Origin of the sequence: Streptomyces sp. NPDC007945 (genome assembly GCF_042958885.1) — a bacterium.
Taxonomy (GTDB): domain Bacteria; phylum Actinomycetota; class Actinomycetes; order Streptomycetales; family Streptomycetaceae; genus Streptomyces.
This window is the reverse complement of sequence record NZ_JBIBJV010000002.1, coordinates 948,252-1,003,244: the sequence shown is the minus strand read 5'-3', so window position 1 is coordinate 1,003,244 and position 54,993 is coordinate 948,252. Positions and strand designations below refer to the sequence as shown.

Here is a 54,993-nt window from a genome sequence, read left to right as displayed (position 1 = left end):
GTGCTCGGCCGCCACCTCCAGGACCGCCTCCACGTACCCCGCCGGGTCCGGGTCCAGGTCGGGGCAGCCGCCCACCACCCCGGCGCCCATCTTCACCGCGTCCCGCAGCAGCGCAAGCCCGTCCGCGCCCGCCGCCCCGGTCAGCAGCCGGGGCACCGCCACCGCCGAGAGGTCCGCCAGGCCGCGCAGCGACCGCCGCGCCTGGAGCACGGCCTCCAGGGGGCCGAGCGCGTGCACGTCGCCGATCCGCACGTGCGCCCGCAGCGCGGTCGCCCCGTGCCCGAGCTGGAGCAGCGCCGCCTCGGTGGCCCGTCGCTGCACCTCCTCGGGGGCGTACGAGACCGGGCCGGCGGTGTCGGCGGAGAGGGCGGTGTCGGCGTGGGCGTGCGGTTCGGCCGGCGCCGGCAGCAGCAGATAGCCGCCCAGGTCCACCCGGGTTCCCGCCGTGTTCAGGCTGCCCGCGGTGCCGACGGCCTCGATCCGGCCGCGGACGAGGCGCACGTCCACGGTCCGCCCGTCGGTCAGCCGGGCGTTCGCCAGCAGGAGCGAGCTAGCGTCCTCGGTCGCCGCGTCGCCCGCGTCGTCGGAAGGCGGACGGGGCTGCTTGCTGTCGGCCGACATCGGGCTCCTCACCAAGTCACCAAGATCGTGATCACGCAGCGTGGGTGCAGAGCCTAGGGGCGGGCGCGGCCGCCTTCGAGGAGGAGCGCAATAGTCGTACCGATGAGTCCACGAGTGGCGTACGGGGCGGGTGCGGGCCCCTCCCGGACGGCCAGGGGAAACGGATTTGGGTGATGGGCCGAGGACCGTGTAATGTCTTCCTCGCTCGCCCCAATAGCTCAGTCGGCAGAGCGTCTCCATGGTAAGGAGAAGGTCTACGGTTCGATTCCGTATTGGGGCTCTGGTGAAGGGAATCCCGCCTTCGGGCGGGAGGACCGACATCAAAGCGGTGTAGCTCAGTCGGTAGAGCAAGCGGCTCATAATCGCTGTGTCACCGGTTCAAGTCCGGTCACCGCTACACACAGTAGCCGATTGCGGGGTCGGTCCTGCGATCGGCTACTCTTTCATGTCCCCCACGTTTCGGTGTGGGGGGAGACCATACCCATCCCAATCCGTCCGTCAAGGAGCACTCACGTGGCTGCCACCGACGTCCGCCCGAAGATCACGCTGGCCTGCGTGGAGTGCAAGGAGCGGAACTACATCACCAAGAAGAACCGGCGCAACAACCCGGACCGTCTTGAGATGAAGAAGCACTGCCCCCGCTGCAACTCGCACACCGCGCACCGCGAGACGCGCTAACCAGGCTCGTTCACGAGGCCGCCCCCCTCTCAGGGGGCGGCCTCGTGGCGTTTTTCGCAACAGATCCAGCAGGAGGTATCGAGGCCATGGCGCTCGACCAGTCCTTCGTGGGCCGGACCTATCCGCCCACCCCGGCCTACGAGGTCGGCCGCGAGAAGATCCGCGAATTCGCCGAGGCGATCGGCGACGCGAATCCCGCGTACACCGACGCGGAAGCGGCCAAGGAACTCGGCCACCCCGATGTGATCGCGCCGCCGACCTTCGTGTTCGCGATCACGTTCAAGGCCGCCGGCCAGGTCATCGAGGACCCGCAGCTCGGCCTCGACTACAGCCGCGTCGTCCACGGCGACCAGAAGTTCTCCTACACCCGGCCCGTCCGCGCCGGCGACCGCCTCTCGGTCACCTCCACCATCGAGGCGATCAAGTCGCTGGCCGGCAACGACATCCTGGACATCCGCGGCGAGGTCCACGACGAGACCGGCGAGCACGTCGTCACCGCCTGGACCAAGCTCGTCTCCCGCGCCCCCGAGGAGGCCTGACCATGACCGCGAAGATCGCCTACGACGAGGTCGAGGTCGGCACCGAGCTGCCGGCCGGGACCTTCCCCGTGACCCGCGCCACCCTCGTCCGGTACGCCGGCGCCTCCGGGGACTTCAACCCCATCCACTGGAACGAGAAGTTCGCGGTGGAGGTCGGCCTCCCCGACGTCATCGCCCACGGCATGTTCACCATGGCCGAGGCGATCCGCGTCGTCACCGACTGGGCCGGCGACCCCGCCGCCGTCGTCGAGTACGGCGTCCGCTTCACCAAGCCCGTCGTCGTCCCGGACGACGGCGTCGGCGCCGTGATCGAGGTCTCCGCGAAGGTCGCCGCCAAGCTGGACGACCGGCAGGTGCGGGTGGACCTCACGGCCACCAGCGCCGGCCAGAAGGTCCTGGGCATGAGCCGGGCGGTCGTCCGCCTGGCCTGACGGCCCGTACGTCAGGGGGGCGGAGGCACTCACGTGAGTACCCTTGAGCCCGTGCAGCAGCTCAAGGACGCCCCCCTCGCCCCCCTGACCACCTTCCGGCTCGGCGGCCCCGCCACCCGGCTCGTCACGGCCACCACCGACGACGAGGTGATCGCCGCGGTCCGCGAGGCCGACGCGACCGGGACCCCGCTGCTCGTCATCGGCGGCGGCTCCAACCTGGTCATCGGCGACAAGGGCTTCGAGGGCACCGCGCTGCACATCGCCACCACCGGCTTCTCCCTCGACGGGACCCGCCTGGAGCTCGCCGCGGGCGAGGTGTGGACGGACGCGGTCGCCCGGACCGTGGAGGCCGGGCTCGCAGGCGTCGAGTGCCTGGCCGGCATCCCCGGCTCGGCCGGCGCCACCCCGATCCAGAACGTCGGCGCGTACGGGCAGGACGTCTCCGCCACCATCAGCGAGGTCGTCGCCTACGACCGCCGGGCCGACGAGACCGTCACCCTCACGAACGCCGAGTGCGCCTTCTCCTACCGGCACAGCCTCTTCAAGGAGCACCCCGAGCGGTACGTCGTGCTGCGGGTCCGCTTCGCGCTGGAGGACGCCGGCGGGCTCTCCGCCCCGATCGCGTACCCGGAGACCGCCCGCGCCCTCGGCGTCGAGGCCGGCGACCGCGTCCCGCTCGCCCGCGCGCGGGAGACCGTCCTCGGGCTCCGCGCCGGCAAGGGCATGGTCCTCGACCCCGAGGACCATGACACCTGGTCCGCCGGTTCCTTCTTCACCAACCCGATCCTCACGGCGGAGGAGTACGAGGCCTTCCTCGCGCGCGTGGCCGAGCGCCTCGGTCCCGACGCCACCGCGCCCGCCTACCCGGCCGGAGAGGGCCGCACCAAGACCTCCGCCGCCTGGCTCATCGACAAGGCGGGCTTCACCAAGGGGTACGGCTCCGGCCCCGCCCGCATCTCCACCAAGCACACCCTCGCCCTGACGAACCGCGGCGAGGCCACCACCGAGGACCTCCTGGCCCTCGCCCGGGAGGTCGTCGCCGGCGTCCGCGCCGCCTTCGGCATCACCCTCGTCAACGAACCGGTGACGGTCGGCGTGGAGCTCTAGGACGACTCGCCGGTCCTCGCGCGGCGGCGCCTGGGTCCTGTCGTCGAACTCCCGCCTGCCCCACGACGCCGTGCACGCACTCTCGCCGCACCGGGCACAAGGCCGAGTACGGTCCCGTACGAGGCCTGGCGCCCGGCACGCCGGGAGCACGCACCTGACGCCGCGGGGCCGCCCTCCGGGCGACGCCGGGAGTTCGACGACAGGCCCTAGTAGGCGACGCCCACGCCGCGGCGGACCGTCGACGGGTCGGCGAGGACCGCCAGCATCGCGTGGGCCACGTCCGCGCGGGCCAGCGTGCGGCCCCGCGTCGGGGTGCCGCCCACGACCCTGCGGTAGCGGCCGGTGACCGGCCGGTCCGTCAGCTTCGGCGGCCGGACCGAGGTCCAGTCGGCGGCGCTCGCCGCCAGCTCGGACTCCATGACCCGCAGGTCGGCGTAGACGTCCTCGAAGACCTTGCCGACCACCGCCAGGACGGCCCTGTCCAGGAGGCCGTCCCCCTCGGCGGCCGGTCCCACGGGGGCCGCGCTGACCACGACGAGCCGCCGCACGCCCTCCGCGTGCATCGCCGCGAGCACCGGCCGCGTGAGCCGGGCCGCCACCCCCGAGGCCGCGTCCGCGCGGTTGCGGGCGCCCAGGGCCGAGAGGACCGCGTCTCGGCCCGCCACCGCGCCGCGCAGGGCGTCGGCGTCCGCGAGGTCGCTGCGGAAGACCTCCAGGCGCTCGCCGGTGACGGCGAACCGCGCGGGGTCCCGGACGACCGCCGTCACCTCGTGACCCGCGTCCAGCGCCTGCCGGACGACCTCCCGGCCGACCCCACCGGTCGCACCGAAGACAGTGAGCTTCATGACGCCCTCCTCCACTGGTAAGTGAGTACTCACTCACCTCAGGGTGGGTGGATACTCACCTACGCGTCAAGAGCGAGTGGAGGATGCATGGAACAGAGGCCGACCCGGGTCCGGATCGTCGACGCCGCGCGCGACCTCATGGGCACCGTGGGGCTCGCCCGCACCACCACCAAGGAGATCGCCCGGGCCGCGGGCTGCTCGGAGGCCGCCCTCTACAAGCACTTCGCGAGCAAGGAGCAGCTCTTCCTCACCGTCCTCACGGAACGGCTCCCGCGGCTCGGCGGCCTCCTGGAGACGCTCGCCGTCGACCCCGGCGGGCGCACGGTCGAGGAGAACCTCACCGAGATCGCCCGGCAGGCCGCCCGCTTCTACGAGCAGACCTTCCCGATCGCCGCCTCGCTCTACGCCGAACCACGGCTCAAGGCCCGCCACGACGCCGCCATCCGCGAGCTCGGCGCCGGCGCGCACCGGCCGATCGAGGGCCTCACCGCCTATCTGCGGGCCGAGCAGCTGCACGGCCGCATCGGCCCCGACGCCGACCCGCGGGCCGCCGCCGCCCTCCTCCTCGGCGCCTGCGCCCAGCGGGCCTTCGCCTACGACTCGCTGCCCGAGGGGGAGGGGCCCCCGCCCGTCGAGGACTTCGCTCGCGGGATCGCCCGCACCCTGATGCGCGGGCTCAGCTAGCCAGCCAGTCGTCGATCCCCGCCAAGAGCGACTTCCGGACGCCCTCGGGGGCCGCGGAGCCGCGGACCGACTGGCGGGCCAGCTCCGCCAGCTCCGCGTCGGTGAAGCCGTGGTGGCGCCGGGCGAGCTCGTACTGGGCGGCCAGGCGGGAGCCGAAGAGGAGCGGGTCGTCGGCGCCGAGGGCCAGCGGCACGCCCGCCTCGAAGAGGGTGCGCAGGGGGACGTCCTCGTGCTTCTCGTACACGCCCAGGGCCACGTTGGAGGCGGGACAGACCTCGCAGGTCACGCCCCGCTCCACGAGCTTGCGCAGCAGGCGCTCGTCCTCCGCCGCCCGCACGCCGTGCCCGACGCGGGAGGCCCGCAGGTCGTCCAGGCAGTCGCGGACGGAGGAGGGACCGGCCAGCTCGCCGCCGTGCGGGGCCGCCAGGAGGCCGCCCTCGCGGGCGATCGCGAAGGCCCGGTCGAAGTCGCGGGCCATGCCCCGGCGCTCGTCGTTGGAGAGCCCGAAGCCGACCACGCCCCGGTCCGCGTACCGCACCGCGAGCCGGGCCAGCGTGCGGGCCTCCAGCGGGTGCTTCATGCGGTTCGCGGCGACCAGGACCCGCATCCCGAGCCCGGTCTCCCGGGAGGCCGCGTCGACCGCGTCCAGGATGATCTCCAGGGCCGGGATGAGCCCGCCCAGGTGCGGAGCGTACGAGGTCGGGTCGACCTGGATCTCCAGCCACCCGGAACCGTCCCGGACGTCCTCCTGCGCCGCCTCCCGCACCAGCCGCTGGATGTCCTCGGGGGACCGCAGGCAGGAGCGGGCGATGTCGTACAGGCGCTGGAAGCGGAACCAGCCGCGTTCGTCGGTCGCCCGCAGCTGCGGGGGCGCGCCGCCCTTCAACGCCTCCGGGAGGTGCACTCCGTACTTGTCGGCCAGTTCGAGGAGGGTCGAGGGCCGCATCGAACCGGTGAAGTGCAGGTGCAGGTGGGCCTTGGGCAGGGTGCTGAGGTCGCGGGAAGGGTGCTCCATCGGCCGATCCTGCCTTACCCGAATGGCGGTACGCACGGCGATTCCCCGATCGATACCCGCCCGAACGCAGAAACGGGCCCCGGTTCCGAGGGAACCGGGGCCCGTCCCGTACGGTCCGGCCAGGTCAGTCGCGGGCCTCGGCCAGCAGCTTCTGCATGCGGGACACGCCCTCCACCAGGTCCTCGTCGCCGAGCGCGTACGACAGGCGCAGGTAGCCGGGGGTGCCGAAGGCCTCGCCCGGGACGACCGCGACCTCGGCCTCGTCCAGGATCAGCGCGGCCAGCTCGACGGAGGTCTGCGGGCGCTTGCCGCGGATCTCCTTGCCGAGCAGCCCCTTCACCGACGGGTACACGTAGAACGCGCCCTCCGGCGTCGGGCAGACGAGGCCCTCGATCTCGTTGAGCATCCGCACGATGGTCTGGCGGCGGCGGTCGAAGGCCCGGCCCATCTCCTCGACGGCGTCCAGGTTCCCGGAGACGGCGGCGAGCGCGGCCACCTGGGCCACGTTGGAGACGTTGGAGGTGGCGTGCGACTGCAGGTTGGTCGCGGCCTTCACGACGTCCTTCGGGCCGATGATCCACCCCACGCGCCAGCCGGTCATCGCGTACGTCTTCGCGACGCCGTTGACGACGATGCACTTGTCGCGCAGCTCCGGCAGGACCGCCGGCAGGGACGCGGCGGTGGCACCGCCGTACACCAGGTGCTCGTAGATCTCGTCGGTGAGGACCCACAGGCCGTGCTCGACGGCCCAGCGGCCGATGGCCTCGGTCTCGGCCTCGCTGTAGACGGCGCCGGTCGGGTTCGACGGGGAGACGAAGAGGACGACCTTCGTCCGCTCCGTGCGGGCCGCCTCCAGCTGCTCCACCGAGACGCGGTAGCCGGTGGTCTCGTCCGCGACGACCTCCACCGGGACGCCGCCGGCGAGGCGGATCGACTCCGGGTAGGTGGTCCAGTACGGCGCCGGGACGATGACCTCGTCGCCCGGGTCGAGGATCGCGGCGAAGGCCTCGTAGATCGCCTGCTTGCCGCCGTTGGTCACCAGGACCTGGGAGGGGTCCACCTCGTAGCCGGAGTCGCGGAGCGTCTTGGCGGCGATCGCGGCCTTCAGCTCGGGCAGGCCGCCGGCCGGCGTGTAGCGGTGGAACTTCGGGTTCTTGCAGGCCTCGACGGCCGCGTCGACGATGTAGTCCGGGGTCGGGAAGTCGGGCTCTCCGGCGCCGAAACCGATCACCGGGCGCCCGGCGGCCTTGAGGGCCTTGGCCTTGGCGTCGACGGCGAGGGTGGCGGACTCGGAGATCGCACCGATCCGGGCGGAGACCCGACGCTCGGTGGGAGGGGTAGCAGCGCTCATGCGGCCATCGTCCCAGACCGTTTCCCGGCCCGGCACACAGGTTTCAGGGAGCGGACAGGAGCGGTCGATACCGGTCGCGGAGAGGCCCTCCGGCAGGTCGGCGCGGTTCCTGTTCGACGTGAGGCCCCAAGACCACGTACACTCACTCCTCGTTGGCCCGCAGCCACCCCACCACACATGGGGTAGGTTGGGGGACACCGCAAAGGGTCGTAGCTCAATTGGTAGAGCACCGGTCTCCAAAACCGGCGGTTGGGGGTTCAAGTCCCTCCGGCCCTGCTACACACACCGCCAGGCTGTGTGCGCATGTACGTCTTCATTGCATTGTCGTGCGGCTCCACCCGGGCGCGGCACGGCCACGACCCGGAATCAGGTGAGAGATCGTGACGGACGCCGTTGGCTCCATCGACATGCCTGATGCCGAAGACGCTTCCGAGTCGAAGAAGGGCCGCAAGGGCGGCAAGCGCGGGAAGAAGGGCCCCCTGGGCCGTCTCGCCGTCTTCTACCGGCAGATCGTCGCCGAGCTCCGCAAGGTCGTCTGGCCGACACGTAGTCAGCTCACCTCGTACACCACGGTCGTCATCGTCTTCGTGGTCGTGATGATCGGCCTGGTGACCGTGATTGACTTGGGCTTCCAGGAAGCAGTCAAGTACGTCTTCGGCTGACTTTTTGTTCCACCCCATCTGTATCGCAGGAAGAAGCAGCCACCGTGTCTGACGCGAACCTGAACGACGCCTTCGAGTCCGAGCCCGTCGAGGACGAGCTGGACATCGTCGAGGCCGCCGACGAGGACGAGGACCTGGTCGAGGCTGCGGACGCCGCCGCGGGCGACGTCGAGGACGACGCGGACGACGCGGACGACACCGAGGAAGCGGACGAGGAGTCCGTGGACGAGGACGCCGACGACTCCGCGGACGACGAGGCCGAGGACGACGTCGAGGCTGAGTCCGACGCCGAGGTCGAGACCGAGGAGGAGGCCGAGCCGGCCGCCCCCGTCGACCCCGTCGCCGCCCTCCGCGAGGAGCTGCGCACCCTGCCCGGCGAGTGGTACGTCATCCACACCTACGCGGGCTACGAGAAGCGCGTGAAGGCCAACCTGGAGCAGCGCGCCGTCTCGCTCAACGTCGAGGACTTCATCTACCAGGCCGAGGTGCCCGAGGAAGAGATCGTCCAGATCAAGGGCGGCGAGCGGAAGAACGTCAAGCAGAACAAGCTTCCGGGCTACGTCCTCGTCCGCATGGACCTGACGAACGAGTCCTGGGGCGTCGTCCGCAACACGCCCGGCGTCACCGGCTTCGTGGGCAACGCCTACGACCCGTACCCGCTGACCCTGGACGAGATCGTCAAGATGCTCGCCCCGGAGGCCGAGGAGAAGGCCGCCCGCGAGGCCGCCGAGGCCGAGGGCAAGCCGGCTCCGGCCCGCAAGCTGGAGGTCCAGGTCCTCGACTTCGAGGTCGGCGACTCGGTCACCGTCACCGACGGCCCCTTCGCCACTCTCCAGGCCACGATCAACGAGATCAACCCGGACTCGAAGAAGGTCAAGGGCCTCGTCGAGATCTTCGGTCGCGAGACCCCGGTCGAGCTCAGCTTCGACCAGATCCAGAAGAACTGACGACACAAGTTTCCGGACAGGTCAGAGGGGCTGCTGCAGCCCCTCTGACCTGCTCGGTTTTTGGACGCACGGCTATACCCGTTATCGTTGTGCGGTATGCCTCCATCCGGATGACCGGATGGATCGGCTGAAAAACTCTCACTAGGACCCGGAGAGAGCAATGCCTCCCAAGAAGAAGAAGGTCACGGGGCTCATCAAGCTCCAGATCAACGCCGGTGCGGCCAACCCGGCCCCGCCGGTCGGCCCCGCGCTCGGTCAGCACGGCGTCAACATCATGGAGTTCTGCAAGGCCTACAACGCCGCGACCGAGTCGCAGCGTGGCTGGGTGATCCCGGTGGAGATCACGGTCTACGAGGACCGTTCCTTCACCTTCATCACCAAGACTCCGCCGGCCGCGAAGATGATCCTCAAGGCCGCGGGCGTGGAGAAGGGCTCCGGCGAGCCGCACAAGACCAAGGTTGCCAAGATCACCGAGGCGCAGGTCCGCGAGATCGCCACCACCAAGATGCCCGACCTCAACGCGAACGACCTGGACGCCGCGTCGAAGATCATCGCCGGCACCGCCCGTTCCATGGGCATCACGGTCGAGGGCTGATCACCTCCCCCTCGTGACCTCAGTGGTAGGGCCAAGCGCTGGCCCGCACCACGACTCCGTACCTGAAACACACCAGGAGCAGAAGTGAAGCGCAGCAAGTCCCTCCGGGCTGCCGACGCCAAGATCGACCGGGAGAAGCTGTACGCCCCGCTCGAGGCCGTGCGTCTCGCCAAGGAGACCTCCACCACCAAGTTCGACGGCACCGTCGAGGTGGCCTTCCGTCTGGGCGTCGACCCGCGCAAGGCCGACCAGATGGTCCGTGGCACCGTCAACCTCCCGCACGGCACCGGCAAGACCGCCCGGGTCCTGGTCTTCGCGACCGGTGAGCGTGCCGAGGCCGCGGTCGCCGCGGGCGCCGACATCGTCGGCTCCGACGAGCTGATCGACGAGATCGCCAAGGGCCAGCGCCTGAACGAGTTCGACGCCGTGGTCGCCACCCCGGACCTCATGGGCAAGGTCGGCCGCCTCGGCCGCGTGCTCGGTCCGCGTGGTCTCATGCCGAACCCGAAGACCGGCACCGTCACCCCCGATGTCGCCAAGGCTGTCAACGACATCAAGGGCGGCAAGATCGAGTTCCGCGTCGACAAGCACTCGAACCTGCACTTCATCATCGGCAAGACGTCCTTCGACGACACGCAGCTGGTGGAGAACTACGGCGCGGCCCTGGAGGAGATCCTCCGTCTGAAGCCGTCCGCCGCCAAGGGCCGCTACATCAAGAAGGCCGCCATCAGCACCACGATGGGCCCCGGCATCCCGGTCGACGGCAACCGCACCCGCAACCTCCTCGTCGAGGAGGACCCGGCCGCGGTCTGAGCCCTTCCGGCTTGAACGCAGTCAGTCCCGAAGCCGCCCCCCGTTCCTCTCCGGAGGAACGGGGGGCGGCTTCATTCGCGTCTCCTCCTGTCGTAGCCGTCGGCTACGGTGCAAGGGAACGCGAAGACGATGATCACGAAGATCAAGGGGTGGGGAACACCTATGAGCAAGTCCTCCTGGAAGCGCGCGGGCGTCGCGACCCTCTCCGCGGCGGCTCTCGTCGCGGGCCTCGCCGGCTGCAACGACGGCGACGCGAAGGCGGTCGGCAAGGCCCTCGGCGACCCGCTGCAGGCCCTCACGGCGGCGTACGAGAAGACCTCGGCCGCGAAGTCCGCCAAGATGCAGATGACCATGAGCATCGAGGGCGTCGGCCCCCAGTCCGGCACCATGGAGATGACCGGCGTCCAGGGCTGGGCCCCGGCGTCGATGGACATCACCATGAAGGGTTCCATGCTGAGCGCGGGCAACCCCGAGGCGCCCGAGCAGATGCGCGTGGTGATGCTCGACAACGTCATGTACATGGACATGGGCGAGAAGCAGGCCGCCCAGATGGACGGCAAGCGCTGGATGAAGCTGGACCTCAAGGCCGCGGCCGCGGAGTCCGGTGACAAGGCCCTCCAGAAGCAGATGACCGGCGGCCTGGACAACATGAACCAGGACCCGGCCCAGCAGCTCGCCCTGCTGCTCGACTCCCCGGACCTCAAGCACGTCGGCGCCGAGAAGATCAACGGCATGGAGACCGAGCACTACAAGGGAACGCTCACCTTCGAGCAGATGCTCGCGGCGAACGAGTCCTCGAAGCTCCTCTCCAAGGAGGAGCACGACAAGCTCATCGAGAACGTGAAGAAGACCGGCCTCAAGGGCTACGACACCGAGGTCTGGGTCAACAAGGACGGCTACCCGGCCCGCATGGACGTCGGCATGGAGATGGCGGAGGGCAAGGTCCGGATCCGCGCCGACTACAGCGACTACGGCACCCAGAGCGCCGTCGAGGCCCCGCCGGCGAGCCAGACCGTCGACCTCTTCAAGATGCTCCAGGAGGCCGGCGCCGGTGAGGGCGCCCAGGGCTGATTTGCCCCTGGCCCAGACCGTCACGTAAGCTTCCACAGAAGCCAAAGACCGCTGGTCGTTGCTGTGCCCTCACCGGGTGCGGTGGCCGAAGGATCCGTTGACGACGGACGACCCGCGCAGGTGACTGTGGAGAGTTCCCGGATGTTCCATCCGGTCGAGCTTTGCCCCGTGCGCCTGCGCCCGGGGCGTTTTCGTTGTTCAGCCCCTTCTGAGCGGTCCTCATCACCCGGAAGGAGGCGAACGCACTATGCCGACGCCCAACAAGGCTGCATCGGTGGCCGAGCTCAAGGACGCGTTCCAGAGCTCCAACGCCGCCGTGCTGACCGAGTACCGGGGTCTCACCGTCGCGCAGCTCAAGACGCTGCGTCGTTCTCTCGGTGAGAACGCCCAGTACGCCGTGGTGAAGAACACGCTGACCAAGATTGCGGCCAACGAGGCCGGGATCACCGCACTGGACGAGCACTTCGCTGGTCCGACCGCGGTCGCCTTCGTCACCGGTGACCCGGTGGAGTCGGCGAAGGCCCTGCGTGACTTCGCCAAGGAGAACCCGAACCTCATCATCAAGGCCGGTGTCCTTGACGGTAAGGCTCTCTCCGCCGACGACATCAAGAAGCTTGCGGACCTTGAGTCCCGCGAGGTTCTGCTCAGCAAGCTGGCCGGCGCCTTCAAGGGCAAGCAGTCTCAGGCTGCTCAGCTCTTCCAGGCTCTGCCGTCGAAGCTCGTCCGCACCGTGGACGCGCTCCGTGCCAAGCAGGCCGAGCAGGGCGGTGCCGAGTAATTCGGCTCGCGCATTGATCCGCGCCGCGTAGTGCGCGGGTCGTAGCGGGCCGTTACGCCCGCCTCTATAGACACATCGGCACCTGCCGAATTAGTGGAAGGATCGCCCATCATGGCGAAGCTCTCTCAGGACGACCTCCTCGCCCAGTTCGAGGAGATGACCCTCATCGAGCTCTCCGAGTTCGTGAAGGCCTTCGAGGAGAAGTTCGACGTCACCGCCGCCGCGGCCGTCGCCGTTGCCGCCCCCGCCGCCGGTGGTGGCGACGCTGCCGGTGCCGCCGAGGAGCAGGACGAGTTCGACGTCATCCTCGAGGGTGCCGGCGACAAGAAGATCCAGGTCATCAAGGTCGTGCGCGAGCTCACCTCCCTGGGCCTCAAGGAGGCCAAGGACCTCGTCGACGGCACCCCGAAGCCGGTCCTCGAGAAGGTCGCGAAGGACGCCGCCGAGAAGGCCGCCGAGGCCCTCAAGGGCGCCGGCGCCACCGTCACGGTCAAGTAAGGCCGTCTCGGCTCGCTGAGCTGACTCTCGCCCCCGTGTAACGCGGAGGCACCGAAAGGCGATCATCCATCTGGGTGGTCGCCTTTCGGCGTTCCCGGGACCCGCGTGGCGGGGGTCCTCAGGGTCACCGGAAGCGGAGTATGGTGATCTTCGCCGTGCGCCGCTCGCGGGCGGGGGCCTTGACGAACGGCACGCCGCGCGCAATTCTCAGGACGCGTCGTCACAACGATCCGATTCCGAGGCATGGATCGACGACGGAACGGGCAGTATCGAGGTGCGCCGCACGGCGCGAGTACCGCGGAGTTGAGAGCAACGAGGGTCGCGAGGAAGTCGCCCTGGACATCAGTGGGCCAAGTGGCTACACTGTCCCTTTGCGCTGCCTGTTAGCTGCCTCCTGCCCGTCACCAGGGGCATACCTTCGCATCAGCTTCGTGGACCGACCCCGTCTGACCTGGCCTTTCGGCCACTTCAGGAAACGTCTGCCGTGAAGCGTTGCTGGGGACCGGTACGCGCGTAGTGAGTCCGAGCCCTCGGAAGGACCCCCTCTTGGCCGCCTCGCGCAACGCCTCGAACAACATGAACAACGCCGCCAGCACCGCCCCGCTGCGCATCTCCTTCGCAAAGATCAAGGAGCCCCTCGAGGTTCCGAACCTCCTCGCGCTGCAGACCGAGAGCTTTGACTGGCTGCTCGGGAACGCCGCCTGGAAGGCTCGCGTCGAGGCCGCCCTCGAGTCGGGACAGGACGTCCCCACGAAGTCCGGCCTGGAGGAGATCTTCGAGGAGATCTCCCCGATCGAGGACTTCTCCGGGTCGATGTCGCTGACCTTCCGCGACCACCGCTTCGAGCCGCCGAAGAACTCCATCGACGAGTGCAAGGACCGTGACTTCACGTACGGCGCCCCGCTCTTCGTCACCGCCGAGTTCACCAACAACGAGACCGGCGAGATCAAGTCCCAGACGGTCTTCATGGGCGACTTCCCGCTCATGACGAACAAGGGCACCTTCGTCATCAACGGCACCGAGCGTGTCGTCGTCTCGCAGCTCGTCCGCTCGCCGGGCGTCTACTTCGACTCCTCCATCGACAAGACGTCCGACAAGGACATCTTCTCCGCCAAGATCATCCCCTCCCGGGGTGCCTGGCTGGAGATGGAGATCGACAAGCGCGACCTCGTCGGCGTCCGCATCGACCGCAAGCGCAAGCAGTCGGTCACCGTCCTCCTGAAGGCCCTCGGCTGGACCACCGAGCAGATCCTCCAGGAGTTCGGCGAGTACGAGTCCATGCGCGCCACCCTGGAGAAGGACCACACCCAGGGCCAGGACGACGCGCTGCTCGACATCTACCGCAAGCTCCGTCCGGGCGAGCCGCCGACCCGCGAGGCCGCGCAGACGCTGCTCGAGAACCTGTACTTCAACCCCAAGCGCTACGACCTGGCCAAGGTCGGCCGCTACAAGGTCAACAAGAAGCTGGGCGCCGACGCTCCGCTGGACGCCGGGATCCTGACCGTCGAGGACATCATCGCGACGATCAAGTACCTGGTGAAGCTGCACGCCGGCGAGACCGAGACCGTCGGTGACAGCGGCGCGTCGATCGTCGTCGAGACCGACGACATCGACCACTTCGGCAACCGTCGTCTGCGCAACGTCGGCGAGCTCATCCAGAACCAGGTCCGCACGGGTCTGGCCCGTATGGAGCGCGTCGTCCGCGAGCGGATGACCACCCAGGACGTCGAGGCGATCACGCCGCAGACCCTGATCAACATCCGGCCGGTCGTCGCCTCCATCAAGGAGTTCTTCGGCACCAGCCAGCTGTCCCAGTTCATGGACCAGAACAACCCGCTCTCGGGTCTGACGCACAAGCGTCGTCTGTCCGCGCTGGGCCCCGGTGGTCTCTCCCGTGAGCGGGCCGGCTTCGAGGTCCGAGACGTGCACCCGTCCCACTACGGACGCATGTGCCCGATCGAGACCCCCGAAGGCCCGAACATCGGTCTGATCGGTTCGCTCGCCTCGTACGGCCGCGTCAACGCGTTCGGCTTCATCGAGACGCCGTACCGCAAGGTCGTCGACGGCCAGGTCACCGACGAGGTCGACTACGTCACCGCCGACGAGGAGGACCGGTTCGTCATCGCGCAGGCCAACGCCGCGCTCGACGACGAGCTCCGGTTCACCGAGAACCGCGTCCTGGTCCGCAAGCGTGGAGGCGAGGTCGACTACGTCGAGCCGTCGGACGTGGACTACATGGACGTCTCGCCGCGCCAGATGGTGTCGGTCGCGACCGCCATGATCCCCTTCCTGGAGCACGACGACGCCAACCGCGCCCTCATGGGCGCGAACATGATGCGCCAGGCCGTTCCGCTCATCAAGGCGGAGGCCCCGCTCGTCGGCACCGGCATGGAGTACCGCTGCGCCACCGACGCCGGCGACGTCCTCAAGGCCGAGAAGGCGGGTGTCGTCCAGGAGCTGTCGGCCGACTACATCACGGTCGCCAACGACGACGGCACGTACAACACGTACCGCCTGCACAAGTTCTCCCGGTCGAACCAGGGCACCTCCGTCAACCAGAAGGTCGTCGTCGCCGAGGGCGACCACGTCATCGAGGGCCAGGTCCTCGCCGACGGTCCCGCCACCGAAGACGGCGAGATGGCGCTCGGCAAGAACCTCCTCGTGGCGTTCATGCCGTGGGAGGGCCACAACTACGAGGACGCGATCATCCTGTCGCAGCGCCTCGTGCAGGACGACGTCCTCTCCTCGATCCACATCGAGGAGCACGAGGTCGACGCCCGTGACACCAAGCTCGGCCCCGAGGAGATCACCCGGGACATCCCGAACGTCTCCGAGGAGGTCCTCGCCGACCTCGACGAGCGCGGCATCATCCGCATCGGTGCCGAGGTCGTCGCCGGCGACATCCTGGTCGGCAAGGTCACGCCCAAGGGCGAGACCGAGCTCACCCCGGAGGAGCGCCTGCTCCGCGCGATCTTCGGCGAGAAGGCCCGCGAGGTCCGCGACACCTCCCTGAAGGTCCCGCACGGCGAGACCGGCAAGATCATCGGTGTCCGCGTCTTCGACCGCGAGGAGGGGGACGAGCTTCCCCCGGGCGTGAACCAGCTGGTCCGCGTCTACGTCGCCCAGAAGCGCAAGATCACCGACGGTGACAAGCTCGCCGGCCGCCACGGCAACAAGGGTGTCATCTCCAAGATCCTCCCGATCGAGGACATGCCCTTCCTGGAGGACGGCACCCCGGTCGACATCATCCTCAACCCGCTGGGTGTCCCGTCCCGAATGAATCCGGGACAGGTCCTGGAGATCCACCTCGGCTGGCTCGCCAGCCGCGGCTGGGACGTCTCCGGCCTCGCGGACGAGTGGGCGCAGCGTCTCCAGGCCATCGGCGCCGACCAGGTCGCCCCCGGCACCAACGTCGCGACCCCGGTCTTCGACGGTGCCCGCGAGGACGAGCTCGCCGGTCTGCTCCAGCACACCATCCCGAACCGCGACGGCGAGCGCATGGTGCTCCCGACCGGTAAGGCGCGCCTGTTCGACGGCCGCTCCGGCGAGCCGTTCCCGGACCCGATCTCGGTCGGGTACATGTACATCCTCAAGCTGCACCACCTGGTCGACGACAAGCTGCACGCGCGTTCGACCGGCCCGTACTCGATGATCACCCAGCAGCCGCTGGGTGGTAAGGCCCAGTTCGGTGGCCAGCGCTTCGGTGAGATGGAGGTGTGGGCGCTGGAGGCTTACGGCGCCGCGTACGCCCTCCAGGAGCTGCTGACGATCAAGTCCGACGACGTGACCGGCCGCGTGAAGGTCTACGAGGCCATCGTCAAGGGCGAGAACATCCCTGAGCCCGGCATCCCCGAGTCCTTCAAGGTGCTCATCAAGGAGATGCAGTCCCTGTGCCTCAACGTGGAGGTGCTGTCCTCGGACGGCATGTCCATCGAGATGCGCGACACCGACGAGGACGTCTTCCGCGCAGCGGAGGAGCTCGGCATCGACCTGTCCCGGCGCGAGCCGAGCAGCGTCGAAGAGGTCTGACGGGAGTCCGGCGGACCTTGAGTGATCAAGGTCCGCCGGCCCCAGGACCCCCGTATCAGACCCCACAGCCTTACAACCCTGAGAGGGATTGACGCATAGTGCTCGACGTCAACTTCTTCGACGAGCTCCGGATCGGTCTGGCCACCGCTGACGACATCCGTCAGTGGAGCCACGGCGAGGTCAAGAAGCCGGAGACCATCAACTACCGCACCCTGAAGCCCGAGAAGGACGGACTCTTCTGCGAGAAGATCTTCGGTCCGACCCGGGACTGGGAGTGCTACTGCGGCAAGTACAAGCGTGTCCGCTTCAAGGGCATCATCTGTGAGCGGTGTGGCGTCGAGGTCACCCGCGCCAAGGTGCGCCGCGAGCGGATGGGCCACATCGAGCTCGCCGCTCCCGTCACCCACATCTGGTACTTCAAGGGCGTCCCGTCGCGCCTCGGGTACCTGCTCGACCTCGCCCCGAAGGACCTGGAGAAGGTCATCTACTTCGCGGCGTACATGATCACCTTCGTCGACGACGAGCGCCGCACGCGCGACCTGCCGTCGCTGGAGGCCCACGTCTCCGTCGAGCGCCAGCAGATCGAGCAGCGCCGCGACTCCGACCTGGAGAACCGCGCCAAGAAGCTCGAGTCCGACCTGGCCGAGCTGGAGGCCGAGGGCGCCAAGGCCGACGTGCGCCGCAAGGTGCGCGAGGGTGCCGAGCGCGAGATGAAGCAGCTGCGCGACCGCGCGCAGCGCGAGATCGACCGTCTGGACGAGGTCTGGTCGCGCTTCAAGAACCTCAAGGTCCAGGACCTGGAGGGCGACGAGCTCCTCTACCGCGAGCTGCGTGACCGCTTCGGCACGTACTTCGACGGCTCGATGGGTGCCGCGGCGCTGCAGAAGCGCCTGGAGTCCTTCGACCTGGAGGAGGAGGCGGAGAAGCTCCGCGAGATCATCCGGACCGGCAAGGGCCAGAAGAAGACCCGTGCGCTCAAGCGCCTCAAGGTCGTCTCCGCGTTCCTGCAGACCGCGAACAGCCCCAAGGGCATGGTTCTCGACTGCGTGCCGGTCATCCCGCCGGACCTCCGTCCGATGGTGCAGCTCGACGGTGGCCGCTTCGCGACCTCCGACCTGAACGACCTGTACCGCCGTGTGATCAACCGCAACAACCGTCTGAAGCGTCTGCTCGACCTCGGTGCCCCCGAGATCATCGTGAACAACGAGAAGCGGATGCTCCAGGAGGCGGTCGACGCCCTCTTCGACAACGGCCGTCGCGGTCGCCCGGTGACGGGCCCCGGCAACCGTCCGCTGAAGTCCCTCAGCGACATGCTGAAGGGCAAGCAGGGTCGTTTCCGTCAGAACCTGCTCGGCAAGCGTGTCGACTACTCGGCGCGTTCCGTCATCGTCGTCGGCCCGCAGCTCAAGCTGCACCAGTGCGGTCTGCCGAAGGCCATGGCCCTGGAGCTCTTCAAGCCGTTCGTGATGAAGCGCCTGGTGGACCTGAACCACGCGCAGAACATCAAGTCGGCGAAGCGGATGGTCGAGCGCGGCCGCACGGTCGTGTACGACGTCCTCGAAGAGGTCATCGCCGAGCACCCGGTGCTGCTGAACCGTGCGCCCACGCTGCACCGCCTCGGCATCCAGGCCTTCGAGCCGCAGCTGGTCGAGGGCAAGGCCATCCAGATCCACCCGCTCGTCTGCACCGCCTTCAACGCGGACTTCGACGGTGACCAGATGGCCGTGCACCTGCCGCTCTCCGCGGAGGCGCAGGCCGAGGCCCGCATCCTGATGCTGTCCTCGAACAACATCCTCAAGCCGGCCGACGGCCGCCCGGTGACGATGCCGACCCAGGACATGGTCCTCGGTCTGTTCTTCCTCACCACCGACGGCGAGCTGCGTGACGTCAAGGGCGAGGGCCGCGCGTTCGGCTCCACGGCCGAGGCGATCATGGCGTTCGACGCCGGCGAGCTGTCGCTGCAGTCGCAGATCGACATCCGCTTCCCGATCGGCACCGTTCCGCCGCGCGGCTGGGTCCCCCCGGTCGCCGAGGAGGGCGAGCCGGAGTGGCAGACGGGTGACTCGTTCCGTCTGAAGACGACGCTGGGCCGCGCGCTCTTCAACGAGCTGCTGCCCGAGGACTACCCGTTCGTCGACTACTCGGTGGGCAAGAAGCAGCTCTCCGAGATCGTCAACGACCTGGCGGAGCGCTACCCCAAGGTCATCGTGGCGGCGACGCTCGACAACCTGAAGGCGGCCGGCTTCCACTGGGCGACCCGTTCGGGCGTCACCGTGGCCATCTCCGACGTCGTCGTGCCCGAGGCCAAGAAGGCCATCGTCAAGGGCTACGAGGAGCAGGACGAGAAGGTCCAGAAGCAGTACGAGCGCGGTCTCATCACCAAGGAAGAGCGCACTCAGGAGCTCATCGCGATCTGGACCAAGGCGACCAACGAGGTCGCCGAGGCGATGAACGCGAACTTCCCCAAGACGAACCCCATCTTCATGATGGTTGACTCGGGTGCCCGAGGAAACATGATGCAGATGCGGCAGATCGCCGGTATGCGTGGTCTGGTGTCGAACGCCAAGAACGAGACCATCCCGCGTCCGATCAAGGCGTCCTTCCGTGAGGGTCTGTCCGTCCTCGAGTACTTCATCTCGACGCACGGTGCCCGTAAGGGTCTGGCCGACACCGCCCTGCGTACCGCCGACTCGGGTTACCTGACCCGTCGTCTGGTGGACGTCTCGCAGGACGTGATCATCCGCGAGGAGGACTGCGGCACCGAGCGCGGTCTGAAGCTGCGGATCGCGGCCAAGGACGAGGCCGGTGTCCTGCGGAAGACGGACGACGTCGAGACCTCCGTGTACGCGCGGATGCTCGCCGAGGACGTCGTCGTGGACGGCAAGGTCATCGCGCCGGCCAACGTCGACCTGGGTGACGTGCTCATCGACGCCCTGGTCAACGCGGGCGTCGAGGAGGTCAAGACCCGCTCGGTCCTGACCTGTGAGTCCGCCGTCGGCACCTGTGCCTTCTGCTACGGCCGCTCGCTGGCCACCGGCAAGCTGGTCGACATCGGTGAGGCGGTCGGCATCATCGCCGCCCAGTCCATCGGTGAGCCCGGTACCCAGCTGACGATGCGTACCTTCCACACCGGTGGTGTGGCCGGTGACGACATCACCCAGGGTCTGCCGCGTGTCGTCGAGCTCTTCGAGGCGCGTCAGCCGAAGGGTGTCGCGCCGATCTCCGAGGCGGCCGGTCGCGTCCGCATCGAGGAGACCGAGAAGACCAAGAAGATCGTCGTCACCCCGGACGACGGCACCGACGAGACGGCCTACCCGATCTCGAAGCGTGCCCGTCTGCTCGTGGGCGAGGGCGACCACGTCGAGGTGGGCCAGAAGCTCACCGTGGGTGCCACCAACCCGCACGACGTGCTCCGGATCCTGGGTCAGCGCGCGGTCCAGGTCCACCTGGTCGGCGAAGTCCAGAAGGTCTACAACTCGCAGGGCGTGTCGATCCACGACAAGCACATCGAGATCATCATCCGGCAGATGCTCCGCCGCGTGACGATCATCGAGTCCGGCGACGCGGAGCTCCTCCCGGGCGAGCTGGTCGAGCGCTCGAAGTTCGAGCAGGAGAACCGTCGTGTGGTCACCGAGGGCGGTCACCCCGCCTCCGGCCGTCCGCAGCTGATGGGTATCACCAAGGCCTCGCTGGCCACGGAGTCCTGGCTGTCGGCCGCCTCCTTCCAGGAGACGACCCGAGTCCTGACGGACGCGGCGATCAACGCCAAGTCCGACAGCCTCATCGGCCTCAAGGAGAACGTGATCATCGGTAAGCTCATCCCGGCCGGTACGGGTCTGTCCCGCTACCGCAACATCCGGGTCGAGCCGACCGAGGAGGCCAAGGCGGCGATGTACTCGTCCGTCGGCTACGACGACCTCGACTACTCGCCGTTCGGCACCGGCTCCGGCCAGGCCGTTCCGCTGGAGGACTACGACTACGGTCCGTACAACCAGTAAGCGAGTCGCTTGACCGAAGGGCGGCCACCCCGTGCGCGGGGTGGCCGCCCTTCGGGCTTCCGGCGCCCAGGGCGCCCGGGGGCCGGTCCCGGGCGCCCGGCTTCCGTGGCACCGGCCGCCGGTAGGTTGGCCCTTCCAGACCCCCGAGGAGCCGCCCGTGTCCGCCCCCCGCCCCCGCCTGCTCTACGTCACCGACCTCGCCTACCCGGCTCGCGGACGCCGTTACTGCGACGAGGACATCGACCTCACCGCCCGGCTCCGAGCCTCCTTCGACCTGGCGCTCTGCCACCCGCGTGACGCCGCCGCCCTCATGGGGGCCTTCGACGCCGTCGTCGTCCGCAACAGCGGCCCGGTCCTCCACCACCAGGAGGCCTACGACCGCTTCCGGGAGCGCGCCACCGCCCTCGGCACCCGCGTCTACAACCCGCTCCACGGGCGCGGAGACATGGCCGGCAAGCAGTACCTCGTCGACCTCACCGCGGCCGGGTACCCGGTCATCCCCACGGTCGACCGAGCCGAGGACCTGAAGCACCTCCCCGAGGCCGGGGAGTACGCGGTCAAGCCGAAGGCCGGCGCCGATTCGATAGGACTGCGCTTCCTGCCGTACGAGGAGCTGTCCGGCCTCACGGTGGACGGCGACCTCCTGGTCCAGCCGCGGATCGACTTCGCGTACGAGGTCTCCTTCGTCTTCGTCGACGACGTCTTCCAGTACGCGCTGTACGCCCCCGATCCCGAGCGCCGCTGGGTCCTGGAGCCGTACGAGCCCACCGGGGCGGACCTCGCCTTCGCCCGCCGTTTCGTCGAGTGGAACACCCTCGACCACGGCGTCCAACGCGTCGATGCCTGCCGTACCCGGGCGGGGGAGCTGCTCCTGGTGGAGCTGGAGGACCTCAATCCGTACCTCTCGCTCGACCGGGTCGGCGAGCCCGTCCGCGTCCGCTTCACCGAGTCCCTGACCCGCTCGCTTCGTGGCTTCCTGGCGGCCTGACGAGCATGGTTGACAGCGGGGCGGAAATATGCATTGCGGGGGTCGGGGTAAGATCCAACCGGTGTCCGGACCGGCGGCATGGGCTCTTCTTTTGACCGCAGTCCGTGCGATAGGTACGCTCATGCCTTGTGCCTGGGGTGTGCCTGGGCTCCTGTGCGTGTCCACAACCGCACGGTGAGTCCGAGTGCGGCCGCCGTGATCCGCGCCTCTCCGTGTTCTGCGGGAGGTCCACCGGGTCCGACACACCCGACCGCGTGGGTCGGGGAATGTTCCAGGTTAGTAGTACTTACGGCACACAGAAACCGGAGAAGTAGTGCCTACGATCCAGCAGCTGGTCCGGAAGGGCCGGCAGGACAAGGTCGAGAAGAACAAGACGCCCGCTCTCGAGGGTTCGCCCCAGCGCCGTGGCGTCTGCACGCGTGTGTTCACGACCACCCCGAAGAAGCCGAACTCGGCCCTCCGTAAGGTCGCGCGTGTGCGTCTGACCAGCGGCATCGAGGTCACGGCCTACATCCCGGGTGAGGGACACAACCTGCAGGAGCACTCCATCGTGCTCGTGCGTGGCGGCCGTGTGAAGGACCTGCCTGGTGTTCGTTACAAGATCATCCGCGGCTCCCTCGACACCCAGGGTGTCAAGAACCGCAAGCAGGCCCGCAGCCGCTACGGCGCCAAGAAGGAGAAGTAAGAATGCCTCGTAAGGGCCCCGCCCCGAAGCGCCCGGTCATCATCGACCCGGTCTACGGTTCTCCTCTTGTCACGTCGCTGATCAACAAGATCCTGCTCGACGGCAAGCGCTCCACCGCTGAGCGCATCGTCTACGGCGCCATGGAGGGCCTGCGCGAGAAGACCGGTGCTGACCCGGTCGTCACGCTGAAGCGCGCCCTCGAGAACGTCAAGCCGGCTCTCGAGGTCAAGTCCCGCCGTGTCGGTGGCGCCACCTACCAGGTGCCGATCGAGGTCAAGCCCGGTCGTGCCTCCACCCTCGCGCTGCGCTGGCTCGTCGGTTACTCCCGCGCCCGCCGCGAGAAGACCATGACCGAGCGCCTCATGAACGAGCTCCTGGACGCCTCGAACGGCCTGGGTGCTGCGGTCAAGAAGCGCGAGGACACGCACAAGATGGCCGAGTCCAACAAGGCCTTCGCGCACTACCGCTGGTAGTCGCAACCCCCATCGAGACCGAGAGAAGACTGAAGCCTTATGGCTACCACTTCGCTTGACCTGGCCAAGGTGCGCAACATCGGCATCATGGCCCACATCGACGCGGGCAAGACGACCACCACCGAGCGGATCCTGTTCTACACCGGCGTTTCGTACAAGATCGGTGAGGTCCACGACGGCGCTGCCACGATGGACTGGATGGAGCAGGAGCAGGAGCGTGGCATCACGATCACGTCCGCTGCCACCACCTGCCACTGGCCGCTCGAGAACGTCGACCACACGATCAACATCATCGACACGCCGGGCCACGTCGACTTCACCGTCGAGGTGGAGCGTTCCCTGCGCGTGCTCGACGGTGCTGTGACCGTGTTCGACGGCGTGGCCGGCGTCGAGCCCCAGTCCGAGACCGTCTGGCGTCAGGCGGACCGCTACGGCGTTCCGCGCATCTGCTTCGTCAACAAGCTCGACCGCACGGGTGCCGACTTCTTCCGCTGCGTCGAGATGATCGTGGGCCGCCTCGGCGCCACCCCGATCGTCATGCAGCTCCCGATCGGTGCCGAGGCCGACTTCCAGGGCGTCATCGACCTCGTGAAGATGAAGGCCCTCGTCTGGTCCGCCGAGGCGACCAAGGGCGAGATGTACGACATCGTCGACATCCCGGCCGACAAGCAGGAGCTCGCCGACGAGTGGCGCGCCAAGCTCGTCGAGGCCGTCGCCGAGAACGACGAGGAGCTCATGGAGCTCTTCCTCGAGGGCGTCGAGCCCACCGAGGAGCAGCTCTACACCGCGATCCGTCGCATCACCATCGCCTCCGGCAAGGGCGGCGACACCACGGTCACCCCGGTGTTCTGTGGCACCGCGTTCAAGAACAAGGGCGTCCAGCCCCTGCTCGACGCCGTCGTCCGCTACCTGCCGTCGCCCCTCGACGTCGAGGCCATCGAGGGCCAGGACGTCAAGGACGCCGAGGTCGTCGTCAAGCGCAAGCCGTCCGACGACGAGCCGCTGGCCGCCCTCGCGTTCAAGATCGCGAGCGACCCGCACCTGGGCAAGCTCACCTTCGTCCGGATCTACTCCGGTCGCCTGGAGGCCGGCACCGCGGTGCTGAACTCCGTCAAGGGCAAGAAGGAGCGCATCGGCAAGATCTACCGCATGCACGCGAACAAGCGTGAGGAGATCGACTCGGTGGGCGCCGGCGACATCGTCGCCGTCATGGGCCTGAAGCAGACCACCACCGGTGAGACGCTGTGCGACGAGAAGAACCCGGTCATCCTGGAGTCCATGGACTTCCCGGCGCCGGTCATCCAGGTCGCGATCGAGCCCAAGTCCAAGGGTGACCAGGAGAAGCTGGGTGTCGCCATCCAGCGTCTCGCGGAGGAGGACCCCTCCTTCCAGGTGCACTCGGACGAGGAGACCGGCCAGACCATCATCGGTGGCATGGGCGAGCTCCACCTCGACATCCTCGTCGACCGCATGCGTCGCGAGTTCAAGGTCGAGGCCAACGTCGGCAAGCCGCAGGTCGCGTACCGCGAGACGATCCGCAAGGCCGTCGAGCGCGTGGACTACACCCACAAGAAGCAGACCGGTGGTACCGGTCAGTTCGCCAAGGTGCAGATCGCGATCGAGCCCATCGAGGGCGGCGAGGCGTCGTACGAGTTCGTGAACAAGGTCACCGGTGGCCGCATCCCGAAGGAGTACATCCCTTCGGTCGACGCCGGTGCGCAGGAGGCCATGCAGTTCGGCATCCTGGCCGGCTACGAGATGACGGGCGTCCGCGTCATTCTTCTCGACGGTGCCTACCACGAGGTCGACTCCTCCGAGCTCGCCTTCAAGATCGCCGGCTCGCAGGCCTTCAAGGAGGCCGCGCGCAAGGCTTCTCCCGTGCTCCTCGAGCCGATGATGGCCGTCGAGGTCACCACGCCCGAGGACTACATGGGCGAGGTCATCGGCGACATCAACTCCCGCCGTGGCCAGATCCAGGCCATGGAGGAGCGGGCCGGTGCCCGCGTCGTGAAGGGCCTCGTGCCCCTCTCGGAGATGTTCGGCTACGTCGGCGACCTGCGCAGCAAGACGTCCGGCCGTGCCAGCTACTCCATGCAGTTCGACTCCTACGCCGAGGTTCCGCGGAACGTCGCCGAGGAGATCATCGCGAAGGCCAAGGGCGAGTAACGCACCGCGTTCAACGCACCGCGTCCACACGCTTTAGGCTTGTCACCGACCGATGGGGGCCGTCCCGAGCGGGACACCCCTGTCGGACGGCACCCCAGCAAAGATCACCTGGCGCCGATGAAGCAAGGCGTTCAGAACCACTCCAGGAGGACCCCAGTGGCGAAGGCGAAGTTCGAGCGGACTAAGCCGCACGTCAACATCGGCACCATCGGTCACATCGACCACGGTAAGACGACCCTCACGGCCGCCATTACCAAGGTGCTGCACGACGCGTACCCGGACCTGAACGAGGCCTCGGCCTTCGACCAGATCGACAAGGCTCCCGAGGAGCGCCAGCGCGGTATCACGATCTCGATCGCGCACGTCGAGTACCAGACCGAGTCGCGTCACTACGCCCACGTCGACTGCCCCGGTCACGCGGACTACATCAAGAACATGATCACGGGTGCCGCGCAGATGGACGGCGCCATCCTCGTGGTCGCCGCCACCGACGGCCCGATGCCGCAGACCAAGGAGCACGTGCTCCTGGCCCGCCAGGTCGGCGTTCCGTACATCGTCGTCGCCCTGAACAAGGCCGACATGGTGGACGACGAGGAGATCCTGGAGCTCGTCGAGCTCGAGGTCCGTGAGCTCCTCTCCGAGTACGAGTTCCCGGGCGACGACCTGCCGGTCGTCCGCGTCTCCGCGCTCAAGGCCCTCGAGGGCGACAAGGAGTGGGGCGAGAAGCTCCTCGGCCTCATGAAGGCCGTGGACGAGTCCATCCCGCAGCCCGAGCGTGACGTCGACAAGCCGTTCCTGATGCCGATCGAGGACGTCTTCACGATCACCGGTCGTGGCACCGTCGTCACCGGTCGTATCGAGCGTGGTGTCCTCAAGGTCAACGAGACCGTCGACATCATCGGCATCAAGACCGAGAAGACCACCACCACGGTCACCGGCATCGAGATGTTCCGCAAGCTGCTCGACGAGGGCCAGGCCGGTGAGAACGTCGGTCTGCTCCTCCGTGGCATCAAGCGCGAGGACGTCGAGCGCGGCCAGGTCATCATCAAGCCGGGCTCGGTCACGCCGCACACCTCCTTCGAGGCCCAGGCGTACATCCTGTCGAAGGACGAGGGTGGCCGTCACACCCCGTTCTTCAACAACTACCGCCCGCAGTTCTACTTCCGTACCACGGACGTGACCGGCGTCGTGACCCTCCCCGAGGGCACCGAGATGGTCATGCCGGGCGACAACACCTCCATGACCGTCGAGCTGATCCAGCCCGTCGCCATGGAGGAGGGCCTCAAGTTCGCCATCCGTGAGGGTGGCCGGACCGTCGGCGCCGGCCAGGTCGTCAAGATCAACGCCTGATCTTGAACTGACCTGGTAGCTCGTACGAGCTGCTAGCAGTTGGGGAAGGCCCCGCACCGCGAGGTGCGGGGCCTTCTCGCGTCCCGGGGCCACTTCCTACGGTCGCCTCTCCCGCGACCGCCTCCTACGGCCGCCAGGACCAGGGCCGGCCGTCCGGGCCGAGGCCCGCCACCGTCACCCCGTCGGCGTCCACGTGCAGCGCGGCCGCCGATGCCGCCGGCGCCTCCGTCCGGGTCCGCAGCCGCCCGCCGTACCGGACGCACGCCCGGCCCTCGGTGTCCGTGCCGAGCAGCACCGGGCCGAGCGCCGCCGAGCGGGCCGCCCGCACCTCGCCGTAGCCGTCCAGGCCCGCGTCCCCGCCGTCCGGGTCGAGCAGCCGCGCCGAGGCCGGCGCCCGGAACCACAGCGCGCCGCCCGCGCTCGCCACCGTCGAACCCGACAGCGGCAGCACCCCCGGCGCTTCCCGGCCGTCCACCCAGTGCCGTACGGACTCCCGCCCCGCCGCGTACACATGGGTCCGCCCCGCCGCGTCCACCGAGACGGCGAGCCCGTCCTGCACCACCGCGTCCCCCGGGAGCGCCCGCCACGGGCCCCACCCGCCGTCCGGCTCGCGGACCCGCTCGGCGACGCCCCGTGCCGCGTTCCGCACGTACAGCCGGACCCGGCCGTCGGGCGCCGCCACCGCCACCGGCGCGCCGAGCCGGCGGCTGCGGTCCGCCCCCAGGTCAGGGGTGCCGAGGTCGCGCCAGGCGAGGAACGGGCCGCCCGGGGAGCGCTGCTCCAGGAGGACCACCTCCCGCCGGTTGGGCCCGCCGTGCCCCTCCAGGGCCGCGAACCGCACCCCGAGGAGCAGCACCCGCCCGTCCGGCAGCACCGCCGAGCCGAGCCCCGGCGCCAGCGGGCCGCCGCCCAGGTCCTCGGGGTCGCCCCACACCCCCGGCGCGGCCTCCCGCCACCGCACCGCGCGCAGCCCCAGCACCCCGTACGCGGCGAGCCGGCCGTCCGGCTCCGGGACGAGCGCGAGGCCGGGGCCCGGCCAGCGGCGGTGGGTGGAGCGGACCCAGCCCTTGCGATTGGTCAGCGGCCGGTCGCCGCCGACGCCGTAGTCACCGCACCCCGAGGGGTTCCCGCACGCCCAGGACGGATCGCCGCCGTACGGCACGAGGCGGGCCGCCTTCCCCGCCAGCACCGCCGGCGGCAGGTTCTTCGGCCAGTGCCGGTTGTAGTAGCCGCGGAAGGCGGCCGCGGCGAAGAGCGGGACCGGCGCCCCGGCCCGTACCTCCTCCGCCACCCAGCGCACCAGCGCCGACCAGGCGAAACAGGCCGCCGCCGTGTGGTCCCCGTGGTCCGAGTAGCCCGGCTGCTCCGAGTCGCGGCGGCGGACCGCCTCGGGGCTCGGCTGCACGTCCGGGTCCGGATCGAGGGTGTGCACCACGGTGGGCCGGTAGCGGCGCAGCAGCCCGGTGAGCGCCGCGACCAGGCCGTCGTGGTCGTACGTCCCCGGGCGGGCGACCGGCGAGCCGGCCGAGCGGTGCGCGGACAGTTCCAGGCCGCGGTCCTCCCACAGGGCGGGCAGCGCCATGTACCGGCGCGGGGTGTGCATCGGCAGGTCGAGGTGGATCAGCTCGACCCGGCGGCCGCCGTGCGCGAGGACCGCCCGCTCGGCCGTCCGGTCGCCGCCCAGGGCGAGCGCCTCGCGCCGCCACGGGGCGAAGAGCGGCAGGCCGAGGGCCCGGGCGTAGCTCTGCCGCAGGCCCTGGCGGCGGGCGGAGGAGTACGCGGCCCGGTCCGGCGGGGTCCTCGGCATGCCCTTGATCCGGTTGACGCCGGTGTGCTCGCCCGCCGTCACGTAGACGGAGACCAGCGGCACCCCGGCGTCCAGGAGCCGCTGCGCGTCCGGGTTCATGAAGTACAGGTCGTCGTCGGGGTGGGCCACGATCTGGAGCAGCAGCGCGCGGCGCGGCTCCCCGCCGGCGAACGGCTTGCCCGGAGCCGGGTCCGCCGCCGGGGAGGTCGGGCGCGGGGCGGGCACGGAGCAGCCCCCGGTGAGCGCCGTGGTCACGGCGGCGGCCAGGAGCGTACGGCGGGACGGTCGGTGCACGGCGGAAGGCCCTTCCCCCAAGGTCGGTCCCTGGCTAGACGGCCGGCGCGGGGCCGGGGTTGCCCGCCGCCGCGCCGCCTCCGGGATGGTCCGCGCCGTCTCGCATCCCGGACGGACCCGAATGCTTACTGGTGCGTGCATTCACCTGGATGTAACACTGCGCCCGGCGGCGGTCCCACAGGTGCGGGGGCGCGCGAGGACGCCGCCCGTCAACGCTCGGCAACGGCGCCGAGCTCCGCACCGCTTCCCTGGCGCGTACCGCCGTGCCAGAAGGGGGTACTCCGTGCCGTCCCGTCCCACCGCCGCGACCACCACCGGCAGCGCCCGCTCCGCGCTCGACGCCCTGCGTGCCGAGATCGAGCACCGCAACCCGGCGCAGCCCGAGTTCCACCAGGCCGTCCACGAGGTCCTCGACAGCCTCGCGCCGGTGCTCGCCGCCCGCCCCGAGTACGCCGAGCCGGGGCTCCTGGAGCGGCTCGTCGAGCCCGAGCGGCAGATCGTCTTCCGGGTCCCGTGGCAGGACGACCGGGGCCGCGTGCGGGTCAACCGCGGCTTCCGCGTCGAGTTCAACAGCGCCCTCGGCCCCTACAAGGGCGGCCTGCGCTTCCACCCCTCGGTGAACCTGGGCATCGTCAAGTTCCTCGGCTTCGAGCAGATCTTCAAGAACGCGTTGACGGGCCTGGGCATCGGCGGCGGCAAGGGCGGCAGCGACTTCGACCCGCACGGCCGCTCCGACGCCGAGGTCATGCGCTTCTGCCAGTCCTTCATGACGGAGCTGTACCGGCACCTCGGCGAGCACACCGACGTCCCCGCCGGCGACATCGGCGTCGGCGGCCGCGAGATCGGCTACCTCTTCGGCCAGTACCGCCGCATCACCAACCGCTGGGAGGCCGGCGTCCTCACCGGCAAGGGCACCGGCTGGGGCGGCTCCGCGATCCGGCCGGAGGCCACCGGCTACGGCAGCGTGCTCTTCGCCGCGGCGATGCTGCGCGAGCGCGGCGAGGACCTGGAGGGCAGGACCGCGGTCGTCTCCGGCTCCGGAAACGTCGCCCTGTACACGATCGAGAAGCTCCTCGCGCTCGGCGCGAACCCGGTGACCTGCTCCGACTCCAGCGGCTACGTCCACGACGACAAGGGCATCGACCTGGACCTGCTGAAGCAGATCAAGGAGGTCGAGCGCGGACGGGTGGCCGACTACGCCGAGCGGCGCGGCGCCTCCGCCCGCTTCGTGCCGGGCGGCCGCGTCTGGGAGGTCCCGGCGGACGTCGCCCTCCCCTCCGCGACCCAGAACGAGCTCGACGAGAACGACGCGGCTGCCCTGGTCCGCAACGGCGTCAAGGCCGTCGCCGAGGGCGCCAACATGCCGACCACCGCCGAGGCCGTGCACCTCCTCCAGCGGGCCGGCGTCGCCTTCGGGCCCGGCAAGGCGGCCAACGCGGGCGGGGTCGCGGTCAGCGCCCTGGAGATGGCGCAGAACCACTCCCGTACGTCCTGGTCCGCGGCCCGCGTCGAGGAGGAGCTGGCGGGGGTCATGACGGACATCCACCGCACCTGCGTCGAGACCGCGGAACGCTACGGCGCCCCCGGCGACTACGTCACGGGCGCCAACATCGCGGGCTTCGAGCGGGTCGCCGACGCCATGCTCGCGCAGGGCGTGATCTGACGCGCGCGCCCGGCGGGATCTTTTTCCGAAGATCCCGCCGGGCGATGTCGAGCCCGCCCCGGCGGCTCCGACCGTAGGGTGACAGCGCGCCGCAGGGGCGCGCGGGGACGGGGAGGACACCCGACATGAAGTACGTCGCGATGATCTACGGCAACCAGGCCAAGTGGGACGCGTTCCCGGCCGAGGCCTGGCCGGAGGCGATCGCCCGCCAGGAGGCCTTCAACCGCCGGTACCGCGAGACCGGCGAACTCCTCGGCGCCTACGGCCTCGCGGACGCGGCCGCCGCCCAGCTGGTCCGCCGCGAATCCGGCGTCCCCACCGTCACCGACGGCCCGTACCTGGAGACGAAGGAGTACCTGGCCAGCTTCTACCTCCTCGACTGCGCGTCCCTGGAACGCGCCCAGCAGATCGCCGCCGACATGCCCTTCGCGGACACCGATCCGGTCGAACTGTGGCCCGTCCTCCACGAGTCCACGGCGGACGTGTGAGCACCCCTCCCACCCCGCCCGGCCCCGACGCCCGCCCGCCCGGCCTCCCGTCCGACGGCGGGCCGGCGGGCGGGGACGGGGTCCGGGTCGAGGACGTCCTGCGGGCGTGCGCGCCGCGGGTCCTCGGCCTGCTCGTGCGGCGGCACGGCGACTTCTACGGGTGCGAGGACGCCGTACAGGAGGCGTTGATCGCGGCGGCGCGCCAGTGGCCGGAGCAGGGGGTGCCCGAGCGGCCGGTGTCCTGGCTGCTGACCGTCGCCCACCGGAAGTACGTGGACCAGGTGCGCAGCGAGGCCGCCCGTCGGCGCCGCGAGGACACCGTGGCCCTGGCCACCCCGGCCGCGGAGCTGCTCGCGCCCGCCGCCGACGAGGCGGGGGAGGGGGCCGCGGACGACTCCCTCGCGCTGCTCTTCCTCTGCTGCCACCGGGACCTGTCCCCGCCCAGCCGGATCGCGCTCACCCTGCGGGCGGTCGGCGGCCTCACCACCGCGCAGATCGCCGCCGCGTTTCTGGTGCCGGAGGCGACGATGGCGCAGCGGATCAGCCGCGCCAAGCAGACCGTCCGCGCCGCGGGCGACGCGCTCGCGCTGCCCGAGGGCGAGGACCGCACCGCCCGGCTCGCCGAGGTCCGGCACGTGCTCTACCTCGTCTTCAACGAGGGGTACACGGCGAGCGGCGGCGAGGAGCTGACCGCGCCGGAGCTCTCCACGGAGGCCATCCGGCTCGCCCGCCTGCTGCACCGGCTCGTCCCCGACGACACCGAGACCGCGGGACTGCTGGCCCTGATGCTGCTCACGGACGCCCGGCGCCCCGCCCGGACGGGCCCGCACGGCGAGCTCGTCCCGCTGGCCGAGCAGGACCGCGGCCGCTGGGACGCGTCCCTGGTGGGGGAGGGCGTCGCCCTGCTCGGCCGCACCCTCCCGCGCGGACGGGTGGGGCCGTACCAGCTCCAGGCGGCGATCGCGGCCGTCCACGACGAGGCGGAGTCCGCGGACGCCACCGACTGGCCGCAGATCCTCGCCCTGTACGACCTGCTGGAGCACGCCGCGCCGAACCCCATGGTCAGCTTGAACCGGGCGGTGGCGGTCGCCATGGTCCACGGCCCCGGGGCCGGGCTCGCCCTCCTCGACGCCCTCGCCGCCGACAAGCGGCTCGCCCGCCACCACCGGCTCCTGGCGACCCGAGCGCACCTGCTGGAGCTGACGGGCGAGACCGCGCGGGCCGCCGACGCCTACCGCGAGGCGGCCCGCCGTACGACGAGCGCCCCGGAACGCCGCCACCTCACGGAGCGGGCCCGGCGGCTGGGCTGAGCCCGTGGCGCGCCGGGGGCCTCGTGCTGCCCCTGCGTGTACCCGTACGTGACGTGGGGTACAGTCTTCGACCCCGATTGGCGGCCCGCCCGGGCCGTATGGCAGACTAGCGGGGTTGCTCGGTTGAGTGCCGATGCTGCGCGCCTCCCGCCGGGAGGACCGGAAGCGAGTCCCACAGTACTCGTCGCCCCTGATCAGAGGCGGACGTACGGGAATCTTCCGGGAAGCGTGAGCGGGGTACCAGCCAGGCGTCCGGTGGGTGTTCACCCCCGCCCTGCGGTCTTCGGCCCGCACCCCCTTGGTTGGGAAATCCTTCGGGAGATCTTCGTAGAGGGAGTGCGACACGCCCGACCGCGTGGGTCGGAGGAAGAACGCGAACCGACCGGGTTCCAGGGCGTTAACAAAGAGACAGGACTACGAAGTAGCCATGGCGGGACAGAAGATCCGCATCCGGCTCAAGGCCTACGACCACGAGGTCATCGACTCCTCGGCGAAGAAGATCGTCGAGACGGTGACCCGCACTGGTGCGTCGGTCGCGGGCCCGGTGCCGCTGCCCACTGAGAAGAACGTGTACTGCGTCATCAAGTCGCCGCACAAGTACAAGGACTCGCGCGAGCACTTCGAGATGCGCACGCACAAGCGCCTCATCGACATCCTCGACCCCACGCCGAAGACGGTTGACTCGCTGATGCGTCTCGACCTCCCGGCTGGCGTCGACATCGAGATCAAGCTCTGAGGTGACGCGCGAGATGGCTAAGAACATCAAGGGCATCCTGGGCGAGAAGCTCGGCATGACGCAGGTCTGGGACGAGAACAACCGGGTCGTCCCGGTGACCGTCGTCAAGGCCGGCCCCAATGTCGTGACCCAGGTGCGTACGAACGACGTCGACGGCTACGAGTCGGTCCAGATCGCCTTCGGCGAGATCGACCCGCGCAAGGTGAACAAGCCCCTCAAGGGCCACTTCGCCAAGGCCGACGTCACCCCGCGCCGTCACCTCGTCGAGATCCGTACCGCTGACGCCAGCGAGTACACCCTCGGCCAGGAGATCACCGCCGAGGTCTTCGAGGCGGGCATCAAGGTCGACGTGACCGGCAAGAGCAAGGGCAAGGGCTTCGCCGGTGTCATGAAGCGCCACAACTTCCGTGGTGGCAAGGCCTCCCACGGTGCCCACCGCGTGCACCGCAAGCCCGGTTCGATCGGTGGCTGCGCCACCCCGGGCCGCGTCTTCAAGGGCATGCGCATGGCCGGCCGCATGGGCAACGAGCGCGTGACCACCCAGAACCTGACCGTTCACGCCGTTGACGCGGAGAAGGGCCTGCTGCTCATCAAGGGCGCGGTTCCTGGTCCGAACGGCGGCCTCGTCCTGGTCCGCACCGCGGCCAAGGGGGCCTGAGGATATGAGCACCATTGACATTCTGTCGCCCGAGGGCGACAAGGCGGGGACCATCGAGCTCCCGGCCGAGATCTTCGAAGCCAAGGTCAGCGTCCCGCTGATCCACCAGGTCGTCGTCGCGCAGCTGGCCGCTGCCCGTCAGGGCACGCACAAGACCAAGACGCGTGGCGAGGTCCGTGGTGGTGGCAAGAAGCCTTACCGCCAGAAGGGCACCGGCCGCGCCCGTCAGGGTTCGACCCGCGCCCCGCAGTTCGCCGGTGGTGGCGTCGTGCACGGTCCCGTGCCGCGTGACTACTCGCAGCGGACCCCGAAGAAGATGAAGGCCGCCGCCCTCCGCGGTGCCCTCTCCGACCGGGCGAACCACTCCCGCATCCACGTCGTCACCGGCGTGGTCGAGGGTGACGTCTCCACCAAGGCCGCCAAGACGCTGTTCGGCAAGATCTCGGAGCGCAAGAACCTGCTCCTGGTCGCCGAGCGCGCCGACGAGGCCGCGTGGCTGTCCGCCCGCAACCTGCCCCAGGTGCACATCCTGGAGCCGGGCCAGCTGAACACGTACGACGTGATGCGATCCGACGACGTGGTCTTCACCCAGGCCGCCTTCGAGTCCTTCGTGTCTGGCCCCAAGGCCGACGACAACGAGGGGAACGAAGCCTGATGGCCGAGATCACCAGCAAGACCTTCACGGACCCGCGCGACGTCCTCGTCAAGCCGGTTGTCTCCGAGAAGAGCTACGCCCTGCTCGACGAGAACAAGTACACGTTCATCGTCGCGCCCGGCTCCAACAAGACCCAGATCAAGCAGGCCGTCGAGGCGGTCTTCTCGGTCAAGGTCACCGGGGTCAACACGATCAACCGCCAGGGCAAGCGCAAGCGCACCCGCACCGGTTTCGGCAAGCGCGCCAACACCAAGCGCGCCATCGTGACCCTTGCTGAGGGCAACCGAATCGACATCTTCGGCGGCCCGACCGCCTGACGGCGGTCGAGTCGTCCGATATCGGACGAGGACTGAGAAATGGGTATCCGCAAGTACAAGCCGACTACGCCGGGCCGTCGTGGCTCCTCCGTAGCCGACTTCGTCGAGATCACGCGGTCCACGCCGGAGAAGTCGCTGGTCCGCCCCCTGCACAGCAAGGGCGGCCGTAACAACACCGGTCGTGTGACCGTCCGTCACCAGGGCGGTGGCCACAAGCGCGCCTACCGCGTGATCGACTTCCGTCGTCACGACAAGGACGGCGTGCCGGCCAAGGTCGCTCACATCGAGTACGACCCCAACCGCACCGCGCGCATCGCGCTGCTCCACTACGCGGACGGCGAGAAGCGCTACATCATCGCTCCCAAGGGTCTGACGCAGGGTGACCGCGTCGAGAACGGCCCGGGCGCGGACATCAAGCCCGGCAACAACCTGGCCCTCCGCAACATCCCGGTCGGTACCACGATCCACGCGATCGAGCTCCGTCCCGGCGGTGGCGCCAAGTTCGCCCGCTCCGCGGGTGCCTCCGTGCAGCTGCTCGCGAAGGAGGGCACCATGGCCCACCTCCGCATGCCGTCCGGCGAGATCCGTCTCGTCGACGCCCGCTGCCGTGCCACCATCGGCGAGGTCGGCAACGCCGAGCAGTCGAACATCAACTGGGGCAAGGCCGGCCGCAAGCGCTGGCTGGGTGTCCGCCCGACCGTTCGCGGTGTGGCGATGAACCCGGTTGACCACCCGCACGGTGGTGGTGAGGGCAAGACCTCCGGTGGTCGTCACCCGGTCTCCCCGTGGGGTCAGAAGGAGGGTCGTACTCGTTCGCCGAAGAAGGCTTCGAACAAGTACATCGTCCGCCGCCGCAAGACGAACAAGAAGCGCTAGGAGCGGGTTTAGATGCCGCGCAGTCTCAAGAAGGGACCCTTCGTCGACGGCCACCTCATCAAGAAGGTGGACGCTCAGAACGAGGCCGGTACCAAGAACGTCATCAAGACCTGGTCCCGTCGCTCCATGATCATCCCGGCGATGCTCGGGCACACGATCGCGGTGCACAACGGCAAGACCCACGTCCCGGTGTTCGTCACCGAGTCGATGGTCGGGCACAAGCTCGGCGAGTTCTCGCCGACGCGTACCTTCCGGGGTCACGTCAAGGAAGACCGGAAGTCGAAGCGCCGCTAGTAGCGGATCGCATTCAGACACGTAAGTAACTGAAGGGACAACCATGGAAGCCAGGGCCCAGGCGCGGTACATCCGCGTCACGCCCATGAAGGCCCGCCGCGTGGTGGACCTGATCCGTGGCATGGATGCCACGGAGGCTCAGGCTGTTCTGCGATTCGCTCCGCAGGCAGCCTCCGTGCCGGTCGGCAAGGTGCTCGACAGCGCCATCGCCAACGCCGCGCACAACTACGACCACACGGACGCCAACTCGCTGTTCATCAGCGAGGCGTACGTCGACGAGGGTCCGACCCTGAAGCGGTTCCGTCCGCGCGCCCAGGGCCGTGCCTACCGGATCCGCAAGCGGACCAGCCACATCACCGTGGTCGTCAGCAGCAAGGAAGGAACCCGGTAATGGGCCAGAAGGTTAACCCGCATGGGTTCCGGCTCGGCATCACCACGGACTTCAAGTCCCGCTGGTACGCCGACAAGCTGTACAAGGACTACGTCAAGGAAGACGTCGCCATCCGTCGGATGCTGACGTCCGGCATGGAGCGCGCCGGCATCTCGAAGGTTGAGATCGAGCGCACCCGTGACCGCGTCCGCGTGGACATCCACACCGCTCGCCCGGGCATTGTCATCGGTCGCCGTGGCGCCGAGGCCGACAAGATCCGCGGCCAGCTGGAGAAGCTGACCGGCAAGCAGGTCCAGCTGAACATCCTCGAGGTCAAGAACCCCGAGGTCGACGCTCAGCTCGTGGCCCAGGCCGTCGCCGAGCAGCTCTCCTCCCGCGTCTCCTTCCGTCGGGCCATGCGCAAGAGCATGCAGTCCGCCATGAAGGCCGGCGCCAAGGGCATCAAGATCCAGTGTGGTGGCCGTCTCGGCGGCGCCGAGATGTCCCGCTCGGAGTTCTACCGCGAGGGTCGTGTGCCGCTGCACACGCTCCGCGCGAACGTCGAGTACGGCTTCTTCGAGGCCAAGACGACCTTCGGCCGCATCGGCGTGAAGGTCTGGATCTACAAGGGCGACGTCAAGAACATCGCCGAGGTCCGCGCCGAGAACGCCGCCGCCCGCGCCGGCAACCGTCCGGCCCGTGGCGGTGCTGACCGCCCGGCCGGCCGCGGTGGCCGCGGTGGCGAGCGTGGCGGTCGCGGTCGCAAGCCGCAGCAGGCTTCCGCTGCCGAGGCCCCCAAGGCCGAGGCCGCCGCCGCTCCGGCTGCCGAGAGCACCGGAACGGAGGCCTGACCGAAATGCTGATCCCCCGTAGGGTCAAGCACCGCAAGCAGCACCACCCGAAGCGCGACGGCATGTCCAAGGGTGGCACGCAGGTTGCGTTCGGCGAGTACGGCATTCAGGCCCTCACCCCGGCCTACGTGACCAACCGCCAGATCGAGGCCGCGCGTATCGCGATGACCCGCCACATCAAGCGTGGCGGCAAGGTCTGGATCAACATCTACCCGGACCGCCCGCTGACGAAGAAGCCTGCCGAGACCCGCATGGGTTCCGGTAAGGGTTCGCCGGAGTGGTGGATCGCGAACGTCAAGCCCGGTCGGGTGATGTTCGAGCTGTCCTACCCGAACGAGAAGATCGCGCGTGAGGCTCTGACTCGTGCGGCTCACAAGCTGCCGATGAAGTGCAAGATCGTTAAGCGCGAGGCAGGTGAGCTGTGATGTCGGCCGGTACCAAGGCGTCCGAGCTGCGCGAGCTGGGCAACGAGGAGCTTGTGGCCAAGCTCCGCGAGGCCAAGGAAGAGCTGTTCAACCTCCGCTTCCAGGCGGCGACGGGTCAGCTCGAGAACCACGGCCGTCTCCGGGCGGTCCGTAAGGACATCGCCCGGATCTACACCCTCATGCGAGAGCGTGAGCTCGGCATTGAGACGGTGGAGAACGCCTGATGAGCGAGAACAACGTGACTGAGCAGAAGACCGAGCGCAACGCTCGCAAGGTCCGCGAGGGCCTGGTCGTCAGCGACAAGATGGACAAGACCGTCGTCGTCGCCGTCGAGGACCGCGTCAAGCACGCGCTGTACGGCAAGGTCATCCGCCGTACGAACAAGCTCAAGGCTCACGACGAGCAGAACGCTGCCGGCATCGGCGACCGCGTCCTCCTGATGGAGACCCGGAAGCTGTCGTCGACGAAGCACTGGCGCGTCGTCGAGATCCTCGAGAAGGCCAAGTAATCCCTCCTAGGGGGACCCCCTAGGAACAGTTCCGCCAGGCTCGGTGGGGGCCGCTGACCAGTGGCCCCCGCCGGGAACCGGCAGACAATCAGGAGATAGACGTGATCCAGCAGGAGTCGCGACTTCGCGTCGCCGACAACACTGGTGCCAAGGAGATCCTTTGCATCCGTGTTCTCGGTGGCTCGGGTCGCCGCTACGCGGGCATCGGTGACGTCATCGTCGCCACCGTCAAGGACGCGATCCCCGGTGGCAACGTGAAGAAGGGTGACGTCGTCAAGGCGGTCATCGTTCGCACCGTCAAGGAGCGTCGTCGTCAGGACGGCTCGTACATCCGCTTCGACGAGAACGCCGCCGTCATTCTGAAGAACGACGGCGACCCTCGCGGCACCCGTATCTTCGGCCCGGTGGGCCGTGAGCTGCGCGAGAAGAAGTTCATGAAGATCATCTCGCTCGCGCCGGAGGTGCTGTAAGCATGAAGATCAAGAAGGGCGACCTGGTCCAGGTCATCACCGGCAAGGACAAGGGCAAGCAGGGCAAGGTCATCGCGGCCTACCCCGCCGAGTCCCGCGTCCTGGTCGAGGGTGTCAACCGGGTCAAGAAGCACACGAAGGCCGGCCCGAACCAGGCCGGCGGCATCGTGACCACCGAGGCGCCGGTCCACGTCTCCAACGTCCAGCTGGTCGTGGAGAAGGACGGCAAGAAGGTCGTCACGCGTGTCGGTTTCCGCTTCGACGACGAGGGCAACAAGATCCGCGTTGCCAAGCGGACGGGTGAGGACATCTGATGGCTACCACCACTCCGCGTCTCAAGACGAAGTACCGCGAGGAGATCGCGGGCAAGCTGCGTGACGAGTTCAAGTACGAGAACGTCATGCAGATCCCCGGCCTCGTGAAGATCGTGGTCAACATGGGTGTCGGCGACGCCGCCCGTGACTCGAAGCTGATCGAGGGCGCGATCCGCGACCTCACCACGATCACCGGTCAGAAGCCGGCCGTCACCAAGGCCCGCAAGTCCATCGCGCAGTTCAAGCTGCGCGAGGGCCAGCCGATCGGTGCCCACGTCACCCTCCGCGGTGACCGCATGTGGGAGTTCCTGGACCGCACCCTGTCGCTCGCGCTGCCGCGCATCCGCGACTTCCGTGGCCTGTCGCCGAAGCAGTTCGACGGCCGCGGCAACTACACCTTCGGTCTCACGGAGCAGGTCATGTTCCACGAGATCGACCAGGACAAGATCGACCGTACCCGGGGTATGGACATCACCGTGGTGACCACGGCGACCAACGACGACGAGGGCCGTGCCCTTCTGCGTCACCTCGGCTTCCCGTTCAAGGAGGCGTAAGCGAGATGGCGAAGAAGGCTCTCATCGCGAAGGCTGCCCGCAAGCCCAAGTTCGGTGTGCGTGCGTACACCCGCTGCCAGCGCTGCGGTCGCCCCCACTCCGTGTACCGCAAGTTCGGCCTGTGCCGCGTGTGCCTCCGTGAGATGGCTCACCGTGGCGAGCTGCCGGGCGTGACCAAGAGCTCCTGGTAATTCCCCTTCGCCCTTTGGGCGTTGGCGAATGACCGGAGTCTCTCGGTAAGCATTGGGTTGGCGGACTCCCACTCCCGCATGGCTTAGGCTAGTGGGGTTGGGCGTCCGCCGCCCTTACGACTTACTACGCCGTAGGTCCACCGCACCGCACCCGCCCCGTCTCGGATCGGGGAGAGGGATGGTGCACCAGGAAACCCCGGCGAGAGAGGCCGAAGGCCAATTCATGACCATGACTGATCCGATCGCAGACATGCTCACGCGTCTGCGTAACGCGAACTCGGCGTACCACGACTCCGTGACGATGCCGCACAGCAAGATCAAGTCGCACATCGCGGAAATCCTCCAGCAGGAGGGCTTCATCACCGGCTGGAAGGTCGAGGACGCCGAGGTCGGCAAGAACCTCGTCATCGACCTCAAGTTCGGTCCGAACCGTGAGCGCTCCATCGCGGGCATCAAGCGGATCTCGAAGCCGGGCCTCCGGGTTTACGCGAAGTCCACCAACCTGCCGAAGGTCCTCGGCGGCCTGGGCGTGGCGATCATCTCCACGTCCCACGGTCTCCTGACCGGCCAGCAGGCGCAGAAGAAGGGCGTGGGTGGGGAAGTCCTCGCCTACGTCTGGTAGTCGGGAACGGAGGAATAGCAATGTCGCGAATCGGCAAGCTCCCCATCACGGTTCCCGCCGGCGTGGACGTCACCATCGAGGGCCGCACGGTCACGGTCAAGGGTTCCAAGGGCACCCTGAGCCACACCGTCGCCGCGCCGATCGAGATCGTTAAGGGCGAGGACGGCGTTCTGAACGTCACCCGTCCGAACGACGAGCGTCAGAACAAGGCCCTCCACGGCCTGTCCCGCACGCTGGTGGCCAACATGATCACCGGTGTGACCCAGGGGTACGTCAAGGCGCTCGAGATCAGCGGTGTCGGTTACCGCGTGGCCGCGAAGGGCTCCGGCCTGGAGTTCCAGCTCGGCTACAGCCACCCGATCCTGGTGGAGGCCCCCGAGGGCATCTCCTTCAAGGTCGAGTCGCCGACCAAGTTCTCGGTCGAGGGCATCGACAAGCAGAAGGTCGGCGAGGTCGCCGCGAACATCCGCAAGCTGCGTAAGCCCGACCCGTACAAGGCCAAGGGCGTCAAGTACGCGGGCGAGGTCATCCGCCGCAAGGTCGGAAAGGCTGGTAAGTAAGCCATGGCATACGGTGTCAAGATCGCCAAGGGCGACGCTTACAAGCGCGCTGCCAAGGCGCGCCGTCACCTGCGCATCCGTAAGAACGTGTCGGGTACGGCGGAGCGTCCGCGCCTCGTCGTGACGCGTTCGAACCGCGGTATCACCGCGCAGGTCATCGACGACCTCAAGGGTCACACCGTCGCGTCGGCGTCCCACCTGGACGCTTCGATCCGCGGTGGCGAGGGCTCGAAGTCCTTGCAGGCCCAGCAGGTCGGCGCCCTGGTCGCCGAGCGCGCCAAGGCCGCCGGTGTCGAGGCCGTCGTGTTCGACCGTGGTGGCAACAGGTACGCCGGGCGCATTGCCGCTCTGGCTGACGCCGCCCGCGAAGCCGGGCTGAAGTTCTAAGCCCCGGTTCCGGGACTAACGGACGTAACAGAGAGAGGTATTCCAATGGCTGGACCCCAGCGCCGCGGTAGCGGTGCCGGTGGCGGCGAGCGGCGGGACCGGAAGGGCCGCGACGGTGGCGCTGCCGCCGCCGAGAAGACCGCGTACGTTGAGCGCGTAGTCGCGATCAACCGCGTCGCCAAGGTTGTCAAGGGTGGTCGTCGCTTCAGCTTCACCGCGCTCGTCGTGGTGGGTGACGGTGACGGCACCGTGGGTGTCGGTTACGGCAAGGCCAAGGAGGTGCCGGCCGCCATCGCCAAGGGTGTTGAGGAGGCCAAGAAGCACTTCTTCAAGGTCCCCCGCATCCAGGGCACCATCCCCCACCCGATCCAGGGCGAGAAGGCTGCGGGCGTCGTCCTGCTCAAGCCGGCTTCCCCCGGTACCGGTGTTATCGCCGGTGGCCCGGTGCGCGCGGTTCTCGAGTGCGCCGGCGTCCACGACATCCTGTCGAAGTCGCTCGGCTCCGACAACGCGATCAACATCGTGCACGCGACCGTGGAGGCCCTCAAGGGCCTGCAGCGTCCCGAGGAGATCGCGGCTCGCCGTGGTCTGCCGCTCGAGGACGTCGCCCCCGCGGCTCTGCTCCGTGCGCGTGCGGGAGCGGGTGCGTAATGGCTCGCCTCAAGATCACGCAGACGAAGTCGTACATCGGCAGCAAGCAGAACCACCGCGACACGCTGCGTTCGCTCGGGCTCAAGCGCCTGAACGACGTGGTCGTCAAGGAGGACCGCCCCGAGTTCCGCGGAATGGTGCACACCGTCCGCCACCTCGTGACGGTTGAGGAGGTCGACTGATCATGGCGGAGAACAACCCGCTCAAGATCCACAACCTCCGTCCCGCCCCGGGCGCCAAGACCGCCAAGACCCGAGTGGGTCGTGGTGAGGCGTCGAAGGGTAAGACGGCCGGTCGTGGTACCAAGGGCACCAAGGCGCGTTACCAGGTTCCGGAGCGCTTCGAGGGTGGGCAGATGCCCCTCCACATGCGTCTCCCGAAGCTCAAGGGCTTCAAGAACCCGTTCCGCACCGAGTACCAGGTCGTGAACCTGGACAAGCTGGCCGCGCTCTACCCGCAGGGTGGCGAGGTCACGGTGGCCGACCTGGTCGCCAAGGGTGCCGTTCGCAAGAACCAGCTCGTCAAGGTCCTGGGCCAGGGCGAGGTCTCCGTGGCGCTGCAGGTGACGGTCGACGCCGTCTCCGGCTCCGCCAAGGAGAAGATCGCCGCCGCCGGCGGCACCGTCACCGAGCTCGTCTGAGACGACTCGATGGCCTGAACATCCGACCGGGGATGCCTCCCAAAAGGGGCATCCCCGGTTGGTCGTTCCTAGGGGGGCATGGTCGCCGGTAAGGTGGCGTGCACCGTCCATGCTCATGCGGTATAGACCGCCGGGGCCGGGGCGGACCACCCAGTCATTGTCGAATCACAAAACCGTCACCTCTGACGCATAGCGCGGGGGTCGCAGGAGGCACCGTGCTCACCGGCTTCGCCCGGGCGTTCAAGACGCCCGACCTGCGCAAGAAGCTGCTCTTCACGCTGGCGATCATCGTGCTGTACCGCCTCGGGGCACACGTCCCCGTCCCCGGCGTCAGCTACGAGGCCGTCCAGATGTGCGTGGACCAGGCGAGCGAGGGCAACAACAGCCTGTTCGGCCTGGTGAACATGTTCAGTGGCGGCGCACTGCTGCAGATCACCATCTTCGCGCTCGGCATCATGCCGTACATCACGGCGAGCATCATCCTGCAGCTGCTCACCGTCGTGATCCCGCGACTGGAAGCCCTCAAGAAGGAGGGCCAGAGCGGTACGGCGAAGATCACGCAGTACACCCGTTACCTGACGATCGCGCTGGCGATCCTCCAGGGCACGGGCCTCGTGGCCACCGCCAAGAGCGGCGCTCTCTTCAGCGGCTGCAACGTCGCCGACCAGGTCGTCCCGGACCCGTCGATCTTCACCATCGCCACCATGGTCATCACCATGACCGCGGGCACCGCCATCGTCATGTGGCTCGGTGAGCTCATCACCGACCGCGGCATCGGCAACGGCATGTCGATCCTCATGTTCATCTCGATCGCCGCCGGCTTCCCCGGCGCCCTGTGGGCCATCAAGGAGAGCGGCAAGCTCGCCCAGGGCTGGATCGAGTTCGGCACCGTCATCCTCATCGGCTTCGTGATGGTGGCCCTCGTGGTCTTCGTCGAGCAGGCGCAGCGCCGCATCCCGGTGCAGTACGCGAAGCGCATGATCGGCCGCAGGTCGTACGGCGGTACGTCCACTTACATCCCGTTGAAGGTGAACCAGGCAGGTGTGATTCCTGTCATCTTCGCCTCGTCGCTGCTCTACATCCCGGCGCTGGTCGCGCAGTTCTCCAACTCCACCGCGGGCTGGAAGACCTGGATCGAAGCCCACTTCGTCAAGGGTGACCACCCCTACTACATCGCGACGTACTTCCTCCTGATCGTGTTCTTCGCCTTCTTCTACGTGGCGATCTCGTTCAACCCCGAGGAAGTCGCGGACAACATGAAGAAGTATGGTGGCTTCATCCCGGGTATCCGGGCTGGTCGACCTACTGCCGAGTACCTGAGCTACGTGCTCAACCGGATCACTTGGCCGGGCTCGCTGTACTTGGGTCTGATCGCTCTTGTGCCGACGATGGCGTTGGCAGGCTTCGGCGGTGCCAATGCCAACTTCCCCTTCGGTGGGACGAGCATCCTCATCATCGTGGGTGTCGGGCTGGAGACCGTGAAGCAGATCGAGAGCCAGCTCCAGCAGCGCAATTACGAAGGGTTCCTCCGCTGATGCGAATCGTCCTCGTCGGACCGCCCGGGGCCGGCAAGGGAACGCAGGCTGCGTTCCTCGCCAAGAACCTGGACATCCCGCACATCTCCACCGGCGATCTGTTCCGTGCCAACATCTCGCAGGGCACGGCGCTGGGCCTGGAGGCGAAGGGTTACATGGACCGGGGCGAGCTCGTCCCGGACGAGGTGACCATCGGGATGGCCAAGGACCGCATGGAGCAGGCGGACGCCGCGAACGGCTTCCTGCTCGACGGTTTCCCGCGCAACGTGGCTCAGGCCGAGGCCCTGGATGTCGTCCTGAAGGCCGACGACATGCAGCTGGACGCGGTTCTGGACCTCGAGGTCCCCGAGGACGAGGTCGTGAAGCGGATCGCGGGTCGCCGCATCTGCCGCAACGACTCCTCGCACGTCTTCCACGTCGAGTACAACGCCCCGAAGACCGCGGGCGTCTGCGACACCTGTGGAGGCGAGCTCTACCAGCGTGCCGACGACTCCGAGGAGACCGTCCGCACCCGCCTGGAGGTCTACCACACGCAGACCGAGCCGATCATCGACTACTACCGGGCGCAGAACCTGGTCGTGACGATCTCGGCGCTCGGCAAGGTGGACGAGGTCACGGCGCGGGCGATGAACGCGCTGAAGAAGTAACCCCACGCTCACGCGGTACGGCCGCGGTGCCCCTGACGGGCGCCGCGGCCGTATCGTTGTTCTGTCCCCGTACGCGCAAGGAAAGGCCCCCGTCACGATGGTGCAGATCAAGACCCCCGAGCAGATCGCGAAGATGCGCGAGGCGGGGCTGGTCGTCGCCGCCATCCACGCGGCCACCCGCGAGGCGGCCGTGCCGGGCGCCACGACGAAGGACCTGGACGAGGTCGCGCGCAAGGTGATCGCCGACCACGGGGCGAAGTCGAACTTCCTCGGGTACGGCGGTTTCCCCGCGACCATCTGCACCTCGGTCAACGAGGTCGTGGTCCACGGCATCCCCGACGAGAAGACCGTCCTCAAGGACGGCGACATCATCTCGATCGACGCCGGCGCGATCGTCGACGGCTGGCACGGCGACGCGGCGTACACCGCCTTCGTCGGCACCGGTCACGCCCCGGAGCTGATCGAGCTCTCCCGGGTGACCGAGGAGTCGATGTGGGCCGGCATCGCCGCGATGCGGGTGGGCGCGCGCCTGGTCGACATCTCGAAGGCGATCGAGTCGTACATCAAGCGCCAGCCGCGGCCCTCCGTCGGCGAGCACAGCCTCGGCAAGTACGGCATCGTCGAGGACTACGGCGGCCACGGCATCGGCACCGAGATGCACATGGACCCGCACCTGCTGAACTACGTCTCCCGCAAGCGCGGCAAGGGCCCGAAGCTGGTCCCCGGCTTCTGCCTGGCCATCGAGCCCATGGTCTCCCTGGGCACGCCGCACACCGAGGTCCTGGCGGACGACTGGACGGTCGTCTCCACGGACGGCACCTGGTCCTCCCACTGGGAGCACAGCGTCGCCCTCACCGAGGAGGGCCCGCTGGTCCTGACCGCGGTCGACGGCGGCAGGGCGAAGCTGGCGGAGCTGGGCGTCACGGCCGCCCCGGACCCCCTGGCGTGACCGGGGTCCCGGCGGGCGAGTAATGATCTCCCGCGTTGGGCAGACTCCCCGGATTCGTCTTTTCCAGGGGCCTGACGTAGACTGATGCGTCGGCTCTCGTGTACCCGTGTGTCCGCACCGGGGAGTGAGAGTCGATCAAGGTAGCCGATTCGAAAGGCGAAGCGTGGCCAAGAAGCAAGGTGCCATCGAAATCGAGGGCACCGTGATCGAGTCCCTCCCGAACGCCATGTTCAAGGTGGAGCTCCAGAACGGTCACAAGGTCCTCGCGCACATCTCCGGCAAGATGCGGATGCACTACATCCGAATCCTTCCGGACGACCGGGTCGTCGTGGAGCTCTCTCCGTACGACCTGACGCGTGGCCGGATCGTCTACCGCTACAAGTAGATCTTGCCCGCACCCCCGCCTCCGCGCGCGGGTGGTGGCACTGACCCGGAGAACCTCACATCCCATGAAGGTCAAGCCGAGCGTCAAGAAGATCTGCGACAAGTGCAAGGTGATCCGCCGTCACGGCCGGGTCATGGTCATCTGCGACAACCTGCGCCACAAGCAGCGCCAGGGCTGACGCACGCCGACCGACCTGCAATTTCGCAGTTCTTCGCGCGACGCATAGCAACACGTACATACGCAGAGCCCGTCCGACCGCGCACGCGGTTGACGGCACCTCCGGCGGGGGCCGGGGACCCGACCTGTACCTCATACGGCAGCCGGGAACGGTTCTGCAGCAGACCCCCGAGAACACAGGAGCCATTGAATGGCACGCGTTTCCGGTGTTGACATCCCGCGCGAAAAGCGTGTGGTGGTCGCACTCACCTACGTCTTCGGCATCGGGCGTACCCGGTCCGAGGAGATTCTCGCCGCGACCGGCGTGAACCCGTCCACCCGTGTCCGCGACCTTGCCGAGGAAGACCTCGTCAAGATCCGCGAGTACGTGGACGCCAACCTCCAGACCGAGGGTGACCTCCGCCGCGAGATCGCCGCCGACATCCGCCGCAAGGTCGAGATCGGCTGCTACCAGGGCCTTCGCCACCGTCGTGGCCTGCCCGTCCGCGGTCAGCGCACCAGCACGAACGCTCGTACCCGCAAGGGCCCGCGTCGCGCCATCGCCGGCAAGAAGAAGCCGGGCAAGAAGTAGTCCTCAGCGGACGCTCGACCAAGCGGTCTTCGCTGTAGGACCGACCACCTCCCGTAGGAGTAAGAGATGCCCCCCAAGGGACGTCAGGGCGCTGCCAAGAAGGTGCGCCGCAAGGAAAAGAAGAACGTCGCTCACGGCCACGCGCACATCAAGAGCACGTTCAACAACACGATCGTCTCGATCACGGACCCCGCGGGCAACGTGATCTCCTGGGCCTCCGCCGGCCACGTCGGCTTCAAGGGCTCGCGCAAGTCCACCCCCTTCGCCGCGCAGATGGCCGCCGAGTCGGCCGCCCGCCGCGCGCAGGAGCACGGCATGCGCAAGGTCGACGTCTTCGTCAAGGGTCCCGGCTCCGGCCGTGAGACCGCGATCCGCTCCCTCCAGGCCACCGGCCTCGAGGTCGGCTCGATCCAGGACGTCACCCCCACGCCGCACAACGGCTGCCGTCCCCCCAAGCGCCGCCGCGTCTGACGCGTCGCCTGCTTGACCTGGGCCTTTCGGGCGGTGCCCCTCTTTCGAGGTGCGCCGCCCGTACCCTTGCAGTACGCAGTGCCGCAAGACCCCGTCGGGCGTCAAATAGTGGGCGTCCACGACTGAAGGAATCACAGACATGCTTATCGCTCAGCGTCCTTCGCTGACCGAAGAGGTCGTCGACGAGTTCCGCTCCCGGTTCGTCATCGAGCCGCTGGAGCCGGGCTTCGGCTACACCCTCGGCAACTCGCTCCGCCGCACCCTCCTCTCCTCGATCCCGGGCGCCGCTGTCACCAGCATCCGGATCGACGGTGTCCTGCACGAGTTCACCACCGTGCCGGGCGTCAAGGAGGACGTCACCGACCTCATCCTCAACATCAAGCAGCTGGTCGTCTCCTCGGAGCACGACGAGCCGGTCGTGATGTACCTGCGCAAGCAGGGCCCGGGTCTGGTCACCGCCGCCGACATCGCGCCCCCGGCCGGTGTCGAGGTGCACAACCCCGACCTCGTCCTGGCGACCCTGAACGCCAAGGGCAAGCTGGAGATGGAGCTGACCGTCGAGCGCGGTCGCGGCTACGTCTCCGCCGTCCAGAACAAGCAGGTGGGCCAGGAGATCGGCCGCATTCCGGTCGACTCCATCTACTCGCCGGTTCTCAAGGTCACCTACAAGGTCGAGGCGACCCGAGTCGAGCAGCGCACCGACTTCGACAAGCTCATCGTCGACGTCGAGACCAAGCAGGCCATGCGCCCGCGCGACGCCATGGCGTCCGCCGGCAAGACCCTGGTCGAGCTGTTCGGTCTCGCCCGCGAGCTGAACATCGACGCCGAGGGCATCGACATGGGCCCGTCCCCGACGGACGCCGCCCTTGCCGCCGACCTCGCGCTGCCGATCGAGGAGCTGGAGCTCACCGTCCGCTCCTACAACTGCCTCAAGCGCGAGGGCATCCACTCCGTGGGTGAGCTCGTGGCGCGCTCCGAGGCCGACCTGCTCGACATTCGCAACTTCGGTGCGAAGTCGATCGACGAGGTCAAGGCGAAGCTGGCCGGCATGGGCCTGGCCCTCAAGGACAGCCCGCCCGGATTCGACCCGACCGCCGCGGCCGACGCCTTCGGCGCCGACGACGACGCGGACGCCGGGTTCGTCGAGACCGAGCAGTACTAAGAGCTCGGGCCCTCGGGTCCGTACCCGGGTGCGGGTGGACCGCGGCTGTTCGCGCAGTTCCCCGCGCCCCTTCCGGCCTCGTCCCTTCGGGGCTCGTCCGGATCTTCGACAGGCATCCGCCTGCTCGGATACTGACACCGGTACCTCATACGGCCGGTGCAGATCACAAGGAGAAACACCATGCCGCGTCCCGCGAAGGGTGCCCGCCTCGGCGGTTCCGCCGCTCACGAGAAGCTGCTGCTCGCCAACCTGGCGAAGTCGCTGTTCGAGCACGGCCGCATCACGACGACCGAGGCCAAGGCCCGCCGTCTGCGTCCCGTCGCCGAGCGCCTGATCACCAAGGCGAAGAAGGGCGACATCCACAACCGTCGCCTGGTGCTGCAGACGATCACCGACAAGGGCATCGTCCACACCCTCTTCACCGAGATCGCCCCGCGCTACTCGGAGCGTCCGGGTGGCTACACCCGCATCACCAAGATCGGCAACCGTCGTGGCGACAACGCCCCGATGGCCGTGATCGAGCTGGTCGAGGGCGAGATCGCCAAGAAGGCGACCGTCGCCGAGGCCGAGGCCGCCACCAAGCGCGCCGTCAAGGAGGCCGACGAGGCCCCCGCCGCCGAGGCGACCGAGGACGAGGCGAAGGACGCGTAAGCGTTCCCGCGACGTTTCTCGCGGACGGGCCCGTACCCCCTGGGGTGCGGGCCCGTTCCCGTGCGACTGAGAGGATCTTCTGGTGAGTGATGACGTGCAGCCCGGGTTCGTACGGGTCCGGCTCGACCTTTCGTACGACGGCCGGGACTTCTCCGGGTGGGCCAAGCAGGCCCGCGGGCAGCGGACCGTGCAGGGCGAGATCGAGGACGCGCTGAAGACCGTGACCCGGTCCCCGGAGGCGTTCGAGCTGACCGTCGCGGGCCGCACCGACGCCGGGGTGCACGCGCGCGGCCAGGTCGCCCACGTGGACCTGCCCGAGGGCCTCTGGCAGGAGCACCGCGAGAAGCTGCTGCGGCGGCTCGCGGGACGGCTTCCGCACGACGTCCGGGTGTGGAGCGTCACCGAGGCCCCCGAGGGCTTCAACGCCCGCTTCTCGGCGATCTGGCGGCGGTACGCCTACCGCGTCACCGACCACCCCGGCGGCGTGGACCCGCTGCTGCGCGGACACGTCCTGTGGCACGACTGGACGCTCGACATGGACGCCATGAACGAGGCCGCGGCCGCGCTCATCGGCGAGCACGACTTCGCCGCGTACTGCAAGAAGCGCGAGGGCGCCACCACCATCCGCACCCTCCAGGAACTGCGCTGGGAGCGGCGGCCCGACGGGATCATGGAGGCCACGGTCAAGGCCGACGCCTTCTGCCACAACATGGTCCGCTCGCTGGTCGGCGCGCTGCTCTTCGTGGGCGACGGACACCGGCCGGTGGAGTGGCCGGGGAAGGTGCTGGCCGCCGGCGTGCGGGACTCCGCCGTCCACGTGGTACGCCCGCACGGCCTCACCCTGGAGGAGGTCGGCTACCCGGCCGACGACCGGCTCGCCGCGCGCAGCCGCGAGGCCCGCAACAAGCGGACCCTCCCGGGCGTCGCCGGCTGCTGCTGACCCCGCCGGAGGGGTGCCTAACGCGGCGGGGCCGAGGCGGCGGCCGCCGCCTTCGCCTGGCTCTTGCCGCGGGCGTAGATCTGGTTGAAGACGAAGGTGCCGAGGTCGTCGCTGGCCTGGAAGACCGGCTTGTCCTTGGTGGTGACCTTCTTGCCGTTCGCGAAGCCGCCCTGGGTGAAGTAGGCGTAGCGGCCCACCGAGTTGGCGCGGCGCAGACAGACGGTGGCGTGGCAGAAGGTGCCGACGCCCTTGCCGGCGAGCGGTGCGATGCCGCCGGTGGCCTGCTTCTTCGCGGCCAGCGCCGCCTTCTCGGAGGGGAAGACGGCCACGCCGACGGTGATCGCCACGCCGTCCTTGACGTAGGTGGCGCGCAGCACGCGCTCGCAGCCGTTCTTCTGCAGGACCGAGCCGAGCCCGCCGGTGGTGACCGAGGCGCAGTTCTCCGACGCCGCGGTCGCGCCCTTCTTGTACGGGCGGCCGAACATGGTGAGCTTCGTACCGGGGAAGAGGCCCTCGGCGGTCAGCGGCGCCGTGTCCTTCTTCGGGTCGGTGATGTAGTCCTTCGGGTCCGGCGGGGGCGGCGGGGCCACGGAGGAGAAGGTCGGCGCGGGGGTGGGGGAGGCCGTCGCGGTGGCGGAGCCCGTGGGGGTCGGGCCGCCGTTCTTGGCCTCGTCGTTCTTCTTGTTCGTCACGACGACGGCGGTCGCGACGAGGGCGCCCACGGCGAGCGTGGCGACGACGCCGCCGGCGATCAGCAGCCTGCGCCTGCGGCGGCTGCCGGCCTCGGAGGCCTCCGCGAGGGCGCCCCAGTCAGGGGTGCCGTCGTCCTGGCCGCCCCCGAAGGGGTCCTGCGGCGGCGGGTAGCCGTACCCGTGCTGCTGCGGCTGCTGCTGTCCGTACGGAGGCCCCGGCTGCGGTGGGTACCCGTACCCCTGCGGCTGTCCGAACCCCTGCTGCCCCTGCTGCTGCGGCTCCTGCGGCCACTGCGGTCCCCCAAAGCTCATGCCGCGCATCCTAAACCGCTTGGGAGAACCGGACGCGGGCGGCGACAATGCACCTCATGGGACACGTCGAGGCCGCGCATCTGGAGTACTACCTTCCCGACGGGAGGGTCCTCCTCGGGGACGCCTCCTTCCGGGTGGGGGAGGGGGCGGTCGTCGCCCTCGTCGGGGCCAACGGCGCCGGGAAGACGACCCTCCTGCGGATGATCGCGGGCGACCTCCAGCCGCACGGCGGCTCCGTCACCGTCAGCGGCGGGCTCGGCGTGATGCCGCAGTTCATCGGCTCCGTACGGGACGAGTCCACCGTCCGCGACCTGCTGGTCTCCGTGGCCCACCCGCGGATCCGGGAGGCCGCGAAGGCCGTCGACGAGGCCGAGCACCTGATCATGACCGTCGACGACGAGGCCGCGCAGATGAAGTACGCGCAGGCCCTCGCCGACTGGGCCGAGGTGCAGGGGTACGAGGCCGAGACGCTGTGGGACATCTGCACCATGGCCGCGCTGGGCGTGCCGTACGACAAGGCGCAGTTCCGGCAGGTGCGGACGCTCTCCGGCGGTGAGCAGAAGCGGCTGGTGCTGGAGTCGCTGCTGCGCGGCACCGACGAGGTGCTGCTCCTCGACGAGCCGGACAACTACCTGGACGTCCCTGGCAAGCGGTGGCTGGAGGAGCGGCTGCGGGAGACCCGCAAGACCGTGCTCTTCATCTCCCACGACCGGGAGCTGCTCTCCCGGGCCGCCCAGAAGATCATCGCGGTGGAGCCCGGCGCGGCCGGCTCCGACGTGTGGGTGCACGGCGGCGGCTTCGACACCTTCCACGAGGCGCGGCGGGAGCGGTTCGCCCGCTTCGAGGAGCTGAAGCGGCGCTGGGAGGAGAAGCACGCGCAGCTGAAGAAGCTGGTCGTCACGCTGCGGCAGGCGGCGGCGGTCAGCCACGAGATGGCGTCGCGGTACGCGGCGGCGCAGACCCGGCTGCGGAAGTTCGAGGAGGCGGGTCCGCCGCCGGAGCCGCCGCGCGAGCAGGACATCCGGATGCGGCTGCGCGGCGGCCGTACCGGCGTCCGCGCCGTGACCTGCGAGAACCTTGAGCTCACCGGGCTGATGAAGCCCTTCTCGCTGGAGATCTTCTACGGGGAGCGGGTCGCCGTCCTCGGCTCGAACGGCTCCGGCAAGTCCCACTTCCTGCGGCTGCTCGCGGGCGACGGGACGGTGGCGCACACGGGCCTGTGGAAGCTGGGCGCGCGGGTCGTGCCCGGGCACTTCGCGCAGACCCATGCCCACCCGGAGCTCGCCGGGCGCCCGCTCGTCGACATCCTGTGGACGGAGCACGCCAAGGACCGGGGCGCCGCGATGTCGATGCTGCGGCGGTACGAGCTGGAGCGGCAGGGCGACCAGTCCTTCGACAAGCTCTCCGGCGGCCAGCAGGCCCGCTTCCAGATCCTGCTCCTGGAGCTGGCCGGCACGACCGCGCTGCTGCTCGACGAGCCGACGGACAACCTGGACCTCGAGTCCGCGGAGGCCCTGCAGGACGGCCTGGAGTCGTACGAGGGCACCGTCCTGGCCGTCACCCACGACCGCTGGTTCGCCAAGAGCTTCGACCGCTACCTGGTCTTCGGCTCGGACGGCGTCGTGCGGGAGACGAGCGAGCCGGTGTGGGACGAGCGGCGGGTCGACCGGGCCCGCTGAGCAGGGGGCCTGTGGCATTTTGACCCGCCGGGGGTGGCGCGGGTACTGTTGCCGTTTGTTATGCGTATTGGCTTCGTCGTTCTCACGCGGAGGGGCCGTGCGCAGGTTCCCTGGAGCAGTTACCAGTGGCTCGCATACGGGCGATGACCCGGCAGTGCAGGCCCCAGCTGCATGATCGCTTCAGGTGTGTCTGGACTCCATCCACTGAAGAAGCGAAGGCTACGAAGTGCGTACGTACAGCCCCAAGCCCGGCGATGTCACTCGCCAGTGGCACATCATCGACGCGCAGGACATCGTCCTGGGTCGTCTGGCGACCACGGCCGCGAACCTCCTGCGAGGCAAGCACAAGCCGATCTACGCCCCCCACATGGACATGGGCGACTTCGTCATCATCATCAACGCCGACAAGGTCCACCTGTCCGGCAACAAGAAGACCCAGAAGATGGCGTACCGCCACTCCGGCTTCCCGGGTGGTCTGCGCTCGGTCCGTTACGACGAGCTGCTCGACAAGAACCCCGAGAAGGCCGTCGAGAAGGCCATCAAGGGCATGATCCCGAAGAACACGCTGGGCCGCCAGATGCTCTCGAAGCTGAAGGTCTACGCGGGCGAGAACCACCCGCACGCCGCCCAGCAGCCGGTTCCGTACGAGATCACCCAGGTCGCGCAGTAATTCCGGCCACACCCCCTAAGAACGAAAGAAATCTGAGGAGCATCGTGGCCGAGACCACCCCCGAGACCCCCGTCGACGAGTTCGAGGGCGTCGAGGAGTACACCACCGAGACCGAGATCGTCGAGGGTGACTACACCTCCGAGTCCCTCGCGTCCCGCTTCGGCGACCCGCAGCCGGCCGCCGGCCTGGGCCGTCGCAAGAACGCCATCGCCCGCGTCCGGATCGTCCCGGGCACCGGCAAGTGGAAGATCAACGGGCGTACGCTCGAGGACTACTTCCCGAACAAGGTCCACCAGCAGGAAGTCAACGAGCCCTTCAAGGTGCTCGAGCTCGACAACCGCTACGACGTCATCGCCCGCATCGCGGGTGGCGGTGTCTCCGGCCAGGCCGGCGCCCTGCGCCTCGGCGTGGCCCGTGCCCTGAACGAGGCCGACGTCGAGAACAACCGCCCGGCGCTGAAGAAGGCCGGCTTCCTCTCCCGTGACGACCGCGCGGTCGAGCGGAAGAAGGCCGGTCTCAAGAAGGCCCGCAAGGCTCCGCAGTACAGCAAGCGTTAATCGCCTGCTCGCACTGCTTGTACGTACGCCCCGGCGCACTGCGCGTGCCGTCGGGGCGTACGTTTTTTCTTAACCTTTTTCAACCTTCCAGTCTTTTGGGCACGCATTTTCGGAGGACAGCTGTGGGACGACTCTTCGGCACCGACGGCGTACGCGGCGTAGCCAACGCCGACCTGACGGCGGAGCTCGCGCTCGGCCTGTCGGTCGCGGCGGCGCACGTGCTCGCCGAAGCGGGGACCTTCGAGGGTCATCGGCCGACGGCCGTGGTCGGACGGGACCCGCGGGCGTCCGGAGAGTTCCTGGAGGCCGCGGTCGTCGCCGGCCTCGCCAGCGCCGGTGTCGACGTGCTGCGCGTCGGCGTCCTGCCGACCCCGGCCGTCGCCCACCTCACCGGCGTCCTCGGCGCCGACCTCGGCGTGATGCTCTCCGCGAGCCACAACGCCATGCCCGACAACGGCATCAAGTTCTTCGCCCGCGGCGGCCACAAGCTCGCCGACGACCTGGAGGACAAGATCGAGGCCGTCTACGAGGAGCACCGCACCGGCGCCCCCTGGGACCGCCCGACCGGGGCCGGCGTCGGCCGCGTCCGCGACTACACCGAGGGCTTCGAGACCTACGTCGCGCACCTCATCGGCGTGCTCCCCAACCGCCTCGACGGCCTGAAGATCGTCCTCGACGAGGCCCACGGCGCCGCCGCCCGCGTCTCGCCCGAGGCCTTCAGCCGCGCCGGCGCCCAGGTCGTCACCATCGGCGCGAGCCCCGACGGCCTCAACATCAACGACGGCTGCGGCTCCACCCACCTGGAGCTCCTCAAGGCCGCCGTCGTCGAGCACGGCGCCGACCTCGGCATCGCCCACGACGGCGACGCCGACCGCTGCCTCGCCGTCGACCACACCGGCGCGGAGGTGGACGGCGACCAGATCCTCGCCGTCCTCGCCCTCGCCATGCGCGAGGCCGGCACGCTGCGCGGCGACACCGTCGTCGCCACCGTCATGTCCAACCTGGGCTTCAAGCTCGCCATGGAGCGCGAGGGCCTCACCCTCCTCCAGACCGCGGTCGGCGACCGCTACGTCCTGGAGTCCATGAAGGAGCACGGCTTCGCCCTCGGCGGCGAGCAGTCCGGGCACGTCATCGTGCTCGACCACGCCACCACGGGCGACGGCACCCTCACCGGCCTCATGCTGGCCGCCCGGGTCGCCGCCACCGGCAAGTCCCTCGCCGAGCTGGCCGCCGTCATGGAGCGGCTGCCGCAGATCCTGATCAACGTCAAGGACGTCGACAAGTCCCGCGTCGCCACCTCCGGCGAGCTCGCCGCCGCCGTCACCGACGCCGAGCGCGAGCTGGGCACCACCGGCCGGGTGCTGCTCCGCTCCTCGGGCACCGAGCCGCTGGTCCGCGTCATGGTCGAGGCCGCCGACATCGAGCAGGCCCGCTCGGTCGCGCAGCGCCTCGCCGACGTCGTGAAGTCGGCGCTCGGCTAGCCGTCCGGGTGGTACGACGAAGGGCCCCGCGCACTCCGGTGCGGCGGGGCCCTTCTCCGTGTCCGGGACCTCAGCCCCGGCGCAGCCGCCGCTTCAGCTTGCCGCGCTGGGTGTCCCACAGCCACTTCTGCACGAACAGCGTCAGCGTC

General features: G+C 68.9%; 64 protein-coding genes and 3 tRNA genes (2 of these 67 running past the window's edge). 60 read left to right on the top strand and 7 right to left on the bottom strand.

Annotated features, from left to right (window positions below; all coding sequences use genetic code 11):
- A protein-coding gene (locus ACFZCF_RS09945; protein ID WP_391285762.1) for an amidohydrolase family protein crosses the window boundary here: on the bottom strand, positions 1-621 show its start. It extends 639 nt beyond the left edge of the window; 621 of the gene's 1,260 nt are visible here — the first part of the coding sequence; its start codon is at positions 619-621; its stop codon lies off the left edge, out of view.
- 207 nt (positions 622-828) lie between these two features.
- On the opposite strand from ACFZCF_RS09945, the gene ACFZCF_RS09940 reads away from it, so the two are divergent.
- The 6 genes from ACFZCF_RS09940 (at position 829) to ACFZCF_RS09915 (ending at position 3,376) form a co-directional block, all read left to right on the top strand.
- Positions 829-901: transfer RNA gene (locus tag ACFZCF_RS09940), tRNA-Thr, on the top strand.
- A gap of 44 nt (positions 902-945) precedes the next feature.
- Positions 946-1,018: transfer RNA gene (locus tag ACFZCF_RS09935), tRNA-Met, on the top strand.
- Between the two features lie 116 nt (positions 1,019-1,134).
- Positions 1,135-1,299: a 50S ribosomal protein L33 gene (rpmG, locus tag ACFZCF_RS09930; protein ID WP_003956487.1), complete on the top strand. Its 165-nt coding sequence runs from the start codon at positions 1,135-1,137 to the stop codon at positions 1,297-1,299.
- 86 nt (positions 1,300-1,385) lie between these two features.
- Positions 1,386-1,838 carry a MaoC family dehydratase N-terminal domain-containing protein gene (locus tag ACFZCF_RS09925; RefSeq protein WP_388437744.1) on the top strand — a complete coding sequence of 151 codons (453 nt, stop codon included), beginning with the start codon at positions 1,386-1,388 and terminating at the stop codon, positions 1,836-1,838.
- Between the two features lie 2 nt (positions 1,839-1,840).
- A complete protein-coding gene (locus ACFZCF_RS09920) occupies positions 1,841-2,269 on the top strand; it encodes a MaoC/PaaZ C-terminal domain-containing protein (RefSeq protein WP_391285760.1) in 429 nt (142 codons plus the stop codon).
- 33 nt (positions 2,270-2,302) lie between these two features.
- Entirely contained in the window at positions 2,303-3,376 is a 1,074-nt protein-coding gene (locus ACFZCF_RS09915) for a UDP-N-acetylmuramate dehydrogenase (RefSeq protein WP_391285758.1), read from the top strand.
- A 206-nt stretch (positions 3,377-3,582) separates the two neighbouring features.
- Here the strand turns inward: ACFZCF_RS09915 and ACFZCF_RS09910 are convergent, their stop codons facing one another.
- Entirely contained in the window at positions 3,583-4,221 is a 639-nt protein-coding gene (locus ACFZCF_RS09910) for an NAD(P)H-binding protein (RefSeq protein WP_391285756.1), read from the bottom strand.
- Positions 4,222-4,308: 87 nt separating this feature from the next.
- On the opposite strand from ACFZCF_RS09910, the gene ACFZCF_RS09905 reads away from it, so the two are divergent.
- The gene (locus tag ACFZCF_RS09905; RefSeq protein ID WP_388437731.1) at positions 4,309-4,905 is read left to right on the top strand and encodes a TetR/AcrR family transcriptional regulator; all 597 of its coding nucleotides are present in this window, start codon (positions 4,309-4,311) and stop codon (positions 4,903-4,905) included.
- Here ACFZCF_RS09905 and ACFZCF_RS09900 read toward each other — a convergent pair.
- Together ACFZCF_RS09900 and ACFZCF_RS09895 are read right to left on the bottom strand one after the other, a co-directional pair.
- Positions 4,898-5,920 carry an adenosine deaminase gene (locus ACFZCF_RS09900; protein ID WP_388437729.1) on the bottom strand — a complete coding sequence of 341 codons (1,023 nt, stop codon included), beginning with the start codon at positions 5,918-5,920 and terminating at the stop codon, positions 4,898-4,900. The genes ACFZCF_RS09905 and ACFZCF_RS09900 overlap by 8 nt on opposite strands.
- Positions 5,921-6,044: 124 nt before the next feature.
- Positions 6,045-7,271 (bottom strand): pyridoxal phosphate-dependent aminotransferase, encoded by a 1,227-nt coding sequence (locus ACFZCF_RS09895; protein ID WP_388437726.1) that lies wholly within the window; start codon positions 7,269-7,271, stop codon positions 6,045-6,047.
- A gap of 203 nt (positions 7,272-7,474) precedes the next feature.
- Between ACFZCF_RS09895 and ACFZCF_RS09890 the strand changes: the two genes are divergently transcribed.
- The 15 genes from ACFZCF_RS09890 (at position 7,475) to tuf (ending at position 26,324) form a co-directional block, all read left to right on the top strand.
- Positions 7,475-7,547: transfer RNA gene (locus tag ACFZCF_RS09890), tRNA-Trp, on the top strand.
- A 104-nt stretch (positions 7,548-7,651) separates the two neighbouring features.
- Entirely contained in the window at positions 7,652-7,933 is a 282-nt protein-coding gene (gene secE, locus ACFZCF_RS09885) for a preprotein translocase subunit SecE (protein WP_391285753.1), read from the top strand.
- Positions 7,934-7,977: 44 nt separating this feature from the next.
- Positions 7,978-8,880 carry a transcription termination/antitermination protein NusG gene (gene nusG, locus ACFZCF_RS09880; protein WP_391285751.1) on the top strand — a complete coding sequence of 301 codons (903 nt, stop codon included), beginning with the start codon at positions 7,978-7,980 and terminating at the stop codon, positions 8,878-8,880.
- A 160-nt stretch (positions 8,881-9,040) separates the two neighbouring features.
- Complete coding sequence (rplK, locus tag ACFZCF_RS09875) at positions 9,041-9,475, top strand: 50S ribosomal protein L11 (protein ID WP_030494213.1); 435 nt, start codon at positions 9,041-9,043, stop codon at positions 9,473-9,475.
- Between the two features lie 84 nt (positions 9,476-9,559).
- Positions 9,560-10,288 carry a 50S ribosomal protein L1 gene (rplA, locus tag ACFZCF_RS09870; protein WP_169088411.1) on the top strand — a complete coding sequence of 243 codons (729 nt, stop codon included), beginning with the start codon at positions 9,560-9,562 and terminating at the stop codon, positions 10,286-10,288.
- A gap of 162 nt (positions 10,289-10,450) precedes the next feature.
- Entirely contained in the window at positions 10,451-11,359 is a 909-nt protein-coding gene (locus ACFZCF_RS09865; RefSeq protein ID WP_388437718.1) for a hypothetical protein, read from the top strand.
- 247 nt (positions 11,360-11,606) lie between these two features.
- Positions 11,607-12,137 carry a 50S ribosomal protein L10 gene (gene rplJ / locus ACFZCF_RS09860; protein WP_030757401.1) on the top strand — a complete coding sequence of 177 codons (531 nt, stop codon included), beginning with the start codon at positions 11,607-11,609 and terminating at the stop codon, positions 12,135-12,137.
- 111 nt (positions 12,138-12,248) lie between these two features.
- On the top strand, positions 12,249-12,635 hold the full coding sequence (gene rplL, locus ACFZCF_RS09855) for a 50S ribosomal protein L7/L12 (RefSeq protein WP_031009366.1): 387 nt from the start codon (positions 12,249-12,251) through the stop codon (positions 12,633-12,635).
- Between the two features lie 546 nt (positions 12,636-13,181).
- Positions 13,182-16,664: a DNA-directed RNA polymerase subunit beta gene (gene rpoB / locus ACFZCF_RS09850; RefSeq protein ID WP_388437714.1), complete on the top strand. Its 3,483-nt coding sequence runs from the start codon at positions 13,182-13,184 to the stop codon at positions 16,662-16,664.
- A 98-nt stretch (positions 16,665-16,762) separates the two neighbouring features.
- Complete coding sequence (locus ACFZCF_RS09845; protein WP_388437710.1) at positions 16,763-20,662, top strand: DNA-directed RNA polymerase subunit beta'; 3,900 nt, start codon at positions 16,763-16,765, stop codon at positions 20,660-20,662.
- Between the two features lie 157 nt (positions 20,663-20,819).
- On the top strand, positions 20,820-21,650 hold the full coding sequence (locus ACFZCF_RS09840; RefSeq protein WP_388437707.1) for a hypothetical protein: 831 nt from the start codon (positions 20,820-20,822) through the stop codon (positions 21,648-21,650).
- A gap of 313 nt (positions 21,651-21,963) precedes the next feature.
- Complete coding sequence (rpsL, locus tag ACFZCF_RS09835; protein ID WP_003948652.1) at positions 21,964-22,335, top strand: 30S ribosomal protein S12; 372 nt, start codon at positions 21,964-21,966, stop codon at positions 22,333-22,335.
- Positions 22,336-22,337: 2 nt separating this feature from the next.
- Positions 22,338-22,808: a 30S ribosomal protein S7 gene (gene rpsG / locus ACFZCF_RS09830; RefSeq protein ID WP_351110852.1), complete on the top strand. Its 471-nt coding sequence runs from the start codon at positions 22,338-22,340 to the stop codon at positions 22,806-22,808.
- Positions 22,809-22,847: 39 nt separating this feature from the next.
- On the top strand, positions 22,848-24,974 hold the full coding sequence (gene fusA / locus ACFZCF_RS09825; RefSeq protein ID WP_388437702.1) for an elongation factor G: 2,127 nt from the start codon (positions 22,848-22,850) through the stop codon (positions 24,972-24,974).
- A 156-nt stretch (positions 24,975-25,130) separates the two neighbouring features.
- Positions 25,131-26,324, top strand: coding sequence for an elongation factor Tu (tuf, locus tag ACFZCF_RS09820; protein ID WP_381722348.1), 1,194 nt, complete (start codon positions 25,131-25,133; stop codon positions 26,322-26,324).
- 124 nt (positions 26,325-26,448) lie between these two features.
- Here tuf and ACFZCF_RS09815 read toward each other — a convergent pair whose 3' ends face one another.
- A complete protein-coding gene (locus tag ACFZCF_RS09815) occupies positions 26,449-28,425 on the bottom strand; it encodes a PIG-L family deacetylase (RefSeq protein WP_391285745.1) in 1,977 nt (658 codons plus the stop codon).
- A gap of 121 nt (positions 28,426-28,546) precedes the next feature.
- On the opposite strand from ACFZCF_RS09815, the gene gdhA reads away from it, so the two are divergent.
- The 34 genes from gdhA to truA all read left to right on the top strand — a co-directional run bounded on the left by gdhA (position 28,547) and on the right by truA (position 49,453).
- On the top strand, positions 28,547-30,088 hold the full coding sequence (gene gdhA, locus ACFZCF_RS09810) for an NADP-specific glutamate dehydrogenase (RefSeq protein WP_388437695.1): 1,542 nt from the start codon (positions 28,547-28,549) through the stop codon (positions 30,086-30,088).
- Between the two features lie 125 nt (positions 30,089-30,213).
- The gene (locus ACFZCF_RS09805) at positions 30,214-30,576 is read left to right on the top strand and encodes a YciI family protein (protein WP_388437692.1); all 363 of its coding nucleotides are present in this window, start codon (positions 30,214-30,216) and stop codon (positions 30,574-30,576) included.
- A 98-nt stretch (positions 30,577-30,674) separates the two neighbouring features.
- Entirely contained in the window at positions 30,675-31,886 is a 1,212-nt protein-coding gene (locus tag ACFZCF_RS09800; protein WP_391286016.1) for a DUF6596 domain-containing protein, read from the top strand.
- 427 nt (positions 31,887-32,313) lie between these two features.
- A complete protein-coding gene (gene rpsJ / locus ACFZCF_RS09795) occupies positions 32,314-32,622 on the top strand; it encodes a 30S ribosomal protein S10 (protein WP_003948644.1) in 309 nt (102 codons plus the stop codon).
- Between the two features lie 13 nt (positions 32,623-32,635).
- Entirely contained in the window at positions 32,636-33,280 is a 645-nt protein-coding gene (gene rplC / locus ACFZCF_RS09790) for a 50S ribosomal protein L3 (protein WP_189948240.1), read from the top strand.
- A 4-nt stretch (positions 33,281-33,284) separates the two neighbouring features.
- Positions 33,285-33,935, top strand: a complete 651-nt coding sequence (gene rplD, locus ACFZCF_RS09785) for a 50S ribosomal protein L4 (RefSeq protein ID WP_388437689.1) — start codon at positions 33,285-33,287, stop codon at positions 33,933-33,935.
- Positions 33,935-34,252 carry a 50S ribosomal protein L23 gene (rplW, locus tag ACFZCF_RS09780; protein ID WP_030759382.1) on the top strand — a complete coding sequence of 106 codons (318 nt, stop codon included), beginning with the start codon at positions 33,935-33,937 and terminating at the stop codon, positions 34,250-34,252. The genes rplD and rplW overlap by 1 nt, the downstream gene beginning before the upstream one ends.
- Before the next feature lie 39 nt (positions 34,253-34,291).
- Positions 34,292-35,128 (top strand): 50S ribosomal protein L2, encoded by an 837-nt coding sequence (gene rplB, locus ACFZCF_RS09775; protein WP_030494254.1) that lies wholly within the window; start codon positions 34,292-34,294, stop codon positions 35,126-35,128.
- Positions 35,129-35,140: 12 nt separating this feature from the next.
- Positions 35,141-35,422: a 30S ribosomal protein S19 gene (gene rpsS, locus ACFZCF_RS09770; RefSeq protein ID WP_030759378.1), complete on the top strand. Its 282-nt coding sequence runs from the start codon at positions 35,141-35,143 to the stop codon at positions 35,420-35,422.
- A gap of 43 nt (positions 35,423-35,465) precedes the next feature.
- Positions 35,466-35,813 carry a 50S ribosomal protein L22 gene (gene rplV, locus ACFZCF_RS09765; RefSeq protein ID WP_055517281.1) on the top strand — a complete coding sequence of 116 codons (348 nt, stop codon included), beginning with the start codon at positions 35,466-35,468 and terminating at the stop codon, positions 35,811-35,813.
- Positions 35,813-36,643, top strand: a complete 831-nt coding sequence (rpsC, locus tag ACFZCF_RS09760; protein WP_388437684.1) for a 30S ribosomal protein S3 — start codon at positions 35,813-35,815, stop codon at positions 36,641-36,643. Before rplV ends, rpsC begins: the two co-directional genes overlap by 1 nt.
- Before the next feature lie 5 nt (positions 36,644-36,648).
- Positions 36,649-37,068: a 50S ribosomal protein L16 gene (gene rplP, locus ACFZCF_RS09755; protein ID WP_105868301.1), complete on the top strand. Its 420-nt coding sequence runs from the start codon at positions 36,649-36,651 to the stop codon at positions 37,066-37,068.
- The gene (rpmC, locus tag ACFZCF_RS09750; protein ID WP_030494258.1) at positions 37,068-37,292 is read left to right on the top strand and encodes a 50S ribosomal protein L29; all 225 of its coding nucleotides are present in this window, start codon (positions 37,068-37,070) and stop codon (positions 37,290-37,292) included. Before rplP ends, rpmC begins: the two co-directional genes overlap by 1 nt.
- Positions 37,292-37,576: a 30S ribosomal protein S17 gene (gene rpsQ / locus ACFZCF_RS09745; RefSeq protein WP_388437680.1), complete on the top strand. Its 285-nt coding sequence runs from the start codon at positions 37,292-37,294 to the stop codon at positions 37,574-37,576. Before rpmC ends, rpsQ begins: the two co-directional genes overlap by 1 nt.
- 101 nt (positions 37,577-37,677) lie before the next feature.
- The gene (gene rplN / locus ACFZCF_RS09740; protein WP_003956455.1) at positions 37,678-38,046 is read left to right on the top strand and encodes a 50S ribosomal protein L14; all 369 of its coding nucleotides are present in this window, start codon (positions 37,678-37,680) and stop codon (positions 38,044-38,046) included.
- A 2-nt stretch (positions 38,047-38,048) separates the two neighbouring features.
- Positions 38,049-38,360, top strand: coding sequence for a 50S ribosomal protein L24 (gene rplX / locus ACFZCF_RS09735; protein WP_030759367.1), 312 nt, complete (start codon positions 38,049-38,051; stop codon positions 38,358-38,360).
- Positions 38,357-38,914, top strand: coding sequence for a 50S ribosomal protein L5 (rplE, locus tag ACFZCF_RS09730; RefSeq protein ID WP_106979021.1), 558 nt, complete (start codon positions 38,357-38,359; stop codon positions 38,912-38,914). Before rplX ends, rplE begins: the two co-directional genes overlap by 4 nt.
- A 5-nt stretch (positions 38,915-38,919) precedes the next feature.
- The gene (locus ACFZCF_RS09725; RefSeq protein ID WP_003956452.1) at positions 38,920-39,105 is read left to right on the top strand and encodes a type Z 30S ribosomal protein S14; all 186 of its coding nucleotides are present in this window, start codon (positions 38,920-38,922) and stop codon (positions 39,103-39,105) included.
- 223 nt (positions 39,106-39,328) lie between these two features.
- Complete coding sequence (rpsH, locus tag ACFZCF_RS09720) at positions 39,329-39,727, top strand: 30S ribosomal protein S8 (RefSeq protein WP_030494261.1); 399 nt, start codon at positions 39,329-39,331, stop codon at positions 39,725-39,727.
- A gap of 20 nt (positions 39,728-39,747) precedes the next feature.
- On the top strand, positions 39,748-40,287 hold the full coding sequence (gene rplF, locus ACFZCF_RS09715; protein WP_189948236.1) for a 50S ribosomal protein L6: 540 nt from the start codon (positions 39,748-39,750) through the stop codon (positions 40,285-40,287).
- A gap of 3 nt (positions 40,288-40,290) precedes the next feature.
- Positions 40,291-40,674 carry a 50S ribosomal protein L18 gene (gene rplR / locus ACFZCF_RS09710; protein WP_391285738.1) on the top strand — a complete coding sequence of 128 codons (384 nt, stop codon included), beginning with the start codon at positions 40,291-40,293 and terminating at the stop codon, positions 40,672-40,674.
- 45 nt (positions 40,675-40,719) lie between these two features.
- On the top strand, positions 40,720-41,325 hold the full coding sequence (rpsE, locus tag ACFZCF_RS09705; protein WP_030201551.1) for a 30S ribosomal protein S5: 606 nt from the start codon (positions 40,720-40,722) through the stop codon (positions 41,323-41,325).
- Complete coding sequence (rpmD, locus tag ACFZCF_RS09700; protein WP_005313525.1) at positions 41,325-41,507, top strand: 50S ribosomal protein L30; 183 nt, start codon at positions 41,325-41,327, stop codon at positions 41,505-41,507. The genes rpsE and rpmD overlap by 1 nt, the downstream gene beginning before the upstream one ends.
- Positions 41,508-41,509: 2 nt before the next feature.
- Entirely contained in the window at positions 41,510-41,965 is a 456-nt protein-coding gene (gene rplO, locus ACFZCF_RS09695) for a 50S ribosomal protein L15 (RefSeq protein WP_169088488.1), read from the top strand.
- A 215-nt stretch (positions 41,966-42,180) separates the two neighbouring features.
- Positions 42,181-43,500 (top strand): preprotein translocase subunit SecY, encoded by a 1,320-nt coding sequence (gene secY, locus ACFZCF_RS09690; protein WP_388437673.1) that lies wholly within the window; start codon positions 42,181-42,183, stop codon positions 43,498-43,500.
- Entirely contained in the window at positions 43,500-44,147 is a 648-nt protein-coding gene (locus tag ACFZCF_RS09685; RefSeq protein WP_388437671.1) for an adenylate kinase, read from the top strand. The genes secY and ACFZCF_RS09685 overlap by 1 nt, the downstream gene beginning before the upstream one ends.
- Before the next feature lie 97 nt (positions 44,148-44,244).
- A complete protein-coding gene (gene map, locus ACFZCF_RS09680; RefSeq protein ID WP_388437669.1) occupies positions 44,245-45,096 on the top strand; it encodes a type I methionyl aminopeptidase in 852 nt (283 codons plus the stop codon).
- Between the two features lie 163 nt (positions 45,097-45,259).
- Entirely contained in the window at positions 45,260-45,481 is a 222-nt protein-coding gene (infA, locus tag ACFZCF_RS09675; RefSeq protein WP_003956442.1) for a translation initiation factor IF-1, read from the top strand.
- A 64-nt stretch (positions 45,482-45,545) separates the two neighbouring features.
- Complete coding sequence (rpmJ, locus tag ACFZCF_RS09670; protein WP_003956441.1) at positions 45,546-45,659, top strand: 50S ribosomal protein L36; 114 nt, start codon at positions 45,546-45,548, stop codon at positions 45,657-45,659.
- A gap of 189 nt (positions 45,660-45,848) precedes the next feature.
- A complete protein-coding gene (gene rpsM, locus ACFZCF_RS09665; protein WP_015035595.1) occupies positions 45,849-46,229 on the top strand; it encodes a 30S ribosomal protein S13 in 381 nt (126 codons plus the stop codon).
- A gap of 66 nt (positions 46,230-46,295) precedes the next feature.
- Positions 46,296-46,700, top strand: a complete 405-nt coding sequence (rpsK, locus tag ACFZCF_RS09660) for a 30S ribosomal protein S11 (protein WP_006376016.1) — start codon at positions 46,296-46,298, stop codon at positions 46,698-46,700.
- Between the two features lie 139 nt (positions 46,701-46,839).
- Positions 46,840-47,862 (top strand): DNA-directed RNA polymerase subunit alpha, encoded by a 1,023-nt coding sequence (locus ACFZCF_RS09655; protein ID WP_004946635.1) that lies wholly within the window; start codon positions 46,840-46,842, stop codon positions 47,860-47,862.
- A 180-nt stretch (positions 47,863-48,042) separates the two neighbouring features.
- Complete coding sequence (rplQ, locus tag ACFZCF_RS09650; RefSeq protein WP_030759335.1) at positions 48,043-48,513, top strand: 50S ribosomal protein L17; 471 nt, start codon at positions 48,043-48,045, stop codon at positions 48,511-48,513.
- 82 nt (positions 48,514-48,595) lie between these two features.
- Positions 48,596-49,453: a tRNA pseudouridine(38-40) synthase TruA gene (gene truA, locus ACFZCF_RS09645; protein WP_388437664.1), complete on the top strand. Its 858-nt coding sequence runs from the start codon at positions 48,596-48,598 to the stop codon at positions 49,451-49,453.
- 17 nt (positions 49,454-49,470) lie between these two features.
- On the opposite strand, the gene ACFZCF_RS09640 is transcribed toward truA, so the two are convergent.
- Positions 49,471-50,457 (bottom strand): hypothetical protein, encoded by a 987-nt coding sequence (locus ACFZCF_RS09640; protein WP_391285733.1) that lies wholly within the window; start codon positions 50,455-50,457, stop codon positions 49,471-49,473.
- 56 nt (positions 50,458-50,513) lie between these two features.
- On the opposite strand from ACFZCF_RS09640, the gene ACFZCF_RS09635 reads away from it, so the two are divergent.
- The 4 genes from ACFZCF_RS09635 to glmM all read left to right on the top strand — a co-directional run bounded on the left by ACFZCF_RS09635 (position 50,514) and on the right by glmM (position 54,844).
- Positions 50,514-52,136, top strand: a complete 1,623-nt coding sequence (locus ACFZCF_RS09635; RefSeq protein WP_388437658.1) for an ABC-F family ATP-binding cassette domain-containing protein — start codon at positions 50,514-50,516, stop codon at positions 52,134-52,136.
- A 226-nt stretch (positions 52,137-52,362) separates the two neighbouring features.
- Positions 52,363-52,806 (top strand): 50S ribosomal protein L13, encoded by a 444-nt coding sequence (rplM, locus tag ACFZCF_RS09630; protein ID WP_359528490.1) that lies wholly within the window; start codon positions 52,363-52,365, stop codon positions 52,804-52,806.
- Positions 52,807-52,850: 44 nt separating this feature from the next.
- The gene (gene rpsI, locus ACFZCF_RS09625; protein WP_030750225.1) at positions 52,851-53,363 is read left to right on the top strand and encodes a 30S ribosomal protein S9; all 513 of its coding nucleotides are present in this window, start codon (positions 52,851-52,853) and stop codon (positions 53,361-53,363) included.
- 122 nt (positions 53,364-53,485) lie between these two features.
- On the top strand, positions 53,486-54,844 hold the full coding sequence (gene glmM / locus ACFZCF_RS09620; protein ID WP_388437654.1) for a phosphoglucosamine mutase: 1,359 nt from the start codon (positions 53,486-53,488) through the stop codon (positions 54,842-54,844).
- Between the two features lie 70 nt (positions 54,845-54,914).
- Here the strand turns inward: glmM and ACFZCF_RS09615 are convergent, their stop codons facing one another.
- Positions 54,915-54,993, bottom strand: the 3' portion of a protein-coding gene (locus ACFZCF_RS09615; protein ID WP_388437650.1) for a DUF389 domain-containing protein. 872 nt of this gene lie beyond the right edge of the window; 79 of the gene's 951 nt are visible here — the last part of the coding sequence; its start codon lies beyond the right edge, outside the window; it ends in the stop codon at positions 54,915-54,917.

Coding starts and splice junctions, on each gene's coding strand:
- rplJ (WP_030757401.1), top strand. CDS start 11,607: ATGCCGACGCCCAACAAGGCTGCATCGGTGGCCGAGCTCAAGGACGCG.
- ACFZCF_RS09920 (WP_391285760.1), top strand. CDS start 1,841: ATGACCGCGAAGATCGCCTACGACGAGGTCGAGGTCGGCACCGAGCTG.
- ACFZCF_RS09925 (WP_388437744.1), top strand. CDS start 1,386: ATGGCGCTCGACCAGTCCTTCGTGGGCCGGACCTATCCGCCCACCCCG.
- gdhA (WP_388437695.1), top strand. CDS start 28,547: ATGCTTACTGGTGCGTGCATTCACCTGGATGTAACACTGCGCCCGGCG.
- rpmD (WP_005313525.1), top strand. CDS start 41,325: ATGGCTCGCCTCAAGATCACGCAGACGAAGTCGTACATCGGCAGCAAG.
- rpsJ (WP_003948644.1), top strand. CDS start 32,314: ATGGCGGGACAGAAGATCCGCATCCGGCTCAAGGCCTACGACCACGAG.
- rplP (WP_105868301.1), top strand. CDS start 36,649: ATGCTGATCCCCCGTAGGGTCAAGCACCGCAAGCAGCACCACCCGAAG.
- ACFZCF_RS09895 (WP_388437726.1), bottom strand. CDS start 7,271: ATGAGCGCTGCTACCCCTCCCACCGAGCGTCGGGTCTCCGCCCGGATC.
- map (WP_388437669.1), top strand. CDS start 44,245: ATGGTGCAGATCAAGACCCCCGAGCAGATCGCGAAGATGCGCGAGGCG.
- ACFZCF_RS09910 (WP_391285756.1), bottom strand. CDS start 4,221: ATGAAGCTCACTGTCTTCGGTGCGACCGGTGGGGTCGGCCGGGAGGTC.
- ACFZCF_RS09640 (WP_391285733.1), bottom strand. CDS start 50,457: ATGAGCTTTGGGGGACCGCAGTGGCCGCAGGAGCCGCAGCAGCAGGGG.
- rpsK (WP_006376016.1), top strand. CDS start 46,296: ATGCCCCCCAAGGGACGTCAGGGCGCTGCCAAGAAGGTGCGCCGCAAG.
- ACFZCF_RS09685 (WP_388437671.1), top strand. CDS start 43,500: ATGCGAATCGTCCTCGTCGGACCGCCCGGGGCCGGCAAGGGAACGCAG.
- rplF (WP_189948236.1), top strand. CDS start 39,748: ATGTCGCGAATCGGCAAGCTCCCCATCACGGTTCCCGCCGGCGTGGAC.
- fusA (WP_388437702.1), top strand. CDS start 22,848: ATGGCTACCACTTCGCTTGACCTGGCCAAGGTGCGCAACATCGGCATC.
- rpsM (WP_015035595.1), top strand. CDS start 45,849: ATGGCACGCGTTTCCGGTGTTGACATCCCGCGCGAAAAGCGTGTGGTG.
- rpsE (WP_030201551.1), top strand. CDS start 40,720: ATGGCTGGACCCCAGCGCCGCGGTAGCGGTGCCGGTGGCGGCGAGCGG.
- ACFZCF_RS09725 (WP_003956452.1), top strand. CDS start 38,920: ATGGCGAAGAAGGCTCTCATCGCGAAGGCTGCCCGCAAGCCCAAGTTC.
- ACFZCF_RS09655 (WP_004946635.1), top strand. CDS start 46,840: ATGCTTATCGCTCAGCGTCCTTCGCTGACCGAAGAGGTCGTCGACGAG.
- rpsS (WP_030759378.1), top strand. CDS start 35,141: ATGCCGCGCAGTCTCAAGAAGGGACCCTTCGTCGACGGCCACCTCATC.
- rplW (WP_030759382.1), top strand. CDS start 33,935: ATGGCCGAGATCACCAGCAAGACCTTCACGGACCCGCGCGACGTCCTC.
- rplK (WP_030494213.1), top strand. CDS start 9,041: ATGCCTCCCAAGAAGAAGAAGGTCACGGGGCTCATCAAGCTCCAGATC.
- rplD (WP_388437689.1), top strand. CDS start 33,285: ATGAGCACCATTGACATTCTGTCGCCCGAGGGCGACAAGGCGGGGACC.
- rplL (WP_031009366.1), top strand. CDS start 12,249: ATGGCGAAGCTCTCTCAGGACGACCTCCTCGCCCAGTTCGAGGAGATG.
- rpsH (WP_030494261.1), top strand. CDS start 39,329: ATGACCATGACTGATCCGATCGCAGACATGCTCACGCGTCTGCGTAAC.
- ACFZCF_RS09865 (WP_388437718.1), top strand. CDS start 10,451: ATGAGCAAGTCCTCCTGGAAGCGCGCGGGCGTCGCGACCCTCTCCGCG.
- ACFZCF_RS09805 (WP_388437692.1), top strand. CDS start 30,214: ATGAAGTACGTCGCGATGATCTACGGCAACCAGGCCAAGTGGGACGCG.
- rplX (WP_030759367.1), top strand. CDS start 38,049: ATGAAGATCAAGAAGGGCGACCTGGTCCAGGTCATCACCGGCAAGGAC.
- rpsG (WP_351110852.1), top strand. CDS start 22,338: ATGCCTCGTAAGGGCCCCGCCCCGAAGCGCCCGGTCATCATCGACCCG.
- rplV (WP_055517281.1), top strand. CDS start 35,466: ATGGAAGCCAGGGCCCAGGCGCGGTACATCCGCGTCACGCCCATGAAG.
- rplC (WP_189948240.1), top strand. CDS start 32,636: ATGGCTAAGAACATCAAGGGCATCCTGGGCGAGAAGCTCGGCATGACG.
- rplB (WP_030494254.1), top strand. CDS start 34,292: ATGGGTATCCGCAAGTACAAGCCGACTACGCCGGGCCGTCGTGGCTCC.
- rpmJ (WP_003956441.1), top strand. CDS start 45,546: ATGAAGGTCAAGCCGAGCGTCAAGAAGATCTGCGACAAGTGCAAGGTG.
- rplO (WP_169088488.1), top strand. CDS start 41,510: ATGGCGGAGAACAACCCGCTCAAGATCCACAACCTCCGTCCCGCCCCG.
- rpsQ (WP_388437680.1), top strand. CDS start 37,292: ATGAGCGAGAACAACGTGACTGAGCAGAAGACCGAGCGCAACGCTCGC.
- rplR (WP_391285738.1), top strand. CDS start 40,291: ATGGCATACGGTGTCAAGATCGCCAAGGGCGACGCTTACAAGCGCGCT.
- ACFZCF_RS09900 (WP_388437729.1), bottom strand. CDS start 5,920: ATGGAGCACCCTTCCCGCGACCTCAGCACCCTGCCCAAGGCCCACCTG.
- rpsC (WP_388437684.1), top strand. CDS start 35,813: ATGGGCCAGAAGGTTAACCCGCATGGGTTCCGGCTCGGCATCACCACG.
- ACFZCF_RS09905 (WP_388437731.1), top strand. CDS start 4,309: ATGGAACAGAGGCCGACCCGGGTCCGGATCGTCGACGCCGCGCGCGAC.
- ACFZCF_RS09635 (WP_388437658.1), top strand. CDS start 50,514: ATGGGACACGTCGAGGCCGCGCATCTGGAGTACTACCTTCCCGACGGG.
- rplQ (WP_030759335.1), top strand. CDS start 48,043: ATGCCGCGTCCCGCGAAGGGTGCCCGCCTCGGCGGTTCCGCCGCTCAC.
- rpmC (WP_030494258.1), top strand. CDS start 37,068: ATGTCGGCCGGTACCAAGGCGTCCGAGCTGCGCGAGCTGGGCAACGAG.